The following is a 56,815-nucleotide window of genomic DNA, read 5'->3' as shown; positions in this document are numbered from 1 at the left end:
ACGGAAAGCAAAATATGAGACAGAACGCATCCGTGTCGACGCGAATCTGGAATTTGCAGGACGACTCAGAGGAAGATCCGGGATCAGCCTTCAAAGATATGTACTTGGCGTGATGCTTTCCTCGGTCACCGTAGAGGCCAATCGCCTCTTAAAACAGGTGCATGGCGGGCGCTACCGCCTCTATCGGACGAATGAAATCGCAGGAACCAGCCATAAAGGCGGTCTGGAACTGGAAGTACTGGATGCATTAAGCGGAGAAAGAAGAAGCGTGACGACCCTGTCCGGAGGAGAAAAATTCCTTGTCGCACTCAGCCTTGCAATTGGCCTTTCGACCATCGTGCAGACCCAGGGGAACGGCATGCGCCTTGGCGCCATGTTTGTCGATGAAGGCTTCGGAACACTGGATCAACATTCCGTTTACGATGCATTGGAAGTCCTTCAGGGAATACAAAAGGCCAACGGCCTGGTCGGAATCATATCCCATGTAGAAATGCTGAAGGATGTGATTCCTGTAAAATTGGAAATCCTGAAAGGGAAGAATGGAAGTTATATTTCCATCATCCCCGACATAATACAGCCTCCGATTGCCCCACACTTCATCACTTCTTCAATCTGACCGGTTCCCGGGTTAATTCCCCCGATAGCGTAGACCGGAATATTCACAGCCTGACAGATACTGCGAAGAAACTCCGTCCCTCTCGGCGGCAGATCCTTTTTGCAGTCGGTGGCATAAATATGACCTGCAGTAATATAAGAGGCCCCCAGCCGTTCCGCTGTTTTTGCTTCACCTACCGAATGAACGGAAGTGCCAATACTTACGAAAGGTTCGTAGAATGTATACGGCAGAGTCCCTTCTTTTATCTCGGCATCATATTTGCGAAAACGTTCAAGCGGCAGATGGATGTTCCCCGTTCCAAGTTCTTTCGCAACCTGGACATAGGTATGCAAAATGCAGGGAATATCGTAAGTCCTGCATATTTCCAGGACCTGTGCGGCAAGTTTTTTATACTCGTCTGCCGAAAGATCTTTTTCGCGCAGCATGATTGCCTCCGGATGGCATTTGCAGATCCTCTCGATCTGCTCTAAAAAGGGTCGTTTACTTAAGTGCCGGTTGGTAACGGCGATCACATTCTGAAATGGATTATGTTCGCAATCGTTATTCGTATCATTCATATATCAATCATCCTTTCCTGGTACGGCAATCTGCAAATGGCGGTGCCGGTGTGGCGCCTGCAAAACGCCGTACCAGGAGAGTCAGATGCATTGCTATACATAAATATAATCATTCATAACGGGCTGAAGATCATGCGCCAGAAGCGCGTCATAAACTTCTTTGACAGAACGGTCATCGGAGATTTCGAACTGGTCATCTCCCTTTTCTTCAATATCATCCGCGTGTTCCCCGATACCGGTGCTGACGCCGGCGGAGATCTTCGTTGCGGCAATATTTACCATATTATCACGCACTCTTGCGCATTCGCGGGTGGAGACTGTGATGCTTGCAAATGGCATGAACAAACGGTAAGCGCACACAACCTGAAGAAGCTGAGGCTCGTGAACATCCATCGGATTGATCCGGTCATTGTTGATGATCGGGCGAAGCCGGGGGCAGGAAAATGCAATCTCGGCGTGGGGGTATTTCCGCTGAAGCAGGTAGGCGTGATAGCCTGTGGCAAATGCATCCTTGCGGAAGTCATCCAGTCCCAGAAGAGCACCGAAGCCGACACCACGCATTCCGCCCATCAGAGCACGTTCCTGTGCGTTCAGACGATACGGGAAAATACGTTTGTGTCCCGCCAGATGCAGCGTCTCATATTTATCGGAGTTATAGGTCTCCTGGAAAACGGTTACGTAGTCGGCTCCGCATTCGTGGAGATAAGCATATTCGTCCGAGTTCATCGGATACACCTCAAGGCCGATAACCCGGAAATATTTCCGGGCGATCTTACAAGCCTCTCCAATGTATTTCACGTCGGATTTGGCACGGCTTTCACCGGTCAGGATCAGAATCTCCTGAAGTCCGGTTTCAGCGATGGCCTGCATCTCTTTTTCAATCTGTTCCGGGTTAAGCATAGCACGATTGATCTTGTTATGGCAATTAAAACCGCAGTAAATACAATAATTTTCACAGTAATTGGCAATATAGAGCGGTGTGAACATGTAAACACTGTTGCCGAAATGCTTCCGTGTCTCCCGTCGTGCCTCCTGCGCGATCTCCTCAAGGAGCGGGAGGGCGGCAGGAGAAAGAAGCGCTGCGAAATCCTCCGGAGTACGGTTGTCGTGGGCAAGTGCGTGGCGCACGTCAGCTTCGGTATATTTCTCGTAATCATAATGGTTCATGGCATCAATGACTTTGTCCATGATATCGGAATGCGGATCCTCCATTCCCGGCAGATACGTCATGTGGTCGATTCGGTTTTGCTTTAAATCCTCCAGAATCACTTCATTTACGATACTCTCGTTCCAGTGCTCTTTGGAAGAATTCTCTGTTATGGTATCCTGACTCATAAATCGCACCTCCTAATCCTGAAGATAACCGGTCAGCGGTGAAGATGCGCTGGCACCTTTGTCGAGTGTTCTTCCCATGCCGGAAAGATAAGCGCTTCGGCCCGCTTCGATTGCCTTCTTGAAGGCCTCAGCCATGGCTGGTACATCCCCTGCAGTAGCGATCGCGGTATTTGCCATGACGGCTGCAGCACCCATTTCCATCGCCTCACAGGCCTGAGAGGGACGGCCGATTCCGGCATCGACAATGATCGGAAGATCGATCTCGTTGATCAGGATCTGGATAAATTCTTTGGTGCAAAGACCTTTGTTGGAACCGATCGGAGAACCAAGCGGCATGATACAGGCAGCACCTGCATTTGCAAGATCACGTGCGGCATTCAGATCCGGATACATATACGGCATTACGACAAAACCTTCTTTTGCGAGAATCTCTGTCGCCTTGATAGTCTCATAATTGTCCGGCAGCAGATATTTGGAGTCATGTACCACTTCAATTTTAACAAAATCACTTCCGCACACTTCGCGGGAAAGGCGGGCGATCCGGACTGCTTCGTCCGCAGTTCTGGCGCCGGAGGTGTTCGGAAGGAGGGTAACGGTATCCGGGATATAGTCCAGAATATTGGCGAGACCGCCCTCATTTGCACGGCGCAGCGCAAGCGTAATGATCTGAGCATCCGCCTTCTCGATACATGCTTTTACAAGGTCCAGCGAAAATTTGCCGGAGCCGAGGATAAAACGGGAGGTGAATTCATGTCCTCCGAGGATAAATTTGTCATTTGTCTTACTCATAAGGTTTCCTTCTTTCTGTTTCGATTCTTCTTATACACATTCTTCGCCAAGTAACAGGCGCGTGATCATATTTGCTTCATGGGCCGCGCAGATTGCAACCCGGGGAGCCATTAACCCCCTCGCGTAGGCAGGCTCGGTGACCTCATCTCCGCAGAGATAGAAGTTCGGCAGGACCCGCCGGGTATGGATCAGATTACTGCTCTCAAACCCCGCCATTCCGGAAGCCGATACCAGTTTTTTCTCCGGAAAATGCTCCAGAACGCCATTTACCAGCATGGCCTTGCATTCCGGCACATCAAATGCTTCGCAGATAATGTCTTCATTATTAAAAAGCATCTCAATATTTTCTTCGGTCACACGTACCTGATCGGTTACGATATCAAGATAAGGATTGATGCGCAGAAGCTCGGATTTCAAAGCCTCTGTTTTCGGCATTCCGACATGCTCCAGAAAATATTGCTGTCGGTTTAAGTTGGTCAGGTCCACAACGTCAAAATCGACGAGATGAAGATGCCCGACACCGATACGCGTCAGGGCAAATGCCACATTGGAACCCAGACCGCCGAGCCCTGCGATGGCAACGCGGCCCGCCTCAAGGCGCTTCTGCACTTCTTCAGAATGGCGTATTACTAAAGCCTCATGGATGTCTTCTTTCGATATAATCGTGTCTCTCATAATGATCTAGCCTCCTCCTACAAAAGTTACAACTTCCATGGTATCCGCTTCCGTAAGTGTTGTGGCAGAATAGGCGGATTTAGGAAGAATAGCGCCGTTTAATTCCACTGCGATCCGGGTCAGCGTGTAATTGCGCGATGTTAAGAATTCCGTGACCGTGACCGGATTTTCGAGTTCTACTTTAGAACCGTTGACTGTGATCTGAATCATGAATGCAATCCTCCTTTCTGAACAATCAAGGTCAATTCTGCAAAAAAAGAAGTCCACAAAGAAATGTACCCGTGGTGGTGCACCCCTTCATGAACTCATAATGCCGGTTCAATCTCAATTGTTCCCTGTATATATTTGTAAAATGTAAATTGCCGGTTTGAATGATTGCATGAAAAAACGGGAGATGCCATAGGCTTCTCCCGCGATCTTAGCTCTTTTGCGTTTGTTCCTACGTTGGCATTATCCAAATCAGGTATGCGGGTCGAAGTTCTGAACTTCCTCTCAGCCTGGCGCACAAGCTCCCCGGATCAATTTACAAGATTCAGTATAAAGACATGTAAAAGGATTGTCAAGAATAGATTAAATAAAAAAGATAATATTAGTAACAGTTCAGCCATAAAGCTCGAGCCGACTGCTTCGCAGTCTTTCTCGCTGCATATGTAGCTAAGGCTCTCTCTCATGGCTGAACTGTTACTAATATTATATATTGCTTGAATCTGAACTTCCTTGATAATTAACTCTCGTTTCTGAGAACAGGGTTAGAAATTTTCAAAAACCTTGATTTTAAGCTAAAAACTGGCTGTATTTCTTACATTTCCCAGGTAAATGTGCTATTGTTATAGAGAGTTAATTAACTCTCTATAGGAGGGCGTATGTAACTGGATTACAAGGTAAAAATACCGGATTCCACGTCCGGAATTTCAAGAAAAACAATCAAGGGTGTTACTTATATTTACTATTCCTATGGCCGAAGATACGACCCTGGCAAAAAATACACAGTGCCGATCAACACAACCATAGGTAAATGCACGGATGGTAATTCGGATATGATGTATCCGAATACAAATTTCCTGAAATATTTTCCGGACACGGAGCTTCCGGAAATAAAAGATACTGCCTGCCGCAGTGGCTGCCTTCGGATCGGGGCATTCCTTGTACTGCGTCGTATCATTGCTGAATATTATCTGGATGAGATCATCGGCAGACTGATCGGCCGTGACAGCGGTTTGTTTCTGGATCTGATTGCCTATTCGATCATAGCAGAAAATAATGCCGGACAGTATTATCCGGATTACGCGTATAATCATCCTCTTTTTACAAAAGGAATGAAAATATACAGCGATTCAAAGGTCTCTGATTTTATTAACAGTATCACAAGAGACCAGAGTATCGCTTTTCAAAACGAGTGGAACCAGTCCCGTGATCACAGAGAAAAGATCTATATTTCCTATGATTCAACCAATAAGAATTGCCAGGCCGGAGACATCGATTTTGTAGAATACGGCCATGCAAAAGATGACAAGGGTCTGCCGGTGCTCAACTATTCTATTGCTTATGACCACAATAATTCAGAGCCGCTTTTTTATGAGGAATATCCCGGAAGCATCGTCGATATCTCACAGCTTCAGCTGATGCTGGAAAAAGCAAACGGATACGGCTACAAACATGTCGGATTCATACTTGACAGAGGATATTTCAGCAAAGAAAATATCCGATACATGGACAAATGTGGTTATGAGTTCGTGATCATGATGAAAGGCATGAAGGAACTTGTAAAAAGCCTGGTTCTTGAAGTAAAAGGGACTTTCGAAGAGAACCGTGCCTATAGCATCCGTGATTATAAAGTCAGCGGCATTACCGTAAAAAGACAGCTATACCCATCCGATGGAAAAGAACGGTATTGTTATGAGGATGCCTTGGAAGAAATCACAACAATGTCATCGCATAAACGTATGGTGTTTGTTATTGATGAGTACCCATATTTGGCAAAGGCTGAGAAATCATTTTCATCACGCCTTCAGCATATTATTGACCATCAGTGGCAGGACGGACAGTTATATTTGATTCTGTGTGGTTCATCCAAGAGTTTTATGGAGTATCGGGTGCTGGGGTATGAAAGTCCTCTTTACGGACACCAAACGGCACAGTTTAAGATACAGGCACTGCCTTACCGTGAGATTACAGCATTTTATCCGGATCTGTCGACAGAGGATCAGGCACTTTTATATGGTGTGACCGGTGGTATTCCTCACTATATCAACAAGCTTGATGTAGAAAAAAATTTAGATGAAGCACTATTGGAAAATTTGTTCAATATCTCCAGTTATCTGTTTGAAGAGCCGGAAAATTTATTAAAACAAGAGTTGCGGGAGCCGGCAATCTATAATTCAGTCATTGCTGCTATTGCTGGCGGTGCCAGTCGTTCAAATGAAATTTCTACAAAAGTAGGACTTGAATCCGGTGTGTGTGCAAAATATTTGAAGGTATTGTTGGATTTGGGCATTTTGAAGAAAGAAACTCCTATTACAGAAAAGACTGGAAAGAAAACAGTTTATGGCATTGATGATAATTTCTTCCGTTTCTGGTACCGTTTTGTTCCGAGGAATATGTCTCTAATCAGTGCAGGACGTATGCAGCAGGTTTATGAGCAGGCGGTAAAACGGTATTATCCGGATTATATGGGGCTGGTCTTTGAAAAAATGTGTCGAGAATATCTGCTTCGCTATGCATCCAATCTTCCTGTTTTGTTAAGCAATGTTGGACAGTGGTGGGGAACAGATGCAAAAACCAGAAAAGAAATTCAAATCGATATTGTTGGAACGCCGGTGGAAGGAAATGAGTATCTGATAGGTTCCTGCAAGTATCGAAATGAGAAAATTGGAATCGGGGAATTGGAACTGATTCGCAGATATGCTTCGGTATTTCGCAAGAATGGAACATTTCATTACTATATCTTCTCCAGGAGAGGATTTACACAAGAATTGATAATGGCAGCAACTTGTGGCTTATGCAGACCGTCATGAAGTGCTGTCACTGCTTGAGAATGTATTGGAGATGGACAGGATTCCGGAAGAACCGAGGTTTGCTGTGCAGTTTAAAACAGCGAAAACTGTGCACAAAGGAATTCAATTACAGGTATTGAATTCCAGACTCACCGCGCTTTTGGAGAAAGCGGGAATTATTGCTGTCACAATGAAAGGCAGTGCGGTTGCAAGATTTTACCCGGTTCCGGAATACCGGAAGACAACCGATCTGGATCTGTTTATAGCAAGTGCAAATGATGTCGGGAAGGCAGTCCGGATTCTGAAAGACAATGGTTTCGCATCTTTCGGCAAATGGCATGCGAACCATCATATCGTTCTGGTTTCCGGGAAGAATGAAGTGGTAGAGCTTCACACAACGTGGGCGGAAGCTTTTAAGGAAAAGCATTTGAATCAATATCTGGAAAGGTGTCAGAAAGAAAGTGTTCAGCACGTCCACCTTGTAGAATGGCAGGGATTACAGATGTATGCATATGAGACGGCATGGCAGGGATTTTATCTGCTGATCCATATGCTGCAGCATTTTGTCGGGAGTGGATTTGGGCTTCGCAATCTCTGTGACTGGGTTGTCTTGTGGGAAAACTGTGATGAGGAAAAAGCGCGGAGAGATTTCTGGGAAATGGCCTGCGAGAGCGGTACGGCAGAATTTGCAAAAGCGATAACGGCTATATGCGTGAGATATCTTGGATTGAATCCAAAGAAGAGTCCGGTTCCGGCGGAGCATCCGGCAGAGCAGGACGTGACGGACGCATTGCTGAGAGACATCTTGGATGCAGGAGAATTCGGCTACAGTGAAGCAGAACGTATGGTAGGCATGGAAGGAAATTCGCTGGCGGCTTATGTGAGAGAATTCCATCATCAGATGCATATTAATTTCCCAAAGGCGGGGAGAATAGCAGTCTTCTGGCCGGTTCTGTGGGTTGCTACACTGGTGCGTTTCCTGAGAAATAATAAGAAACTGAATCGTGCACCCATTTCTGCGATTATGAAGAAAGCGGGGGAGCGAGGGACGTTGGTGAAACGCCTTACATCATACGAAGAGTAGTAATGAAGTAAAGTGTCAATTCTCACCATACTCTTGGACTTGGGCATTTATTCTGATATAATGGTAATGCATAGCTGAATGGTTGAGTGTGTGGATAAGAATGGATTCCGATGCATTCGTCATAGTAGAGGAAGGAAGGTGATTGTTATCAATTCCGATATTATTCCAAACAATCTTTTTGTGTTAAAGCATAAAGATTTGGATGTGGGCATGGTACGAATTAATTTGAATTCGGGAGAAATAGAGCAGGTACTGGCAATCTATTTACCGGAAGAATTACCTGTTGGGTGCAGTGCGGATAATCACAATAGTATTGTAACCTGGTGGAGATCAAGGGCAATTCCAGATTCCAGAAGAGGGATTCAACAGGTGTTGAATTATCTGAAGGAACAATCCAGTCTGGCTTTGATGTTATCTGGTTATGGGCTTAGTCTTACGGATCATTATTGGATGCAGCCTCTGGGAAAAGAGCTTTACTGGAAAAAATTGAATTTTTATGATAATACATTTTCAGACGACCTTGGTTCGCTTCTGACGGATTCTGAGAAAATCGATGTTGATGCTGAGATTTCAAGATTTTCTCCGTCCTCATCGGTTACAGGGGAAATGAAAAAGAAATGGGTTATTAGAGATGGTATCAGATATTTAATAAAAATAAATGCCAATGATTATGGACAGCAATCTGTGAATGAACTGATTGCCAGTCATTTGCATGAACGATTAGGATGGAAGAATTATGTGCCTTATCAGATTGAAACAGCAAAAATCGATGAGCAGGAGATTTCCTGTTCGTTGAGTCCGTTGTTTACATCTTCAAAGTTGGAATTCGTGTCAGCGTATCAGTTAGTTAGAAATTATAAGATACCGAATGAAATGTCTTCATATGAAGCTATGATTCATCAGGCAGTTAAGATGGGAATGGACGAGAAGGTAGTACGTGAACAATTGGAATATACGATTCTTATAGACTTTATCTTGACGAATACAGACAGACATTTTAATAATTTTGGATTTTTGTATGATTCAAGAGAGAGAAAGCTTGTTGCAATGGCACCTATATTTGACACTGGAAATGCCTTGTTTTACAATAATGATATTATTCCTACAAAAGATAATTTGTTGAATATCAGAGTGACATCTTTTTGTCAGAAAGAAGTTGATCTGCTTCGATATGTAGAAAATAAGAAGCTTATTGATTTAGATATGTTGGATGGCTTTTCTGTGGAAGTTTGTGAGTTGTTGGAAAAATATACTAATATGCCGTCAGACAGAGCAGAAAAGATTGCACAGACGATTGTTCAAAAAGTAGAGTATTTGAAATTATTTCAGCAAGGAAAGAAAATCTGGAAAAAAGAGAAGTATTGGTAAGGTGGTAATGTGAATAAAATTAACGTTAAGAGAGATGGAAATATTCTTACGATTGGTGATACACCTCAATTAGTAGTTGATTTGGAAAATCAGAAGAATTATATAGTATTTGCAGGCAAGCAGGTGCCATATCATCAGGAGATTGCGTTTAGCGAAGATATTCTTGCGGGAAAAAGAGAAAATGTATTTCAGACAGCAGTAAATTATTATTATGAACAAGCATGTGAGTTCATTAAAGGAATAAAGATTGCGGAGGAATATAGACCGTTCGTAAATAAGAGTACCAGGGAGTATTAATTATTTTGCTAATCAGTGAATTTCGGCAATCGGCAGATTTTCGCTTGCTTCCACTGAAGGCAGAAGCGGAGGAAGCGAGGGCAGTTGGTGAAATGCCTTACTTCTCCAACTGCCCTAACAGATACCCATCATCTGTAGCTTCATTCTTATTCCCCAGCAGAATCATTTCCCCGCTTGTTTCATCTGTTACAGAAAAATAAATTTGATATCTGCCGTGTTTCAGATCTTTCACAGGAAGTTTCACTGTGAAAGATTTTTTTTGCCCGCTGCAGAGCTTTCGAAGATCTGCACCGAATGGAACGCTGATACATTCTCCGGTTTCTGCATTTTTTAGTACAATCGAAGTTAGAAATGGTTTCAGTGTGTTGGCAAATCCGACGTTCTGCAGGGTCAGCGTGAGGGATAAATTCTGTCTTAGTACTCCGGATTTCCTGAGCTTGCAGGATTGGATCAGGTAGCGATATCCGAGATGTTCCTGTACATAGCGGTATCCGTCACATCCACGAAAAGCATCCTTTCCGGTCCAGAGAGTATTTCTCCATTTATCCAGAACGCGGCTGTCGTAATCGGCATTCAGGTAAGAGACATGCATGGTCTGAAGTGCGGATACGGAGGTGTTCAGAGTGCTCAGTGTGCTTTGGTAAATGACTTCGCCGCCGTTTGGCACATACCGGCATAAGCGATTCTGGAATTCCAGTTCTTCTGTTCGTGTGCCCTGGTAAGCCGGAGAACCGGCATCGCGTCTTGCGGTCGATCCGTATGTGCCAAGGTCAGATTCGGAACCAAGCATCCCGTCATTGAAAAGACCAAGTCTTCCCATCAGAGAATCATCTGTTCCAAATGCCGGGAAGTTCGAGGGGACATCATACACATCGTTGATCATTCTCCACTGCGCGGGCGTGCGGACGGAAAGGTAGATGGAAGGTGCGATGACAGCATTTAAGTGGCGGATGAGCGTGCCTACGGAAGCGCCATCCATAAAACGCGAATGATGCATTTCACCCCAGTTTCCTATGAATATCCCTTGTATGATGTAAATCAGATCCTGATGCTGATTGACCAGTGGACTGATCTGATCCATATGTGTCAGAATCCGATCCAGTGAATCCGGTTCGGTAACCGCTGCGATGCCATCCCAGTCATAAAGAAAACGGAGGATCAGTTTTGGATTGGAAGGGGCTTGTGACCAGGCTTCCAGAATGTCATTGAATTGTGTGAGTCCGGTTTCGCTTATTTCGGTTTTACGGTAATTTTTCAGATTGATTTCCAGCAGCGCCAGAGAAGCTGTGTAAGAATCCGTCTGATAAGAAGCATTTGCAGATGTATATTCATCGGACAAGGTATAGCCGATGATGTGGTAAAAGCCCTGGTAAGGATTGGCAAGCGGCTCGCTGCTTTCGGTAAAAGCTTCTGCCATATAAGTGATGCGGTTTGCATAGGAGGTCAACAGATAGGCAATTATGATTCCTAACAAAAGAAAGACCAGTATCCATAATCTGAAAGAAAAAGCATTCATGAATTTCATTGTATGTGCTCCGTTTCCTAAAAGCTTTCTTGCAGCAATTCGAACCGCCGTACGAATAGCTACGTCTTATTTTAAATTTACTCTAACAGACGATAAGAAGGATGTCAAACTCTTGTTCAAACATAAAGATACGCCATGATGATCCGGTGCCTTTCCTTAGGCTTGGGACTGCTGAATACGAAGACGAATGCGCTTCTTTTAAAAGAAATGCGGTCTATGATTCTGAAGAGCCTGTTGGGGAAACAGTATGCGGGATTGAATGGCTACCACAGTGGGGAATTGGTCAATCGCATGTTCTCGGATGTAAATGTTGTCAAAAACGGCATCGTGGAGATCGTGCCGGGGGTGGTCGGCATGGGCGTGAGCTTTCTCGGAGCCGCGGCTATTTTGATCGCCATGGACTGGAGATTTGTGGTGGTGCTGGTTCTGGGAGGAATGCTGGGACTTCTGCTATTGATCCTGTTCAGGAAACCCATGAAGCAAAGGCATAAAGAAGTACAGGAAAAAGAAGGACAGCTGCATGCGATGCTACAGGAAACTTTGGAGAATCTGCGACTGATCAAGGCGAGTGGCTCTGAAAAGCGGATAGAGTACCAGATGGATGTACGGCAGCAGCATTTTCAGGAAGCACAGATGCGAAAGGGCGCTTTTTCTGTGTATATGAACAACAGTATCAATCTGATTTTCCAGTTTGGGTGGCTGTTTTGTATGCTCTGGGGCGGCTTTGGCATTTACAGGGGAAATCTGACATACGGAATGCTGGCGGCGATCATCCAGCTGGTGGGGCAGATTCAAAAGCCGATCGCAAGTGCCGCAGGAGTAGCCGGTCAGGTCTATGGAACCATCAGTTCCGCGGAGCGATTGAAAGAGATCCTGGATCTTCCGGAAGAGGAGAATGGTGTTTGTGCAGACGGAAGAGAACTTTACAAAGATTTTTCGGCAATACAGATGCATAATCTGTGCTTCTCCTATGGAAAAGACAGGCAGCCTGTGCTGGAACAGGTGAATATCCGCATCGGAAAAGGCGATTTTGTTGCTGTGACAGGTATTTCGGGTGGAGGCAAGAGCACACTGTTTCAGCTCCTTTTGGGAATTTATCAGCCAAGTAGTGGGCAGTTGGGCTTCTGCTTTGATAATGGGACAGAGGAGATGCCGTCCCGCAGGATGAGATCGCTCTTTGCTTATGTTCCTCAGGGAAATACACTATTTTCCGGTACACTTCGGGAGAATTTTACCATGTTTACGGATGACGCCACCGATGAAGAGATCCTGCAGGCAGCAAAAGCGGCCTGTATCGAACGGTTGATTGTGAAAAGTGATGCCGGACTGGATACGGTCATTGGAGAACGGGGAATCGGATTGTCGGAAGGTCAGGCTCAGCGTGTAGCCGTGGCGAGGGCTTTGCTTAGCCGTGCACCGATCCTGTTACTGGATGAAAGCACCAGTGCACTGGACGAAGAGACGGAGGCAAAGCTGCTTGGGAATATTGCGTCGCTGAAGGAGAAGACCTGTTTGATCGTGACGCACAGGAAGGCGGCACTTAAGATTTGCGATTATCGGATCCATATTGAGAATGGCGGAGTAAAGAGAATGGAAATATCGACGTGAGGTTACTGACGTAAAGAACGCCCTGACCACGACTTGCATAATGCTAATGCAAAGGAATACTGGGACGGTAGAAATACTCTGATCTAGCCGAATAGAATCCGTTTGTTTCGTGCAGACTACACTTGATGATGATGGATAATCCGGCGAAGAAAGGCAGGAAGAAAAGCGGGAATCAAGTGTCCTCTTGAAGACCGCGTCAGCTATTGTTACAATAAGATAACAGTGAATGAAGTGTAGTTTAGGGAAAGGAGCGGACTGATGACGGACAGAGGACTTTTGAAGCTTCCGGTCGGGATAGAAAGCTTTGAAAAAATCCGGACAGAAGGGTTCTACTATGTTGATAAAACGGCGATGATTCGGGACCTGTTGTGCAAATGGGGTGAAGTGAATTTATTTACCAGACCCAGACGATTTGGTAAGTCGCTGAATATGAGCTAAGAAGAAATGTAAGGTAATGAGTGTAAAAGTACAGAATTAACAGTATAAGCTGTTAATATATACGCTGGTAGGGATGGAATCGGCACAGGACTTCGGTAAAATGATCTATTATGTACTGAAACAGATCCTGACAGATTGTTACTTCATGGTTATGGGGGACGTATCGCAGAATATCCATTATGAGACCGGTATGAATGACTGGGAAGGATTAAAAGAAGCTCTTTTTGAGCAGAAAAAAGACAGTAAAATTGTGCAAAAACGCGAGAAAAACATGCAAAATAAATCGATATTTATGCATCTTTTCTGATGAATGCGTGTTATAATACACGTGCAACAAGGAAATACTTAACTGACCTGTATTTGTAAGAGAGTATGAAGAAAGGCCGCTAAGCAATCAGTTCTGTAGGAGGAAAAGATAAATGAATACTTTGAAAGCTGAAAAAAGAGACATGGAAACGAAAGCAAAAAAGCTTAGACGGGAAGGATTTGTTACCGGAAACATTTTTGGAAAAGAAATTGAAGGATCTATACCGGTCAAAATGGAGAAAGCAGAGGTAGATAAGCTCCTTAAGACGAAAAACAAAGGAAGCCAGATCGTCCTGGATGTGGATGGACAGAAGATGCATGTACTGATCAAAGAAGTAGATTACAACACCTTGAAGAAACAGGTGGATGAAGTGGATTTTCAGGCATTGGTAAGTGGAGAGAAAGTTCATTCGGTTGCAGAAGTTGTTCTGTTGAACCACGAGATGGTCATGGAAGGTGTGCTGGAACCGGTATTGACTGAAATCGCATATAAGGCAGTTCCGGAAGCACTTGTTGAGAAGGTCGAGATTGACGTGGCAAATATGAAACCGGGTGAGTCTGTGAAAGTGAAAGATCTGCCGATTGCATCGAATAAAGATATTGATCTGATGACGGATCTGGAGATGACAGTGGTCACCGTTCTGGAAGCACACAATGCGGCAGTTGATGATACAGAAGAGGAAACAGTGGAAGAAGCTTAGGCGGAGTTTAAAAGAGAGTTTTAATTGAACTGTGAGAATGCCTTTATTCAAGTATGCGTATGTTTGCTTGGATAAGGGCATTTTTGTATAATGTAAAACATCGATTTTAATAATTGGATGAAACCGTTATAGGCAGTAGACAGAACATTTGGTATAATATTAATATAGTGTCTCGAAAATAACTGGACTGTAAGATAGAAATACTGAATGAATGAAATACAAAACCATATGCAGGAAAGAGAGAAAAAAGATGATTATAGGAACGCATATGTCCATTGCCGGAGGACTGGAGAAGACGGCAAAAAATGTAGTGAAAATGGAAGCAAACACCATGCAGATTTTCAGCCGGAATCCGAGGGGATCGAATTTTAAAGTGCCGTCGGAGAAAGAAGTATCAGAATTTCAACGAATCCGAAGAGAGAATAACTTTGGACCTGTTCTTGCACATGCTCCGTATACGATGAATCTTGCCAGCCCAAAGCCGGAGGTTTATGAATTCGCATGCACCGTGATCCGCGAGGATGTTGCCAGAATGGATGCACTTGGAATCGAGAATATGGTATTCCATCCGGGAAGCCATACCGGGATCGGAGTGGAGGCCGGTATTCAAAATATTATCGCAGGGATGAATCAGGCGATTACCGGGAAAGAGAAGATTACAGTGCTTCTGGAGACGATGACCGGAAAGGGGACAGAAATAGGCGATCGATTTGAACATCTGAAAGCAATCAGAGATGGGGTGGATCATCCGGAACGGATCGGAATCTGTCTGGATACCTGCCATGTATTTGCGGCAGGATATGATATCGTGAAGAATCTGGACGGTGTGCTGGAAGAATTCGATAAAGTTCTGGGGCTGGATCTGCTGCGGGCGATTCATCTTAATGACAGTATGACGCCGTTTGAATCGCATAAGGATCGGCATGCAACGATCGGGAACGGTGAGATTGGACTGGAACCTTTGTTGAATGTACTGAGACATCCGGCACTGAAAGATTTGCCTTTCTATCTGGAGACACCGCTGGATGATGCAGGACATAGGGATGAGATAAAAATGTTGAAAGAGATGATATAGAGGGGGACTGCGAACTCATCCCCTCTAGTCACTCTATAACTTGCTCTTTCTCCGATTGCACAGATCAAAAAGCCTCAGCGTAGCCGGACTCTTTTTCCGTAGTTTCGCGACGCAAAAGAATCGGTGTAATAATCTTATGAACCGGTTTTTCCTGCAGGTGTGGACGGCGTTTTTTACGTTCAGTCATCTGATCGACTAAAAGGCTGACAGCCTCACCTGCGATGGTGTTGATCTGCTGGCCGATGGTACTGATTGGCATGACAGCTTCTCTTGAAATCGGAGAATTGTCAAAACCGATGATCAGATAGTCATCCGGCAAGAATCCGTATTTCCGGAACAGAATATTCAGAAGTACATTTGTATGGGTATCATTTGAAATAAAGATACCTTTTTTCATGCCCTGGTACTCTTGCTCAAGTTCTTCGACAATCGAAAACAGTACATCGTAAGTACTTTCGAAGCTGTGTCCCATTTCCCGGACATATGTCTTGTAATTCAACTGTCTCTCTTCGCATAGATCCAGAAATCCCTGTAGTCGCCCGTAGGACGGAACGGACTTTGCAGTTGGGGAATTGATGTGGATCAGTATGTCACATTTGTGCCAGGCAAGCAGGCTGGTGGCCTGATAGCCACCCATGTAGTTGTCGGTGTTTACACTTGAGACAAACTCATCCTCTCTCTCGATGGTTACAACAGGAATCTGAAGAGAAGCAAGTTCCCGTGAGGGAATAGTATGGCTCATGATAATCAGACCTTCGATCTTGTATGCCATCAGTTCCTGAATATAGCAGCGTTCTGTCTCTTCGTGTTCGTTCCTGATAAACACAAGGAATTTGTAACCGAACTTTTCGTATGAAGCGAGTATCTGATTCAACATTTCAGAATAATAGTGGTGGTATAGATCCGGTACGATCACGCCGATGAATTCTGTCTTGCCGTTCGCGAGAATTCGGGCTACTTTATTCTCTTTATAATTCAGTTTCTCCAGCGCATCGGCGATAATCTGCTGATTTTCCAGAGTGAGCGAATCCGGATTATTGAAATAACGGGAAATCGTTGTTTTGGAAAAATGGGTATATTCCGCAATGTCACTGAAGGCTACGTTTTTCTTGGTTCCCATAACCTCCTCCTTTTCTCCTCTTTTGAGGGTACTGAGATCACGCTTTTGAATACGAAAGCGGAGATTCAGGTAGCACTGGAGAAGATGGGAGCGGCTTTTGAAGAGAAATCCGGAGTTCATGTGGAGGTTATGCCGGTAACGGACGGAGATTCACCCTATACGAAGATGGTCAGCCTTTATAACTCAGGAAATCCGCCTACACTGGCGATCCTGGATACCACAGATGTGATTGCGCTTGCTGAGGAGAAAGCGGCGGATCTGACAGAAGAACCGTGGACTGCGGAAGCGGAAGAGTATTTGACAAGGATTAACGGAAAAGTATACAGCTTCCCACTTTGTATTGAAGGAAGAGGTCTGATCTACAATAAGAAAGTGATTGAAGATGCATTGGGAGAAGAATTCGATCCGAAATCCGTTACCACTCTGGATGAGTTTGTTGGATTGCTCGACAGACTGGTGGATGCGGGAATCGAAAAGCCTGTTTCCCTTGCAAAGGAAGACTGGTCACTGGGGGCACACCATCTCCAGTACATATATGAGACCTATGACGGCACTTCTGAGGGTGCGGCGAAGATAATTGAAGAATTGAAAAACGGAGATTTGAAAGTTGAATCTTACGATCGCGTTTATGAATTACTGGATATGTTCGATGTCCTGAAGAAATATAACGTGGCAAAGGGTGATCCGCTGGGAGCAGACTACGATGAGATGGCAATTGACCTGGCAGACGGAAAAACGGCTTTCTGGTTCAACGGAAACTGGGCTTGGCCGAATCTTGAGGAAGCCGGAGCGGAAACTGAGGATGAATATGGTTTCCTCCCGTATTTTATGAACAATGATCCGGACGATTTCGTGAACTGCAGGATTCAGGCTTCTCCGTCCAAACAGGTGATGAATGATCACTGGTCTATTCTGGGATCTGCAATGCAGAAATATCTCGCGGGCCGCAGTGACAGGGAAGAACTGATTGAGTCAATTCAAGATTACTGGGATGAACAGGAATAAGAAAGGGATGGAGTTATGGAATCAAATAATAAAGGAAAAGATTTCTGTATGTTTGCGTTACCGGGGCTGTTTTGCTTCGTGGCAGTTGTGATTGTTCCGTTTGTATATGGTGTTTACCTTACGCTGACAGACTGGAATGGTGTATCAAAGGTTAAAAATTTTGTGGGGCTTAAGAATTTAGCAGGAGTGATGAGAGACGGTCAGTTCTGGACATCCCTGCTTCTGACCTTCAAATATGTGATTGTGGTGGTATTGCTGGTAAATGTACTCGCCTTTGGAATCGCGTATCTTTTGACCAGAGGAATGAAAGGTCAGAATTTCTTCCGGGCCGGATTCTTTACGCCAAACCTGATCGGAGGTATCGTACTTGGTTATATCTGGCAGTTTGTATTTTCCAGAGTATTCGTAAATATTGGGGAGACGACCGGATGGAAATTGTTCGAGGTGTCATGGCTGTCAGATCCGGACAAGGCGTTTGCGGCGTTGGTGCTGGTGTCTGTTTGGCAGCTTTCTGGATATATGATCCTGATCTATGTGGCAGGATTTATGGGACTCAGTGAGGACGTGATGGAAGCGGCACAGATTGATGGAGCTTCCGGATTTGTGAAATTAAAAAGTATTATCATGCCACTTATGATGTCATCGGTTACGATTTGCCTGTTCCTGACATTATCACGTGCATTTATGGTTTACGATGTGAACCTGTCATTGACAGCAGGCGCGCCTTACGGAACAACAGAGATGGCGGCAATGCACGTGTATGAGAAGGCATTTACATCAAGACAGTTTGGTGTAGGTCAGGCGGAAGCGTTGATATTATTTGTGATTGTGGCTTGTATCAGTGGAATTCAGGTATACCTGACGAAGAAGCAGGAGGTGGAAGCATAATGAAGCAGACAAAAGTTGGAGGAAATAAGAAAAAAGCAGCAGATATGCTTGCGATGCTGGGACTTATCATTATTTTTGCAGCGTACATGTTCCCGTTTTTGATGGTAGTGATCAACTCTCTGAAACAGAAGAGAGACATTATCAAGAGCCCGTTTTCATGGTTGTTTACAATCAAAGGCCTGTCATTTGACAATTTTGTAAAAGCATTTACACAGATGGATTTCTTGAACGCATTCAAGAATTCGCTGATCGTGACGGTTTCGGCAACTCTGCTTGTGACGCTGTTTGCGGCAATGCTTGCGTATTATATCGTTCGAAATAACAATGTGATCTCAAAAATTACATTTGCCCTGATGGTGGCTTCCATGATCATTCCGTTCCAGGCACTTATGATTCCGTTGGTTAGTATTTACGGAGGCACACTGAATATTCTGAATCACCGGGCAACCTTGATCTTCCTGCATACAGGATTTTCAATGGCAATGTCAGTATTCATGTTCCACGGATTTATCAAAGGAAATATTCCGATTGCACTGGAAGAAGCGGCTTACATTGACGGATGTACACATTCACAGACCTTCTTTAAGGTCGTACTCCCGCTTCTTAAGCCGATTATTTCCACGATGGTCATCCTGAATTCTATGGCTTTCTGGAATGACTTCCTGCTGCCGTCGCTGGTTCTGACAGATAAGAAGCTGTTGACGCTGCCGCTTTCAACGTACAGTTTTTATGGAACCTATTCTGCGGATTATGGTACAATTATGGCAGGACTACTGCTTTGTGTGATCCCGATTCTGGTCCTTTATATTATCCTTCAGAAACAGATCATCGGCGGAGTGGTAGCAGGTGCAGTAAAATAAAAGGATGGCTTGAATATGATGAGAAATGTATTGCATTTAAAAGCTCCGGGAAACTGGATCAACGATCCGAACGGATTTATATATTACAAAGGAAAATACCATTTGTTCTATCAGCATTTCCCGTATGCTCCTGTGTGGGGAACCATGCACTGGGGGCATGCGGTGAGTGAAGACCTCGTCCATTGGGAACATCAGGGCATTGCATTGTTCCCGACGAAAGAATACGATCAGAATGGTGTGTTCTCCGGCAGTGCGCTGGAAGTGGATGGAAAGCTGTATTTGTACTATTCTGCTGTAAAATATCTGGAAGCGGAAAGTGAAAATATCCATATGGCAAAGAACGGAAAATTTGAGACCAGCCAGGCGCTGGTGATTTCTGAGGATGCAGTGCATTTTGATAACTGGAAAGAAAAAATGCAGATCATACCTGTAAACCATGATGATGCACAGGCACACGCCGTACATACGAGAGATCCGAAGGTATGGAAAGAAGGAGACACGTATTATATGGCGCTCGGAAGTACCTTCAGGGAAGAGACTGGTAGGCTTGTGATCTATACCAGTAAGGACGGGATACACTGGGATTTTGCGAATCAGATGCTGGATGGCAGATTCGGAAAGATCCTGGAATGCCCGGATATTTTCAGAGTGGGAGATGACTGGGTGTTTGAAGGTTCGGCGATGTATATCGGAGATCCGGAAGAAGGGTATGAAAGTCACGCAATCTGTGCCCCGGCTGTATTTGAGCCGGGGAAATGTGAACTGTCCATTTCGGGAGAGTGCACGTATATGGATTATGGAATGGATCTCTATGCACCGCAGACAAATCTTGATAAAGATGGCCGGAGAGTGATGATAGGATGGATGCGTATGCCACAGGCAGTGAAAGAAAAAAACGGTATGGAGTGGAATGGGATGATGTGTCAGCCAAGAGTCATAGATGTGGAAAACGGACATATCTTTTTCCGGGTTCATCCGGAAGTAAGAGCATATTTTAATCAAGAAACACCGATTCCGGAGAAATTGGATTATTCTCGTCCTTTCTGTCTGAAAATGAATCTGGAGGAGGGAGAAATCCTGAATATCGGAGGGTACCGTATCTGGATGGAAAATGGTGCGGTACATACAGACAGAAGCATTGTTTTTGCAGGAATGAAAAGCTGTTCGCTGATTGGCAAAAGTCCGGATGTATCCGGAAGGTGTGAACTTGAGATTTTCGTTGATAAAAATCTGATTGAAATCTTTATAAATGACGGAGAATTTGTGATCAGCCATGTTGTATATGGATTGGGAGAATGTATGGAACTGTCCTGCAGTTCCGGGAAAAAAATTCTGTTTTTGTGGCATGGCGGGGATGAAGAGATGTAAGTTGTTTTTCACACAGTAGCCGGTATTTACTGCGGGCTACGTGCCGGGAGCGTACATGAGCCACGATGTAAAAGGGGCAGCAAAAAATATACGGATTCGTTGTTGCAAGATGAAATGTCAGGGTGCTATAATACCTGCGGAGATAGTATTCCAAGGAAGCTATACTCTGTCTGATTCACTGTGATTTTCATGCCGAAATGATTTGGGAAAGGAAGTTGAAGATGACAGTAGAAATGCTTAAAGGGAAGATACATCGTGCGACTGTTAAGCAGGCTGAACTGGATTATGTGGGAAGTATCACAGTAGATGAAGATCTGAATTTTGATATTGAGATCGTGGGATGCCCAATCGTACGAGAAGAGGATGGGCTGGCCAAATCTTCCAGAAACACTTATTTAAATCATGAAGAAAGAAAAGCAGCTTTGTGTCTTTCAAGAGCTGTAAAACGCGGACAGGAACTGATTCATCCGGGAATCGAGGCGGAAAAGGTCCTGGCAGGAATGCGTGAAGTCATTGAGGCGGAGCCTCTGGCACGGATCGACTATGTTTCCATCGTCGATGCACGTTCTATGCAGCCGGTGGAGCGGGTAGAGAAGGACGTCCTGGCGGCGATGGCTGTCTACATCGGTAAAACGAGACTGATTGATAATTTCAGTTACGAGGTGTAGGCGATGGAAAAAATAATGAAAAAAATCGGGAGAATCAGTTCATTTCTTACGAGATACATCGGAGTGATCATTATTATTTTTTCTATAATAGCCTTCTGTTGGCGTGACGGATTTGCATGGACGACAAATTATACATCCATGTTCCTCGGGATTGCCATGTTCGGAATGGGACTTACAATAAAAATGGGAGATTTTCAGGTTGTATTTTCCAGACCGAAAGAAATACTCATCGGATGTCTGGCACAGTATACGGTCATGCCGTTCCTGGCGTGGATCCTTGCAGTTGTGTTGAAATTACCGGAAGATCTGGCGCTGGGAGTGATTCTGGTGGGATGCTGTCCGGGCGGGACTGCGAGTAATGTGATTACATATATTGCAGGAGGGGATGTGGCATTGTCGGTTGGAATGACGATTGTATCGACACTTGTTGCACCGCTTGCAACACCATCTTTAGTGTACGTGCTTGCCGGCGCATGGGTGGAGGTTTCCTTTGCCGCAATGGTGCTTTCTGTTGTGAAGGTGATACTGGTTCCGGTTCTTTTTGGAATCCTTATCCGAAGTATTCTGGGAAAACAGATTCAGAAGATATCTGAGCTTCTGCCCCTGATATCGGTGGTATCGATTGTGATGATCATTTCCGGAATTGTTGCGGTGAACGCAGATAAGATTATCAGCTGCGGCATGCTGGTTCTGGGAGTTGTAATCCTGCATAATCTGTGCGGAATGGGAATCGGATTGGCAGCAGCTAAGCTCCTGAAGGTACCGTATGATAAAGTGACTGCGATTGCCATCGAAGTGGGGATGCAGAACAGCGGACTTGCGATTTCACTTGCGACAGCCAATTTTGCGGCGAACCCGCTTGCAACCTTGCCGGGAGCGATCTTCAGTGTATGGCATAATATATCCGGTTCTGTTTTTGCGGGAATACGCCGAAGAGGAGAAAGACAGGAAATCAATACGAATGTACAGGAAGAGAAAATGAAATGTGCATAGACGAATAAATAGAAAATACCAGGAAACGTTTGAAACGTCCTGGTATTTTTTATGAACATTCCGATTATCAGTCAATAGAAGTGTCTGGTCCCGGTTCCGTAACCGTTCCCGAGAGCATGCGGACCGGGCTGGATTTGTCGATATCCTCGGCGATTTTCTGGGCTTTCAGAAGAATATCCGTTATTTCGGTTTCTTCTTCGGCCTCTTCCGGTACAAAGCAGCGTGCACTTTCGTCCGGAAACAGATGATTTTTAAGCTTAAATGCCATGAGAAAGGCTTCAAGTTCCTGCTGAAGAGCATCCTTGTAGAATTCAAAGTAGAATTTGATTTCCGTTTTTTCAAAATTCGTGCAAATGCATCCGCACTGATTGCCATGGGTGCGGCTCTGACGCCGGAAATATTCCGGATCCCCTGTTACCATATAGAAAATCTGAACCAGAAGGTTCTCTTCAATATCACTTTCATATGTAAACCAGTGCTTACTCAGCGTGTCCTTCTGCAGTGACTCTTCATCAATGTCGTATTTTTTTAATAATTTCTGATAAAGCTTGATTGCGGATTCCCGTTCTCCGCCTTCTCCGCGCTCGGCAAGAGCTTTGATTTTTAAGAGTTTAGCTTCTAATTTGTTCTCATCCACTGAAATAGTTCCCCTTATTATTTTGTCGCTGCTGCCATTATACCACAAGATGGTAACAATGTGGTTTGTGATTTGCTAAAATATTAAGTTTTATATAAAATCATCACTGGAATACACCCATTTATTGTTCTTAAATTATAGGAACCCCAGTAAATACGGCATTTGTTGATTCACGTGGGACGCAGTATATGAAACTGAAATCAGTGCGAAAATGCGAAGTTGTCCAAGATTTGTCCAAGTCTGGAAAAAAGCATTGCCAAATCTCAATACCCCCGGTGCCAAAAAATCGAAAATTCTGATCAGACAGTAGACCGGCGTGCAACCTATCCTGGGGAGTTTTGAATTGTTACGCGTGCGAGTGATTTGGAGTGGTCACGGCATTCTAGTAATAAAAGAAAAGTGAAATAGATTCCACCAGTTATTATGGCTGGTGGATTTGTTTAATCAGTCCGATTTCTGTATCTGGATCAGATAAATCTATTTTCGAATTGCGATAGCAACATTGCAAATTATCTAAAAAGTTTTCAACTGCAAAGTGTACAAAGTTTTCAATATTCGGGAAAAAATTCCAAAAAGCAACTGGACTTAATACTATGTCATAATCATTTGAACTTATTTCAACGAATGTGTATTGGTCCACTTTTACGCAATCGTCGGGTAAAATTTCATAATCTTTCTGAAATTCTTCCGATGAAGCGCACCAAAACGCCTCTGTTGTGTTGTTTCCGGGAGCCACGTTAACAAATTTAATATGTATACCGATAGTTTCCAGATATGCAAAACAACATCCCATTGAATTAGTATAGGATTTTTTGCATGCGCTCTTATATTCGGCCTCTGTCTTATAATCACTTTCACAAAGCAAATAAGCTTCACTTACTCCTAAGTATTTAGAGAACGCTTTAGCGGCGGTTACAGTCATCGGTTTTTTGCCATTGGCAATATTGCTAATATACTGCATTGTGAAATTAACTTTCGCTGAAAGTTCTTTTAGAGTCATTTCTTTAGCTTTTATACACTCTTTTAACCTTTGTCCGCATTTTTTGTTTAACTCCATAAAATTCACTCCTTTAAATAAGTTGTTAAATTAATCTGTATTTGGATAGCATGAGTTATATTTGATTGCATATCGCTGTATTCGTTAGTAACAATTTTTAATATAATTCATCAATATTAAACTTAAACATCATATTAATTTATGTTGAATGAATTATAACAAAAGTTTAAAATATAGTCAAGAGTTACTCAATCAACACAGATAAAGAAAGGAAAGAAGTTAACATGACAGAAAGAAAAAATATTTCAATGGTAAGCGAAAAACGTTTGATTGATGCCAATGAGGTGTGTATGTATTTGAGTCTTGGTAGAAATCGCGGTGTAGAATTTGCGAGGTCTATTGGAGCCGAGAGAAAAATCGGAAGGCGTAGCTTGTATGATAAGGTTGTGATAGATCGTTATCTTGATAAGCAGGCGATGGAGGTGTAGGGTCGTGAAAAAAAATAAGCATAACCAAGTACATACAGATCAGAACGGCAATTCTGAATTTGTAATAGCTGGACTGCTGCCCCTTGGAAAAGAGAATGCGATTTCTACAGAGGACTTAGTAAAGCTCACCGGGTGCAGCTCGGCTAGGGAGCTTCAGCAGTATATAGCACAGGAGCGAAAAGCCGGAGCATTAATATGTTCATCCACCACGGGAGGGTATTTCTTTCCGGAGACCAGAAGGGAAATAGCGGAGTTCCGCAGATCATTGAAGAGCAGGGCAGAAAATACATTGGTAGCCATAGAGAGTGCAGAGAAAGCACTGAACTCTCCAGAGTGGCAGCAGGACGGAAAGGACAGCGAGGAAATAAATAGATGAATGACACATTGAAAGAAGCAGCACTTCAATATGCTGATATGGGTTTTGCGGTTTTTCCAATTATTCCTCCAAGATTTGGAGGAAAATCACCTGGAAAAAGACCATACATAGCAGAATGGCAGCGTGATGCATCCACCGAAAAAGAAAAGGTTTCCCAATGGTGGAGTAAATATCCGGATGCGAATATTGGAATCGCGACAGGAAAGAAATCTGGAGGACTTGTAATACTCGACTTTGATAAGAAAGAAGAAAAAGGGATAGATGCAACTGAATTTCTGAGGGATTGGGAGCGCGACCATGGAGAGCTTCCGGATACTTGGAGAGTTATTTCTTCTCATGGAGGGTATCATTATTACTACAGAGATAATGCTCCACATGGATGTAGGGCGGGATTATACCCGGGCGTCGATATTCGAGGTGATGGGGGCTATATTGTCGCGCCGCCCAGTATTCTTGAGAATGGACGAGAATATGAGTGGGAGCAAGGACCTGGAGATGGAATCGAGATTGCGAAAGTGAACGATAAAGTATTGGAGTTTCTTTCTGGTCCGAAGAAAGAAGATGATAGCGCGCAAGGGTTTAAAATGCCGGAGCAGATTCCGGAAGGACAGCGTACCCAATGGTTGGTAAAAATGGTATGCAGTATGCAAGCAAAAGGTGCTTCAGATGGAGCTATAAGTGTAGCAGTCAAAGCGGAAAATGAAGCAAAGTGTGTACCGCCACTTTCTGATGAAGAACTGGAAAAAGAGGTATTCCCTGCTCTTAAAAGGTATGAAAAAGGAACAGATCCATATATTGCAGTTTCCGATCAGGGACGTTTTCGACAGCAGAAGAATCATAGCCTTGAAATGGTTACAATGGAACTTGCGGAAGAAAAGGAACCCGACTGGCTTATTACGGATTATATGCCGAGGTATCAGATCACGTCACTTGCTGGAGACGGCGGAAGTGGAAAAACTACAGTATGGTGTTCGATCGCGGCAGCAGTCAGCAGCGGAAACAGATCTTTTTTGCTTGATGGGATGGTGCCTTCCGATTTCGCAAAATGCAATCCGGAAAAAGTAATGTTTTTCTCTGCGGAGGATTCTTTTGAATATACGCTCAAACGGCGTCTTAGAGAAAACGGAGCGAATTTAAGCAATATTTTGTCAATAGACATCGCAGATGAACGATTTCAGGATATTAAGTTTAATAGTTACTTTCTGGAACAGCTTCTAGAAAAATACCGGCCAGCGTTGTGTATATTCGATCCAATTCAGGCGTTTGTTCCTCCGGATATTCGAATGGGCGATAGAAACGCCATGAGAAGCTGTCTTGCCCCTTTGATTGGATACGGTGAAAAGTATGGGACAACATTCCTGATTGTAGAACATGCGAATAAACAATCAGGTGTTTGGGGGAGAAAACGAATTGCTGACAGCGCGGACATCTGGGACATAAGCCGATCTGTCATTATGGCGGGAGAGACCAACGAACCTGGAGTTAGATATTTATCGCATGAAAAATCAAATTATGGACCTACAGGCAGTACAGTTTTGTACAGTATCGAAGATGAGGTTATCAGATTTAAAGGATATACTATAAAGAAAGACAAGGACTTTGTATCTGAAGCGAGTTACAACACACGACAAGCACCTGCTAAAGCAGGAGCGAAGGAGCTAATATTGGATTTCCTAATGGATGGCGAAAAAGAAGTTTCAGAACTGGACGAGCTGGCCAAGATTGAGGGTGTAAGTAAGAATGCTATGAGAGACGCCAAAGCAGAGCTTAAGAAAGAGGGAAGGACGAAAACATGGTGTGTTGGATACGGTAAAGAAAAGAAGTGGTTTATTCGTTTAGTTGAGGATTTACCTATGCACAGTGAAGAAACCAACAAATAAATGAAAAACCCAGTATTTGTAAGGGTTTCATTTATTTGAGGGTAATCCGCAAGTAAAGGAAAGTAAGGGTTATTTACTTGAGGATACCCGCAAGTAAATAGAGCCCAGTAAAATCAAGAGTTTTCGCTTTACTTGTGGGTTTTGCCACTGTATATAGGGTACCAACAAGTAAGAAGGGTAATGGAATGGCAATGAAAGTTAATATACTGGTAGATTTCAAGGAAAATGGCATTGATAAAAACGAAGTGCATATTGTGTGGTTTACAGAAAATGAGACTGCTGCCGCCGCGAAACTGTTGGAGTCTCTTACAGGTAAAGGGTATAATGTGCAGTCTATGATCGCTGTGGACGGAGATTATACGCTTGCTGAACTACATGACATGGCGAATTATGGTGTTGGTTTTGAATTGAATAAGTGCCGTCCACTGTATATCTCACAAGAATGTGTGGAATATATTGCCAGAGTTAAGCAGGATCCGGAAGAAACAAGAAGACTTCAGGATGAGATCAGACGAAGAAAAGAAAGCCGGAAGGGGCAGCAGTCCTGACTAATGTTCACGTAATGTATGCAATAACTCGATTGATGCATACAAAAAAAAGAACCCGCCACAATTGGTCGAGCCCTTCCCTGAATACCTGATAAATTCATTATATGGGAGGATTCGAACCATGTCAATAAATGCTGATGCAAAACGAAACGAACCCGGGTTGAAGCCCGAGGGAACCACGGAGATTGTAACGAATGAGCAGTTGGTTGCGCTGATCAGAGCGGGAGAGAATGAAGCGGATAATATGCTGAAGCTATGGAACCGGAACAAAGGCTTTGTATTCAAGACGGCAAAGAAGTATTCCGGATATGCTGAAATGGACGATCTGATGCAGGAGGGATACCTTGGACTATGCGAAGCGGTAAGATATTACGATGCTGAAAAAGGCGTTCCATTTATTAATTATGCGGCACTCTGGATCAGGCAAGTGATGCAAAGGTACATTGATAATACCGGAAATGCGGTTCGTATTCCGGTTCATATAGGTGCGCTGGTAAGAAAATACAAGAAGTTGAAGAGCGAATACTTTAAATACTATGGAATGAAACCGTCAGATCGTGAATTGAGCGCATTTTTAGGTGCAAGTGAAGAGAAACTTGAGGACGTAAAGAAAAGTGCCAGAATGGGGCAGATTCGAAGCTTGAGCGAGCCATTGGGAGAAGAGGAAGATTATACACTTGCAGACACGGTGGCATCTTCTGAGAACTTGGAGGAAAATCTGGCCAGAAAGATTGACCGGGAGCGCATGATCCAGAGTGTCTGGATAGAAGTAGGACATCTCCCGGAGAATCAAGCAGCGTTGCTTAGGTGGAGATTTTGGGAAGGAAAGACACTTAAGGAAACAGGAGAACGGATGGGAGTATCCATTGAAGCCGCGCGACAACTTCAAAACAAAGCTATGAGGACGCTTAGATTGCCGAAGAGGTGCGGAAGGTTTCGTGCATATCATGAAGAGTATCTTGCGCCTGCTGCCGTGCATCATGTGGGCGTAAAGCGATTCCAGGAGACATGGACAAGCGAAGTAGAAAGAGAAGTACTTGGATGGTAGGGGATGGGGATCTCCGGCACCCATGCGGCGCGCCCTGCCGTCCAGCGCCAATTATAGGTATTTCCGAAACGTTTGGAGGAGTTATGGACACTCGGAAATACTCGGATATGCTGAGAAATGTCAAGGTATTCGGACATTTCGGACACCCTAAAAAGATGTTAAGAAATGTTAAGGTACGCACTAAGAAATACTAAGGTACAGATGATGACATTTGATAACATATTCAGATTTGTGAGTTCCTAAAAAGATGTTGAGAATTGTCAAGGTGTGTGCGACGTCGCACAGAGGATGGTGATACATGAACGACCATAATTTAATACCGAACAGCGAGCGAAGCCCGGAGGAACTACGGGAAATGGGAAGGAAAGGCGGTATAAAGAGCGGGGAGAGCAGGAGAAAGACCAGGGATCAGTTGAAGATGGCCAAGCTCTGGTTGGAAGTATTTAACGAGCTGGAAAGCAAGGACAAAGCCCGAGCGAAGCAAGTACATAAAGGGTTGATGAAAGGGTTTATGTAATACTATACAAAGATTTTGAAGATGGCAGCAGGACATTGATTCCCTGATTGGAATATGATAAAATCTCGGCATGGGAAACCAGAGCGAGGCGGCTTACCCTTCTTTACGGAGGGAACACCCTCCGGACGAAAGAAAGGAGGGCGATAACATGGTTACATATTCTGATCTGATTCAGTTTTGTATACTCTTGGTTGCCCTTGTAGGTCTGTGTTATCAGATTTTCAAGGGGACACGAAAATAGCCGCCACTACTGCCAATAGTGACGGCTGATGTCATAGAACATTAGCTAAATTATTCGAGGTAAGCCGCTTCCGGTTTCCCTTTTTGTGTCTTTACTATAACATATCTGGCAGCAGTACGCAAGGACTGGGCGACAAAAGGCGCTGAGTATATTAAGTTTGAGAATACTGCGTATTTGCGTCACGTTCCATGCGCTCATCTATCGCTATTTTAATATATCCATTTACTGTTTTGCCTGCTGCCGTGGCGGCTGTTTTAATCTCTTCATATTTTTCCTTTTGTACGTCCAGCGGGATACGTTTTAGTTTGTCTTTTGCGTATTTGATATTATATTCGGTTTTTCTTTCACTATTACTCATTGTTGGATCTCCTTTCTGGATGATAAATTGGCGCCCTGAATTAAAGTGTTCCTTCTCCACCTTACAATGAAATTATATCACATTTCAACAACTACGTACATAGTAAAAGTACCCAAAAATTAACGAGATACTACGTACATAATTTGTGGGTTATGTCAATAGACAAAATACCACGTACATAGTATAATATAATCAAAGATAAGGAACGGGACAGCCGGAAGAAGCGGTGAAAGGCCGTGAATGCCGAAAGCGTCCGATACTCGGAACCATATCCCTTTGAGCCTGGCGGGCAATAGGAACGAAGATGATCCGAGGGCAGTCCGATCCGATATCTAAATTATTGAAAGGTGGCATACATGATGAAGAAATTCGATTTAAGAAGAATCATGCTGAAGGCGTGGGAGCTCTTCCACAAGTTCACTGATCTGAGCTTTGCGGAATGCCTGCATAGAGCATGGTTAAGTGCAAAAGCAGCAGAGATTAATGAAAAGCGTATTCTGGCGGCAAAGATGGCAGCAGGCGTTACAGAGAAAACAGCTACATGGAGCGATTGGAAGAAAGCCGGCTATGAAGTGATCCACGGATCAAAAGCATTGTTTGGTTGTAATCTGATCTGGGGGAGTAAGGGAGATGGCGCAACATATAAAGCCCGGTTCTTCGGAGAATCCCAGGTACAGGCAATCGCATAAAAGGGGGATATTCCATGCGGTACCGGATTGAATATTCTGGAAACAGGAAAAGCACACTTGTGGATGGCAGGGCGGCCTTGATTAAGCAACTGAAAATGGCAATAGGCGTGATTGACATTCGGAAGGTTTATAAAAATGGGGTTTCTGATTCTGTTATGGAGAGATACCGAGATTATATCCCAAGAAACGGTCAGGACCTATAAGAAAAGCCCTTACAAGACCGGTCCTCTTGTAGGGGCGCGTAACCCAAACACAACTAGAAAGGGTTAAGCAGATTATAACATGACTGCTGCCCTTTCGCAAGAAGAAAGGACGTATAAATCATTGGCCTACAGATTTATAAACGAAGAACTTAGAATAGCATCATGTAGAAAGGCGTGGATACCTGAGTGGGTAATTGCACTTGGAAAAGCGGAAGATGTAGTTTCTTACTACTGCCACAATCAAGATTTGATTATCCTAAACATAGATAATGTAAATTATGAATTAAATTATAAAATTGTTAAGTGGTATTTGATGGTTAGTGACGAACAAAGAAAAGAATTTGCTGATTATGTGAAAACTATTCGCTTTGAAACCTATGTTTTTTTAAAACACCTAAATTATGTGCTGAGGATACGTCGGAAATTGAATAAAAAAACAGAAGCGGCCAGGCAATGATAACGTGGAGGTAAAGCGATATGAGACAGAACGAAATGCATAATCAAAGATGTGTAGTAGAATTTGCTGTTGAAGTAAAAGATGGTGTTGTTAACCGGATAGGTATATCATCCATTCCGAAGCCCAAGACGAATTTCAAAGGTGGGAGTGTGAAATGGTTTGATGATAGGAAACTGATTCGGGGAGGTGATGTGGCTTATTAAAAACGATACCGCATGAAATAGCCGAAAAAAGTAACTGATAATAAGCAAAAACGTTCGAAATTCCTTAGATACCCGGTAAAGCGTCGGCCTTTGCCGGGCGTGCGGTTTTTGGTTTAAGTGAGAATTAATTACGGATATCCCCGGAATGGCGCGCCAACACAGGAACGGGACAGCAGGGAAAGGAGGAATATAAACGCCCCAGAGGTGCGGCAACACCAGAGGGGCAAATAAGCATAACCCAGTACACACAATACGGGGCTATCTCGATTATACAACGGTCGGATAGCTCCTTCAAGCATTAATTGACTGCTGCCGCATGGCAGGGAAGGGAGATACTATGGCAACAGATAACAGAGGGCGTAAGCTGCCAAAGGGAATCAGGCAGAGAAGCAAAGACGGCTTCGAGGGGCGTTTTACCTACCAGCATAAAACATATACGGTTCACGGGGAAACCGTAACAAAGACGCAGAAAGCCATGACAGAGCTTAAATACAAGCTGGAGCATGGAATCTATGCGGATAAGAAGAAAATCACGCTGAATGACTGGTTTACAACGTGGATGGAGGAGTACAAAAAGAACCAGGTAAAAACGGGGACTTACACAAACTATCAGAATTATTACAACTTCGCGATCAAGGAACGCATGGGAAGCAATCTTATTTCTGATATCAGAGGGGAGCACATTCAAAAGCTGTACAATGATCTGGTAGATAATGAGTACACACTTTCCAGTATAAAATTAGTGAAGGCGATACTTAATGGGTGTTTAAAGCAGGCCATGAGAAACGGACTGATAGAACGAAATCCGGTTCCTTTGGCCACTCTTCCAAGACAGAAGGAAAAGAAAGAAAGGCAAGCTATGACAAAAGAACAGCAGACATTATTTATGGAATATGCAAAAGACAGCTATTTATATAATTTGTTCGCGGTGATGCTTCGCACTGGAATGCGGATTGGGGAAATCACGGGACTGAAATACACGGATATTGACAAGAGAAAGAATGTGATCCATATACAGAGAACCTTGCTTTATATCAACAATGAGGGATATATGGAATGCGATCCCAAGACGAAGACTTCGAACAGAGATATTCCGCTGACTGCTGCCTTGTGTGAACTTCTGGAGAATCAGAGAAAATTCTGGGGATTTAAGGTGGAGCGGATAGACAGATATTTATTCTGTACCGAAAAGGGAGAGCCTTTAGGAAGACAGCGGGTGCAATATGAAATCGATCGGATAACGAAGCAGATCACGGCAGCAGGCCATGACTTCCCGCGTATTACAGCGCATGTGTTCCGGCATACATTTGCTACCAGAGCAATAGAAGCCGGAATGCAACCACAGGTATTAAAGACAATACTTGGTCACAGCTCATTGACCATGACAATGGATCTGTATAGTCATGTGCTGCCAGATACGAAAGCTGATGAAATGGAAAAAATTGCAAATGTATTTTGATAGGGGCAGCAGCCAAGCTGCCTTTTTGTATGTCCAATATTTGTCCAAGATTGCATATATGGAGATAAATCATGACAAATAGAAGAATCGTGAAAAGTATGGTGAATCATAGCTTTTTAAATTATGATAAACAACAATAAAATAATAGCTTCAAAATATTAAGTTTTCTTTAGAATTTGTGAACGGTCTTGTCTATTCCCCTGAGAGTATAGTAAAATAGAACCATAAAGAGCAGGCATGTTGTGAATTCGAGGCCTGCTCCGGATATTCCATGTTGAGGCAGATATCGAGAAAGGGGAGCATACGATGACAGAAGATTTGATTAAACAGATAAAGAAAATCAAGCAGGCACTGGTGAATGTGGATATGTCAGGTGATGATTGGGAAGAGAGAGAAGAGATTCTTGATAAACTGGAGGATGTCACCACTTATCTGAAGGACGCCATGGGAAAAGGAATTGAGTTCTGATGGGAAAAGTGGAGGCGCTGATATTTGATATGGACGGTCTGATCTTCGATTCGGAACGGGTGGTTCAGCGAAGCTGGAATGAGGCGGGAACGGCACTTGGCTATGGGCGTGTCGGGGAACAGATTTATCATACACTGGGATTTAATGTAAAGCGGCGGGAAGCATATTTTAAAAGCATCTATGGTCAGGATTTCCCAATGGAAGAATTCGGCAATCTGACACGGAAAGTTTTCTATGATATTGCAGAGTCAGAAGGAATCGCCATGAAGAAGGGGGTTCGCGAGCTGATGGATTTCGCCAGGGAAAGAGGAATACGGATCGGACTTGCCACTTCATCCAGACAGGAGTATTCGGCGCGCCAGCTTACGGAGGCCGGGATATGGGAATACTTCGACGGGTGTGTTTTTGGAGATATGGTGACAAAGGCGAAGCCTGATCCGGAGATCTATCTGAAGGCTTGTGAAGCAGTCGGTGTATGCCCTGCAAAGAGCATGGCTTTGGAGGATGCTCCGGCCGGGATTCGTGCATCGCATGCGGCGGGAATGATTCCGGTCATGGTGCCGGATCTTGTTGAACCGACGGAAGAGATTCGGAAGCTTTGCTATCGGCGGGTGGATTCCCTGATTGATGTGATTTTGCTTGTGGAAGAATTGGAGAAGTAGAATAAAGTGTAAAAAAGAGCTGTGCTTCCGACGAGGCACAGCTCTTGAAATATAAAAGTATGAAATCCGGTATGACTATCCATGAATGATGACCTGTCTGAGATTCAGATCCTGATCCAGGAGTACCAGATTGGCAATCTTGCCGGTGGAAATGCTTCCGTAACGGTCATAGATTCCGATTGCTTTTGCCGGATTCATCGTGGCACATGCAATGGCACTTTCCAGAGGGATCTGCATTTCTTTCACGGCAGTTCTCATGCAGTCCATCAGATTGGTTACGGAACCCGCAAGCGCGCCGTCGCTGACAAGTGTGGCGTATTTCCCCTTTACGGCAACATCCTGTCCGCCGAGTGTGTATTGACCATCTTCCATTCCGGCAGCGCGCATGCTGTCACTGATCAGGATCATACGGTCATCGCCGAACAGCTGGAATGTAGCTCTGACGACAGAAGGATGAATATGCACACCGTCGCAGATCAGTTCGGCACGGCAGTGCGGACTGTCGAATGCGGCACCGACGACTCCCGGAGCACGATGAGTGAAAGGCGGCATGGCATTGTAAAGGTGGGTGGCGTGTCTGGCACCACGGTCATAGGCCTCTTTGGCAGTCTGATAATCTGCAGTTGTATGGGCCAGAGAAATGGTAACCTTGTCGTGGAGTGCGTCGATAAATTCCATGGCACCCTCGTTCTCAGGGGCGATATCAACCAGTTTGATGAGACCGCCGGAACGCTCCTGAAGGCTGCAGAAAAGCGCTTCGTCACAGAGCCGGATGTGTTCGGCAGCCTGAGCTCCTTTTTTTGCCTCGCTTATGAATGGTCCTTCCATGTTGATCCCTACCAGGGAAGCCTGCCCCGGACGGGCAGGGGATTCGTTATAGGTACGTGCCGCATCCATAACCTGCACCAGTGATTCCGGGGACACCGTCATGGTTGCGGGACAGACGGATGTGACACCGCAGGAAGCCTCATATCGGGTGATGGCATCGATTGCCTCTACAGTACCGTCACAGAAATCATGTCCCATGCAGCCGTGAAAATGAATGTCGATCAGTCCCGGAATGGCATACAGTCCGTCTGCATCCAGAACAGATTCATTTTCAGAGGGGGCAAGTGAAGGACAGATCTCCGTAAAAACGTCCTCTTCGATTCGAATATCCAGTCTGGAAAATGTTTTGTCTTCACCGTAAACAAGTGCATTTCTGATAATCATGATTATTCAGCCTTCTTTCTAATGTATAGAACAAATATTACTGCGGAAGCCTGGACAAAGCAGCTTCGTCTGCTACCAGTGTTACATCCGGATGAAGCTGAAGGATGGAAGCCGGTACAGTCGGAGTGATCGGGCCGAAGAAAGCATCGCGAACGATATCAGCTTTATCTTCTCCACTTACAATGATCAGGATTTTCCGGGCACGCATGATCGTACCGATCCCCATGGTGTATGCCTGACGCGGAACGTCATCAATGGATGCGAAGAAACGCTTGTTGGCTTCAATGGTTCTTTCCTGAAGATCTACGCAGTGAGTTTCTTTCGGGAAATGATCAGCCGGTTCGTTGAAACCGATATGTCCGTTGTGACCAAGTCCAAGAAGCTGAAGATCCACTCCGCCAAGGGAACGGATGATTTCTTCGTAATGATGGCATTCTTCTTCGGCGTCTTCTCTGGTGCCGTCCGGCAGATAAGAAGCCTTGATATTTACATGATCAAACAGATTTTTATGCATAAAATAATAGTAGCTCTGGTCGTTATCACGTGTAAGTCCCCTATATTCATCCAGATTCACGGTCGTAACTTGAGCAAAATTGATATCCCCTTTATTGTACCAGTCAACCAACTGTTTGTATGTCCCGATCGGTGAAGAACCGGTAGCAAGACCTAAGACACAGTTTGGCTTCATGATCACCTGTGCTGAAATAATATTGGCAGCGGTGCGACTCATAGCATCATAATTTTTGGTTTTGTAGATTTTCATAATTTTCCCCTTTCTCAATGAACCTGTCGGCATGATATGCCTTCATATGATAAATGTATCAAAAGAAATATTGAAAAACAAGATAATGAAAATCAAAAAAATAGAAAGTGCAAAAAAAAACAATAATCGTGCTATTGGCTTTGCCGTTCATGAAATCCTGTCACATTTTACCGTTATTCTAAAGTAAAATTCATCGGTTTTCCCGTTTCCGGATGGAGGAAACTGAGGTGGAAAGCTCTGAGGGAAATGGGCTCATAGCTCGGTTTTTGTATGAATTCCGGATTGTATTTGTTATCGCCCCAAAGCGGTGCGCCTGCATGGGCCATCTGTACCCGGATCTGGTGATGACGCCCTGTTTTCAGGTGAACATGTACGGTGGTCAGCGTATTGCCGTCAGCGTCTTTGGCTGTAGCAACGGTTTCGTAAGAAAGCTCTGCGCGTCGGGCCTGAGGGGTGTCTTTGGAACATACCCGGGAGGTGTTGCTTCTTCCATCCTTTACGAGGTAATCGATCAGAGTTCCGCCAGGGGAAGGTAAAGTGCCGCAGCAGACAGCGCGATAGTCTTTGCAGAAATAATTTCCGATAAGCTGTCTGTTCAGCGCCGCCGCTGCTTTTGGATTTTTGGCAAAGACCATGAGGCCGGATACGGGCTGATCCAGTCTGTGAATGACTGCCAGATAAGGAGGCTTGGATCCGCCGGAAGAAGCAAGATGATTTTTCAGAATGCTCTCCATGTCAGGTTGTCCGAATCTTCGGGTCTGTACCGGTATGCCGGCAGGTTTATCACATACAATAATGTCTTTATCTTCATATAATATAGCAGGATGTTCCATAATTTACCTCCGGAGAATATTTTTCTTGACTTTTGAAAAAAAGGAAGTTACACTTATCTCCAGTAAAAGGGAGTAGCTTCCATTGATTCGTTTTGTCAGATCATCAAATGCCGAAATCAGTGTGATACGAAATCGTCATCACGATTATTTAAACATAATCCGGTTCGTATTGTCAATTAGCGAGACTTTTATTGCAGATTTTATGCCATAGGTGCAGTGTTTTGCAATAAGAAGTCTTTTTTATTTGCCTAAAATGCATTGCGTCACATAGGAAACGACTCAAAACACGAAACTTTGCACCGCCAAAATATAAATAAAATGGGAGGAAAAGATATGGTCTATGTATTGTTGATTCTGGGATTTGTATTATTGATTAAAGGAGCAGACTATTTTGTGGAAGGAAGCTCCAGTGTTGCGAAGCTCCTGAAAGTGCCTGCAATCATCATCGGGCTTACGGTTGTCGCATTCGGTACCAGCATGCCGGAGGCTTCTGTGAGCATAACCGCGGCACTGAAAGGGCAGAATTCACTTGCTGTAAGTAATGTTTTAGGCTCCAATATGTTTAATCTTCTGATCGTACTTGGATGCAGCGCCCTGATGAGGCCCCTTCGTGCCACCGACAGTGTATTGAAGAAAGAATTTCCGTTTTCAATCTTCATTACGGCAGCAATGCTTTTGATGACGACAAAGCTTGCTTTTGGGAAAATCCTTGCAGGAGAGGGGGAATTCGTACTTGGAAGGATCAGCGGTGTGGTTCTTCTTATCATGTTTGTCCTTTTCCTGGTACTTCAGGTTAAGGAGGCACTAAAAGCGCGAAATGCGATGCCTGCTGAAGATTATGCAGTCTTGAGCCCGGCGAAAAGTGCAATTTTTATTATTGGCGGAATTGCAGGAATCGTTCTGGGAGGAGATCTGGTTGTTGATTCTGCTACGGAGATTGCAGTTCGCTTTGGACTGAGCCAGACTTTTATTGGTCTTACGATCGTTGCAATGGGTACTTCCCTGCCGGAACTTGTTACATCGATGGTCGCGGCCAAAAAGGGAGAAAATGATCTCGCGTTGGGAAATGTTGTCGGTTCGAACATTTTCAATATACTTTTGATTCTGGGATCAAGTTCCGCAATCTGTCCGATCACAGTAGATATCGATGCGATATATGATATGATTATACTGATCGTGTTCAGTGTATTTGCGTTGATCTGCGCAAAGAGCCGTAAAGAATTATCCAAGAGAGAGGGTGTGCTCTTTCTGATGCTGTATGCGGTATATTTTGCATATATTTATGTGAGATAACTGCAGTGAAATATCAAAGACGGGTTGACAAATGCAGAAATCTCAATTAAAATCCTTAGTATCTGAAAAGAAATAATAGACACGTGGACCGTGAAGAGGATTAGTATATATTGGAAGTGGCACAGAGAGGTTTCCGTCCGGTGCAAGGAAGCTGCATGGAAGATATAGAACCTGCCTTGGAGTCCCTGTATGAAAATACAGCGCGCCCGGCGTTAACGGGAAATGAAGAGAACTGTTTTACGAAGTAAGACGGTTAATCAGGGTGGTACCGCCGGTTTTCCGGTCCCTTTTATCAGGGGCGGAAGAACCGGCGTTTTTTGTTTTGAAATAATTGTCAGTTATAATGCACCCCTGAGACAGACCAAAATATATGGAAGAGGAGAGGCTTGACATGGCAAAAGAAAAGAAGTTTGTAGAATCGATCACTTCGCGTGACGTTGATTTCGCGCAGTGGTATACGGATGTAGTCCGCGAAGCGAAACTTTGCGATTACTCCAGCGTGAAAGGATGTCTGAATTATTTACCGAACGGATATGCGATCTGGGAAAAGATTCAGGCTGATCTGGATAAGAGATTTAAGGATACAGGTGTGGAGAATGTGTATCTTCCTGTATTGATTCCGGAGAATCTTCTGCAGAAAGAAAGTGATCATATCGAAGGATTTGCTCCGGAAGTGGCATGGGTAACCAAGGGTGGAATGGAACGCCTTCAGGAGAAGATGTGTATTCGTCCTACATCCGAGACGCTGTTCTGCGATCTGTGGTCAAGAACCGTACAGTCCTACCGTGATCTGCCGAAGGTATGGAATCAGTGGTGCTCTGTACTTCGATGGGAGAAGACAACCAGACCGTTCCTTCGCTCCAGAGAGTTTTTATGGCAGGAAGGCCATACGATTCATGCGACTTATGAGGAGGCTGAGGAAAGAACACTTACTATGCTCAGAGTATATCAGGAGTTTATCCGGGATTCTCTGGCGATTCCGTTTGTATCCGGTCCTAAGACAGAGAGCGAGAAATTCGCAGGTGCTCAGGACACCTATACGGTAGAAGCTTTGATGCATGACGGAAAGGCACTTCAGTCTGCAACCAGCCATTTCTTCGGAAGCGGCTTCCCGGATGCATTTGACATCAAGTATCTGGATAAGAATAATGAACTTCACAGTGTATATGAGACTTCATGGGGACTTTCCACACGTATTATCGGTGCGATCATCATGGTACACGGTGATGACAGCGGACTCGTACTGCCTCCGAGAATTGCTCCGGTTCAGACGAGAGTGATTCCGATCGCACAGCATAAGGAAGGTGTACTCGAGAAAGCGAATGAACTGGTTGATACATTAGCGAAAGCCGGCTACAGCGTGAAGATCGATGATTCCGAGAAGAGCCCGGGATGGAAATTCAGTGAGCAGGAAATGCTTGGAATTCCGACCCGTATTGAAATCGGACCGAAAGACATCGATCAGGGACAGGTTGTCGTTGTACGCCGCGATACACGTGAGAAGATTATTGTTCCGATCGATGAAATTGCAACCAGACTCGGAGAAATTCTGGAAACGATCCAGAAAGACATGTATGACCGGGCAAAAGCATTCCTTGACAGCCATATTGATACAGCGGTGACCATGGATGAAATGAAAGAGAAATTCAATGAAAACCGTGGATTCATCAAAGCAATGTGGTGCGGAAGCGAAGAGTGCGAGGGCGAGATCAAATACGAGACCGGCGGCGCATCTTCAAGATGCATCTGCAAAGAAGATCCGATCAGTGATACATGTATTTATTGCGGTAAACCTGCGAAACATATGGTTTATTTCGGCAAGGCATATTAAGATAGTATAAAGAACAGGTGAATGTAAAGAAATATGAAGATTCAATTACCTGACAAGGTGCATCATATTATTACAACTTTACAGGATCACGGGTACGAGGCATATGCCGTAGGAGGCTGTGTCAGGGACAGTATCCTCGGACGGGATCCGCAGGACTGGGATATAACAACATCAGCGACGCCTTTGGAAACAAAGGCGTTGTTTGAACGTACCTTTGATACCGGAATTGAACATGGGACGATCACGGTACTTCTGGAGAAAGAAGGCTTTGAAGTGACGACTTATCGGATAGACGGTAAATATGAAGACAGCAGACATCCCAAAGAAGTTCAGTTTACACGCAGTCTGGAAGAAGATCTGAAACGGCGGGATTTTACGATCAATGCCATGGCATATAATGAGGAGGCCGGTCTGGTAGATATTTTTGACGGTCTGCAGGATCTGGATCAGAAAGTGATCCGATGTGTGGGGAATGCAGGGGAACGTTTCTCGGAAGACGCGCTTCGGATTCTCCGCGCAGTGAGGTTTTCCGCTCAGCTTGGATTTGACATTGAAGAGAAGACCCGGGAGGCAATCAGCGATCTGGCATCGAATTTAAGAAATATCAGTGCCGAGCGCATACAGGTGGAACTCGTCAAATTGCTGGTATCTCCGCACCCGGAGCGCATCCGGCTGGCATATGAACTTGGTATCACATCCGTGATTCTCCCGGAATTCGACGTTATGATGGTAACAGAGCAGGAGAATCTTCATCACTGCTATCATGTCGGCGAGCATACGATCCATACGATGATGAACATTGCGCCTGAGAAGGTACTGCGGCTTACCATGCTTTTTCATGACATGGGAAAACCGGCGACGAAATCGATCGATGAGAAAGGGGTCGCACATTTCAGGGGACATGTATGTGTCAGTGAAGAGATCGCAAGAAGGATTCTGCAGCGCCTCAAGTTTGATAATGATACTATAAGAAAGGTAAGCAAGCTGGTGCGTTTTCATGATTACAGAATGCCGGCTGCTTCGAAATATGTGCGGCGTGCAATGAACAGGATCGGAGAGGACTTATTCCCGTATTATCTGTTGGTGCAGCGTGCCGATATTGCCGGACAAAGTGAGTATCAGAAGACGAAGAAGATAGAAAATCTTGAGCAGATAGAAAAATTATATAAAGAAATTCTGGAATTGAAACAGTGTGTATCGCTGAAGGGCCTTGCCGTGACGGGACGTGATCTGATCGAGGCGGGAATGGAACCGGGGCCCCAGATCGGCGAGATGTTGGAAACGCTTTTAAAAGAAGTGATTGATGATCCTGAAAAGAATGAGAAGAAAGTTCTTCTAAAAATGGTATCTCGGGGCATACACTAGAAAGACATGAAAACGAAACGTGCAGGGGGATGCCATGAAAGATTATGGGATTAGTGTCTTAGAACAATACCAGATGGAAGTAAACAGCACCCACAGAATCAGGGGTGCTGTTTTGTGCGATACGGATCGCGGGCTGTTTCTTTTAAAAGAAGTATATATTGCACCGAAAAGGCTGCCCGTGCTCATCGAACTGTACAAAATGCTGAATGAAAGCGGAATCTGTATGGTGGATATGCCACTGGCAAACAAAGAGGGAGCGTATATTACGACGGCTGATGACGGAACCGGGTATATGGTAAGACGATGGTTCCAGGGGAGAGAATGCGATGTACGCCGGGAAGCGGAGCTGCTGGAGGGAACGAAATACCTGGCAAAGCTGCACAAACTGATGCGGATACCCGGTGAGGACACAACGGGAGCCGAAATCAGTTTTCCGCTGGAAGAGGAATTCAGGCGGCATAACCGGGAACTGCGGAAGGTGCGTACGTTCATTTGCCGGAGAAGTGTCAAAGGAGCATTTGAGACGGAATTCCTGAAAGGCTGTGACCGGATGTACGAATGGGCAGAAGGGGCGAACGAGCATCTGAAAGAGACCGGATACCGACGGTTATGGCAGGAGGCACAGGAGAAAGGGACCTGGGTTCACGGAGACTACAATTATCATAATCTGCTATTTTGCAAAGAGGGATTGGCAGTTACCGGATTTGACCGTGCGCACAGAGAACTCCAGTTGGATGATTTTTATTATTTCCTGAGAAAAACAATGGAGAAATACAGGTATGATGAGCGTCTCGGTTATAAAATGCTGCGAATGTACGATGCGGAAATAACACTCGGGAAAAAAGAAAGGGATTATCTTGCAGTGAGGCTCGCTTACCCGGAGAAGTTCTGGAAAATTGTGAATTTGTATTACCACTCGAATAAAGCATGGATTCCGGAGAAAAATGTTGAAAAACTGAGGACGGCAATTCGCCAGAATGAGGAAAAGAAGCGCTTTTTATCGAATATATTTGCTTTTCATTTATAGCCAAGTAGTGTATAATAGGGATAAAGCGAGTACCAGAATGTGCCCTTGAGGGAGAAATGTACTCAGAACAAATGGAGGTACAAAAAAGAGATGGAAGAATATGTAAAGAGATACGAAGAATGGTGTACTAACCCGTATTTTGACGCGGACACACAGGCAGAACTGAAAGCAATTGCTGATAATGATGGGGAAATCAAGGAGCGCTTTTACAAAGATCTGGAGTTTGGTACAGCAGGACTCCGTGGTGTGATCGGAGCCGGAACGAACCGCATGAATATTTACACTGTTAGAAAGGCAACACAGGGACTTGCCAACTATATCATCAAAGCAGGTGCGAAGGAACGCGGAGTGGCGATCGCTTACGACTCACGCCGTATGTCCCCGGAATTCGCAGATGAAGCAGCACTTTGTCTGGCAGCGAACGGAATCAAAGCATATGTATTCGAATCACTTCGTCCGACACCGGAACTGTCCTTTGCAGTGCGTGAACTGAAGTGTATTGCCGGAATCAACATCACAGCCAGCCATAACCCGCCGGAATATAACGGATATAAAGTATATTGGGAAGACGGCGCACAGATCACTCCGCCGCATGACAAAGGTATCATGGATGAGGTTCTTGCTGTTACCGATTATACAACAATGAAGACGATGGGACTGGAAGAAGCGAAAGCAGCCGGTCTCTACGAAGTGATCGGACAGGCTATTGATGACGCATATATTGCCAGATTAAAAGAGCAGGTACAGCATCAGGATGCAATTGACGCAGTGGGTAAGGATCTGAAGATCGTATACAGCCCTCTTCACGGAACCGGAAATATACCTGCCAGACGTGTACTTAAGGAACTTGGCTTTGAAAATGTATATGTTGTGAAAGAACAGGAACTCCCGGATGGAGAATTCCCGACCGTTTCTTATCCGAATCCGGAAGCAGAAGAAGCATTTGAACTTGGACTTAAGCTTGCAAAAGAGGTAGATGCCGATCTGGTACTTGCAACAGATCCGGATGCAGACCGACTTGGAGTGCGTGTAAAAGATAAAGACGGCGTATACCATACATTAACAGGAAATATGTCAGGATGTCTGCTCGCTGATTACGAGATTGGACAGAAGAAAGCCTTGAAAGGCCTTCCGGAAGACGGATACCTGATCAAGACGATCGTTACTTCCAATCTGGCGGATGCCATTGCAAAAGGATATAATGTAGGACTGATCGAAGTCCTGACAGGTTTCAAATATATCGGACAGCAGATTCTTGGATTTGAAACAAGTGGAAAGGGTGAATATCTTTTTGGATTTGAGGAAAGCTATGGATGTCTGATCGGAACACATGCAAGAGATAAAGATGCAATCGTAGCAACAATGGCTCTTTGCGAAGCAGCAGCTTACTATAAGACAAAAGATATGACATTATGGGATGCAATGGTTGCAATGTACGAGAAATATGGTTATTACAAGGATGATATCAAGTCAATCACCATGAAGGGAATTGAAGGACTTGAAAAGATCCAGAACATCCTGCAGACACTGCGCAATAATCCGCCGGCTGAGATCGGTGCTTACAAGGTGCAGAAGGCAAGAGATTATCAGGCAGATACAATCAAAGATCTGGCAACCGGCGAAGTAACACCGACAGGCCTTCCGAAGTCCAACGTTCTTTATTATGAACTGAATGATGATGCATGGGTATGTGTTCGCCCGTCAGGAACGGAACCGAAAGTAAAATTCTATTACGGAATTAAGGGAACTTCTCTTGAGGATGCAGATTCCAAATCAGAAGAACTTGGAAAAGCAGTGCTTGCTATGGTGGATCAAATGTTGTAGAAAACAGTTTGTCCGGAAAGAATTGTATTTCGGTGTTCCTAAGAAGGATTTAGGCTTGACAAAGGCTTTAAAACCCGATATAACTTTACATAGGGCATTCTGCAAGGACGCAGTCAGCCTTTAGTACGAGGTAGAATACAGTTGGTATTCGAGTGATTATGATACAGGAGGAAATATTCATGAACAAAACAGAATTAGTGGCAGCAGTGGCAGAGCAGGGAGAGGTTTCTAAAAAAGATGCAGAAAAAGTGCTAAAAGCTTTTGTTGATGTAGTTACAGAAGAACTGAAAAAAGGGGAAAAAGTTCAGTTGGTAGGTTTTGGAACATTTGAGGTAAGTGAAAGAGCTGCAAGAGAAGGAAGAAATCCTCAGACCGGTATGACCATGAAGATTGATGCCTGCAAAGCGCCGAAGTTTAAAGCAGGAAAAGCTTTGAAAGATGCTGTAAACGCATAATTGGTTTTGGATTGATGAATGTAAATAGAGAGCGCTGGCCGCTCTCTATTTTTGTAGGAGAAATAATGATATGAGATTAGATAAGTTTTTGAAGGTATCGCGCCTGATCAAGCGCAGGACTGTGGCAAATGAGGCATGTGATGCCGGAAGAGTTATGGTGAACGGTACGGTAGCAAAGGCATCCGTTAAAGTGAAAAAAGGGGACATTATTGAGATTCAGTTCGGAACAAAGACTGTAAAAGTGGAAGTGCTTGAGCTAAAGGAAACTACAAAGAAGGACGAAGCTGCCGAGTTGTTCCGATACCTGTAATTCTATAAAGTTTTTAACATATATTATCCCATACATTCATAAAATGATATCAAGGCACTGAATGACCGGAGCATATCCGGATCATGGGTGAATGCGCGGAGGGATCCGCATGTATCATAGATGGAAAGGTTGGGGGTAGTGGTGGAAGAAAGTAAGATGCCGAAAACGCACAATCATAAGCTTGTAATCAACAACAGAAAAACCAGTATGGTGACGGGAGTTCTGGATGTATTGTCGTTTGACCTAAATGAAATCCTGCTGGAAACGGATCAGGGAATGCTTATGGTGAAAGGAACGGACATGCATGTGAACCGTTTAAGCCTGGAAAAGGGCGAGGTGGATTTGTCGGGGAATATTGACAGTGTGGCATATTCCAATATTAATTCGGCAGGAAAACAAGGTGAAAATTTTTTGACAAAACTTTTCCGGTAACCGAATATGTTGGGAATTGAAAAAGAGTTTTTGGTGTTCCTTCACGCAATCATAACCGGAGTTTTTGTGACTGCTGTATATTTAAGTCTTAGGGTGCTGAGAAGGATTTTCCGCCATGCATTATGGGTGATCAACATAGAAGATTTCATATATTGGATTTTTGTATCACAGTACTTTTTTGTGCAAATTTACCACACAAGTAATGGTGAGATAAGGTGGTATTTTGTACTAGGTGTTGTGATTGGGGCGATTTTGATGCACTTTTTCGTTGCTTTTACAAAAAAAATCGATCAAAAATTATCTGATTTGATGGAGAAAAAAAACGGAAAAACTATTGATAAATCTGGGGAAAAAAGATAATATTATTTTACAATTGTGGATTTTATATAAGTAATAATAGGGAATATACCGGTTGGAAACAACAGTAAAGGGTGAGTATATATAATGGGAAGCTTAAAGCAGAAGAATCGGAAGATCCGGAAAGGACGTTCGAAGAGCAGGCTTCAGAATCATAAGAGAAGTGTGTTGGCAATCAGCAGTATTATTGTGATGCTCAGCGCAGTAATTGTTATTCATGGAATGGCGTTGCAGGCGAGAAACAAAGAATACATGGCTCAGGAAGCAGAACTTATGGCACAGCTGGATGATGAGAAGGATCGCTCGGAAGAGATTGATAAACTGAAAGAATATGTGGGAACAGATGAATATATTGAAGATGTTGCGAAAGAGAAGCTGGGATTGATTAAGCAGAATGAGATCCTGTTTAAGGCGGCTAATTGATGACGTATTCACGAATGATGAGCTTTGGAAGAGATTCCAGAGCTCTTTGTATTATAGTAAGGGAGGCAGGCAGATGGGAGAAAACAGAAACGAAGTGACGGTGATGCAAAGTCCGTATGTAACGCAAGCGGACAAGTTTGCCAAGTCCCTTAGACATCTGGCGGATACATTTCTGAAAATGGAAGGAACCAGGGAAGGTTTCAGTGCTGAGGAAGTTCAGGAAATGATCAGACAGATAGAGGATCGGGTGTGCGGTTCCTGTGAGCGGAGAGAGCATTGTACCGGACAGAACAGGGAACAGATCGATCTGCTCATTTATGAATTGCTTTGTGCGGTGGAAAAATACGGTACTGAACTGAATGTAGAGATGAAACGAAAACTTCAGAAAAGCTGTATTCAGGCGCCTCGTTTTCTCAGGACTATTCTGGATGTGTTTCAGGAAGCAAAGAAAACACTGATTTGGAACAATAAAATGATCTTAAACCGGGAAGGATGCGCAGTCCAACTGGATACGTTCGCCCAGATGATACAGCATGCGACCAGGGAACTGGATGCAAGTATTTTTCAGGATCCGCCATTGGAAAAAAAGCTGAAGATGCACCTGAAAAGATCAGGAGTCAGGATGCTGAGCTCTGTATTTTTTGTGAATCCGCAGGGACGATATGAGATTCATATTACGGGGAAAACAGAAAAAGGGGTATGTATGACGACGAAAAAACTGTCAGAGATACTTTCGGACTGTGTCGGACGGAAAATGTGTCCTGCCAGCGAGGAAAGGCCGGTGATGAGTCAGGAATACTGTACGGTAGTTTGTGTAGAAGGACCGGGATATTATACGATGCAAGGCATCGCAAAAATCGGAAAAGGATGTCAGAAGATTTCGGGAGACAGTTACCTGATGACGAGATTGCCCGGTGGTCAGGAGGCGGCAATCCTTTCTGATGGGATGGGATCCGGAGAACGTGCTTCCAGAGAAAGTGCGATGATCGTAGATATGTTGGAAGAATTGCTGAAGGCGGGATTTCCCAGACAGACGGCACTGTCTATGATGAATACAGCACTGGTCATGGGAAGAGAAGAAGTATGTTTTTCTACTGTGGATATGAGTATTTTTGATCTGTACAGTGGGGAATGTGAATTTATAAAAGCTGGCGCTGCACCTACGTTTATACGGAAAAGGGAAGGGATGGAGCATATCTATTCTGAAAATCTTCCGCTCGGCGTAGTGCCGAATCAGCAAAGCGGAGAATTCAGAAGAAATCTGGAATCGGGTGATGTTGTTGTGATGGTCACGGATGGAATCCTGGATGCACTGCCTTCGGGAGAGCAGGAGCAATTGCTGGATCTGATCATCGGAGGAACATCGCTTGAAAATCCGAAAGAATTGGCCCATTATATCCTGCAAAGTGTCCTGGAACTGACAAACGGTGAACCGAAAGATGACATGACAGTTTTGGTGGCAGGAATCTGGGAGATGTGTTACTCTAATGATACGAAGAAAGAAAATCGTACAAAAGGAAAATCATGATGCTGAATAGAATAAAAAAGTTTATGGAAAAGTGGCATATGCTGACAGCGGGGGATACCGTGATAGCAGGTGTTTCGGGAGGTGCAGACTCAATGTGCCTTCTTTTTGTGCTGGAAGAATTGAGAAAGAGTATGGAATTTGATCTTGTTATCGTTCATGTGAATCATGGGATCCGCGGTGAAGCAGCAGATGCGGATGAGGAGTACGTGCGAGACATCTGCAGGAAGCTGGGGCTTACTTGCGAAGTATTTCATGTGAACGTCCCGGAATATGCAAGAAAGGAAAAACTTTCCGAAGAAGAAGCCGGAAGAGAGCTACGAAGAAAAGCGTTTCGTGAAACAGCAATCAAATATGGTGGTACCAGAATTGCACTGGCACACCACCAGGATGACAATGCAGAGACATTTTTTCTACATCTCGCCAGAGGAAGCAAGATGAAAGGACTTGGAGGGATCTGCCCTGTAAAGGGAGATTACATTCGCCCGCTTCTTTGTGTGAACCGGATGGAGATAGAAGAATTTTTGGAGAAAAAAGGAATCCTTTATTGTATGGATGCAACAAATCTGGAAGATACTTATACAAGAAACAAGATAAGAAACCATGTCATCCCATATTTTACAGAGAACATTAATTCAAAAACGGTAGAACATATTAATGGGGCTATGGAGCAGCTTCGAGAGGTGCAGGAATATCTGGAACGCCGGATGAGGGAAGCGTATCGGAAGTGCGTGAAAGAGGAGCGGGGGAAAATCCATATTTCTGAGCAGGAGTTCCGTAAACAGGATGAGCTGATCGGCAGAATGGTATTAAGACAGGCAATGGTTTGTCTTAGTAAAAAAGAAAAGGATCTGGATGAGGTTCATGTAGTTCAAATCAGAGAGTTGCTGGATAAGCAGACGGGCAGAAAAATTGATCTTCCTTATAAAATGCGTGCGGTACGGACATATGAGGGAATTGATTTGACTCTTGGAAATGAGACGAAGAACAATGGTACAGAAATGGGAAACGAAGGCAAAATTGTATGTATCCCGAATGTAAATGAAACAGAGGAATGGAGAGTTGAGTATGGAGATTGGAAGGTTTCTTGCAGAAAATTTCCGTTCACCCAGGGACTTGAGGGGATTCCGAAAAAAACATACACGAAATGGTTCGATTATGATATAATAAAAGAGAACGTCTTTGTACGCAACAGACGGGCAGGAGACAGGATTGCGATTGATAAAGAAGGAAATACGCAGAAACTGAAATCCTATTTTGTGAATGAGAAAATTCCGTCGGACAAAAGAGATAAAATTCCGCTGATCGCGGAAAAGGAGAGAATTCTCTGGATTGTGGGATATCGTCAAAGTAAGGCATATCAAGTGACGGAACAGACAAAGACCGTTTTGGAGATTACGATAAATGGAGGTACCTAAATGGCAGAGAAAATTAAGGTTTTAATACCGGAAAAAGAAGTGAATGCAAGAATTGAAGAATTAGGAAAAAAGATCAGTGAGGATTATGCGGGAAAACAGGTACATTTGATCTGTGTACTTAAGGGAGGAGTTTTCTTCATGTGTGAACTGGCAAAGAGGATTACTGTGCCGGTTTCCATGGACTTCATGAGTGTCAGCAGCTATGGTGACGGAACTTCATCCAGCGGAGTTGTGAAGATTGCGAAGGATCTTGATGAATCGCTGGAAGGAAAGGATGTACTTGTAGTTGAGGATATTGTGGACTCAGGACGTACGCTTTCTTATCTGCTGGAAATTCTTCAGAAGAGGGGACCTAAGAGTATGCGTCTTTGTACATTACTCGACAAACCGGAACGGCGTGTTAAAGACGTGCATGTTGATTATGTAGGATTTAATATTCCGGATGAATTTGTGGTAGGGTTCGGATTAGATTATGCACAGAAATATAGAAATTTACCATACATCGGATGCGTAGAGATGTAATTGGTGGAAGGAGCAATAATTGAATAATAATAATAAGACAAGAGGAATCAGCGGGCTGATGCTTCTTCTTTGTGCTGTTTTTATGATAGGAGCATACTGGTTTATGAATCAGGCCGAGAAACAGGAGAAGGCATATACTTACCGGGAGTTCCAGGAAGATCTGCAAGATAATAATATTAAGAAAGTTGAAGTAAAGCCGGACAAGGTAGCACCAAATGGCACGCTAAGGATTGAGAAAAATAATGGTGTGCTGGAAGAACTGTATGTCACAGACGTTAATGAAGCACAGGAGCTTCTGAGCTCTTATGATGAAGTAATCTGTTATGTGGATTCTGTACCACAGGAAAGCTGGTTTGCGACAACGATGTTACCAACGCTTTTGATGATAGGTGCACTTGTTCTTCTGGTTATGATGATGAATCGCCAGGGTGGTGCAAATGCAAAGGCGATGAATTTTGGGAAAAGCCGTGCGAAGATGAGCACAGAAGCGGAAAATAAAGTCAAGTTCAACCAGGTTGCCGGCCTGAAAGAAGAAAAGGAAGAACTGGAAGAGATCGTGGATTTTTTGAAAGCTCCGGGGAAATATATTCAGGTTGGAGCAAGAATCCCGAAGGGGGTGTTGCTTGAGGGACCTCCGGGAACCGGTAAGACTTTACTTGCAAGAGCGGTGGCTGGTGAAGCCGGGGTCCCGTTTTTCACGATTTCCGGTTCCGATTTTGTGGAGATGTTTGTCGGAGTTGGAGCATCCCGTGTGAGAGATCTCTTTGAGGATGCGAAACACAATTCGCCCTGTATTGTATTTATTGATGAGATTGATGCGGTGGCAAGACGCCGCGGAACAGGTATGGGCGGAGGCCATGATGAGAGAGAGCAGACATTGAACCAGCTTCTGGTAGAGATGGATGGCTTTGGACCGAATGAGGGAATTATTGTTATGGCTGCGACGAACCGTGTGGATATTCTGGATCCTGCCATTCTTCGCCCGGGGCGGTTTGACAGAAAAGTGGTCGTTGGAAGACCGGATGTGCAGGGAAGACTTGAGATCCTTCAGGTCCATGCGAAAGGAAAACCACTTGCGGAGGATGTGGATCTGCAGCAGATTGCCCAGACAACGGCTGGATTTACCGGCGCGGATCTGGAAAATCTGTTGAATGAAGCAGCGATCACGGCTGCTAAAGAAGGGCGTGTGTATCTGCAGCAGGCAGACATCCGGCATGCATTTGTGAAAGTAGGTATCGGTGCGGAGAAAAAGAGCCGTATTATTTCGGATAAAGAGAAACGGATCACAGCATTTCATGAATCAGGGCATGCGATCTTGTTCCATGTACTTCCTGATGTGGGACCTGTGTACAGTGTATCCATTATTCCTACTGGATCGGGAGCGGCGGGGTATACGATGCCATTGCCGGAAAAGGATGAGATGTTCAATACCAGAGGCCAGATGCTTCAGGATATCACAGTTTCGCTCGGTGGAAGAGCTGCTGAGGAGATGGTTTTTGATGACATCACAACCGGAGCATCTCAGGATATCAAGCAGGCAACCGCCTATGCGAGATCTATGGTGACGAAATTTGGTATGTCGGAAGCTCTTGGGCTGGTAAATTACGATAATGACAGTGATGAAGTCTTTCTGGGAAGAGATCTTGCACATTCATCACGTGCGTATGGTGAGCAGATTGCGTCTACGATCGATTCAGAAGTTAAGAGAATTATAGATGAATGTTATGCCCGGGCGAAACAGATCATTAAAGAACATGAAGATGTATTGAATGCCTGCGCGGAACTTCTGCTTCAGAAAGAAAAGATTACAAGAGAAGAATTTGAAGCATTATTTGATTAGGAATTGAGGAAACATTATGAATAAAGAAGCATTGTTTTGCGATGGCACTGAGGCATATGTTAGCCAGCCGGAGCCGGAAGTAGACGAATGGATACAATTGTGGTTCCGGACGGCAAAGGACGATGTGGATGAAGTACTGATGTGCATCAAGGATGAGAGCTTTCCGATGAAGAAAATGATCTCAAAAGGCGCGTTTGATTATTATTGCATTGACTGGCAGCTTGACACTGAGGAATTCAGATATTATTTTAAAATTTTGAAAGGCGAAGAAGTCTGCTATTATAACCAGTGGGGAGCGAGAGACGATTACGCAGAATACTATGATTTCAGGATTGTTCCCGGATTTGCCACACCAGAGTGGGCAAAGGGGGCGGTGATGTATCAGATTTATACGGATCGTTTCTGCAACGGAGATCCAACCAATGATGTTCAGACAGGGGAGTACTTCTATATAGGCGATCAAGTACAAAAGGTGGAAGACTGGTACCGCTATCCGCAGCCGATGGATGTGCGTGAATTCTATGGAGGAGATCTACAGGGCGTGATAAATAAGCTGGATTATCTGCAGAGTCTTGGAGTAGAAGTGATTTACTGTAATCCATTATTCGTTTCTCCGTCCAATCATAAATATGACACGCAGGATTATGATTATATTGATCCACATGTTGGAAAGATAGTGACAGATGGCGGTAGACTTTTGGAACCCGGGGAAAAGAGTAATTATCACGCTGATAAATACCGGATTCGTACAACGGACAAAGAAAATCTGGAAGCCAGCAATCAGCTGTTTATCCGGCTGGTTGAAGAGATCCACCGTCGCGGAATGAGAATAATTATTGACGGAGTATTCAATCATTGTGGTTCGTTTAACAAATGGATGGATCGGGAAATGATTTATGATCAGGTGGAAGGATATCAGCCTGGGGCATATATGAGCGCACAGAGCCCATACCGGAACTATTTCCTGTTCCACAATAATAATGACAGTGAGTGGCCGCAAAATGCCAGTTATGATGGATGGTGGGGACATGACACGCTTCCGAAGCTGAATTATGAAGATTCGAAAGAATTAGAAGAATATGTACTTGGCGTGGCAAAAAAATGGGTCTCACCGCCTTATAATGTGGATGGATGGCGTCTGGATGTCGCGGCTGATCTGGGGAGAAGCAACGAATACAATCATGAATTCTGGAAAAAATTCCGCAAGGTTGTGAAAGATGCGAATCCCAATGCATTAATTCTGGCAGAGCATTATGGAGATCCGAGAGAATGGCTGGAAGGCGACGAATGGGATACGGTCATGAACTATGACGCGTTTATGGAACCTCTGACCTGGTTCCTCACCGGGATGGAAAAGCATAGTGACGAATACCGTGAGGATCTTCTGGGGAATGCAGATAATTTTGTGAATGCGATGAAGCATCATATGGCAAGTATGATGACCCCATCCCTGCAGACGGCGATGAACCAGCTTTCTAACCATGATCATTCACGGTTCCTTACAAGAACGAACCATAAGGTCGGAAGAGTCGCAGAACTGGGACCGGAAGCTGCGAATCAGGGAGTGGATCTTGCAGTTATGCGTGCTGCCATTGTGATGCAGATGACATGGATCGGTGCGCCAACACTCTATTATGGAGATGAAGCCGGAGTCTGTGGGTTCACGGATCCGGATAACCGCAGAACCTATCCATGGGGACGCGAAAACAAAGAGATGATCAGTTTTTACCGGGAAATGATCCGTATTCACAGAGAAAATCTTGCATTGAAGAAAGGTTCTCTTAAAATGTTAAAATGGGGACCGGGACTTCTTGCGTACGGAAGATTCTGGGGAGATGAACAGATTATCGTAATCATCAACAGCGCAGACGAACTTCGGGAGATTCATGTCAATGTCATGCCTGCGGAAGTGAAAGAAGGTTCCAATATGGCACGAATCATGTATTCTTATGTAGAAGGCTATATCGGTGCGTTTGATGAGTATGTGGTGAAGGAGGGAATTCTGTCACTGATGATGGGACCGAAATCGGCGATTGTATTGAAGAATAAGAAATGGTAGGGAAAACCTTGAAAAAAGTAACTGTTTATGAAATTATGCATATGGAGAAAATAGTGGCAAAGATTTCATCTTCCGGAAAGGCAGAGATCTTTGAAGAATCGTTTATGCCGTATGATTTATATTTGGATGTGGAAGATGATAATGACATTGATGTGCTTGTAAATAATGTAAATAATTTTAATCATTGGTGCGCATCAAGAGTATTGTCTCTGGATCGAAAATACGCAAAAGATATTCTGAACAGTATCGGAGTCATGCAGGCAGTTACGGATAAAGACAGGGCGAATATATCACTGTCGTACCGATGTGTTTCTTTGACGGATGTATACTGGGTGAGAAACGAAGGGGACAGAACAACATTTGATGAAATAAATTTATATGATAATCCTTTGAATGAAGCGATTGTCGAACTCACTCTTAAGGGGCGCCAGATGACGGTTACGAATCAGGAACTGGCACCGGATTTATCTACAAGAGGATGCTTTCCCAAGGCCTGGATCCGATGCGATTCGGGATTTAAGTTATTAAAAGACGGAGAAGCAGAAGCGGTGAAAAGAGAAGTACTGGCAAGTGAAATCTGCCAGTGCTTTGACATTCCGCAGGTCATTTATCGCGAACATGAATATGACGGAGAAATCGTATCGGAAAGTGATATCATTACTTCGAAAGAATATTCCATGGTTTCTAAAATGGCATTCGATATTTATGCGTGTAATCATAATCTGGATACACTGGAAGTCTGCAAAGAAATGGATCCTGTTACATATTATGGGATGAACATACTGGACTATCTGACCGGAAATACGGACCGGCATCCGGAGAACTGGGGATTTCTGGTGGACAACCGTACGAATAAGTATGTGTCTTTGTATCCGCTCATGGATTTTAATCAGTGCTTTTTGTCATATGATAATCTGGAAGGCGCAAAGTGCCAGACCGTTTTCCCGGAGCAGATGTCGCAGAAAGAAGCGGCACAAGAAGCGGTAAAACATATCGGGCTTCGGATGGTTCATGAAATGGATATGAAGAAGTTTGGGGATATGGAAAAAGAAGCAGAGATGTTTCAAATGAGATTGGCGGAATTGAAGAAAATGGTGGGAGAGCGGTGACAGTGTCACATTGATTAATCGTCCGCGACGTTTTGGTAAGACGCTTAATTTGAGTATGTTAGAACGCTTTTTCTCTATAGATTATGCAGATCAGAGAGATACAGATGCGTTAACAGATGCAGACCGAAGTTTTTATGATCGAATTTTGGCAGAAGATATCAGGAATCCTGATGCGACATCGGCACTTTACCAATTATCGAGCTATCTGTATCGATACTATGGGAAAAAAGTCATTATTCTTCTTGATGAGTATGATACGCCCATGCAGGAAGCTTATCTTGGACAAATGTGGACTGTCAGAAAAGAAAGAACAGGTAAAATACTGGTACGACGGATTTATCTTTGGTGAATGTAAAGATATTTACAATCCATGGTCGATTTTGAATTATCTTGATAAAAAGGATTTTAGGACATACTGGGCTAACACCAGCTCTAATAGTCTCGTTGGGAAACTGCTTCGGGAAGGAAACCGCACAATTAAAGAAAAATTTGAAAATCTTCTCTGCGGTGAAACAATTCGTACGCCAATTGACGAACAGATTGTATATAATCAACTAGATAATAATGAATCTGCAATCTGGAGTTTGCTTCTTGCAAGTGGTTATCTGAAAGTACTGAGCTTTGAACGGGAGGAGTCGTTGGAATACGGGGAAGAGGCGAAGTATGAACTGGTGCTTACCAATTATGAAGTTGAGCGAATGTTCAACACCATGGTACGGGGATGGCTCAAATGCGTGGAGCCGGATTACAACGATTTTATCAAAGCTCTGCTGCTTGGAGATAAGAAAGCAATGAACGCATATATGAATCGCGTCACTCTAAGTACATTCTAAATTAAAATGAAATTTGCAAGTATATTGTGGCTAGCTAAAATCTGAAAAATAGTTCAGCCGGAATATACTTGCTTTTTTTGTTATTAAAGAATTTGGAGAATAAAAATGATGAGATATTATTGACCACATGGTTTGTTTGTAGTATTATTGACCATGCAGTCAAGAAAAGGAGGGATTTATGAAGAAGGAAGAAAAAACCAGACTCACTTGCGAGAAAATCATTCAGGCGGCAATTGCAGAATTTGGTACGAAGAGTTACGAAGCGGCCTCACTGAATACAATTTGCAGCGATAATCATATATCAAAAGGATTGATCTATCACAATTTCAAAAATAAAGATGAATTGTATTTAATCTGTGTGAAACAATGTTATGAAGAAATGACGAGACATATTAAGAATACAGTTTGTCATTCGGAGAGTGTGGAGGAAAAACTGAAAGAACTCTTAAATGCCCGACAGGTTTTCTTTGAAAAAAACCCGTATTATGCGCAGATTTTCTTTAATAGTGTTTTGATGCCTCCAAGGCATCTGATAAAAGAGTTGAAAGAATTGAGAGTTGGTTATGATGAGTGTTTAAAAGAACGCTATGCAGAATTACTGTTTCAGATGGAATTAAGAAAAGGGGTAAGTATTGAGAAAGCGATTCAGTATCTGATGACAATGCAGGAAATGTATAATGGCTATTTCCGGGAGATGTATTATGAGAATGAAGATATACAAAAAGTGATCGAGACACATGAGAGCAGATTATCGGAATTATTGGATATGATCATGTACGGTATTGCAAAGAAAACGGAGGATTTCTCAGAAAATCTAAGGTGAAGATAAATATGAAGTAAGGAAGTGTAACAAAATGATTTTGATGTTTGTGAAATTGATTTTAGTTGTTATATTGGCATTTTTGGCAGGAAAGCTGATATCGAAATTGAAACTGCCCGCTATTTTAGGCTGGCTGATTGCCGGGATGCTGTTAGGACCGCATGCGTTTTCACTGATGAATCAGGAGATATTGGGTGCAGGGTGGTATCAGGTTATGATTCATGTGCTGGAATGTGGTGTTGGACTTATGATCGGTACGGAATTGGTCTGGAATAAGATTAAGAAATCCGGAAAGGCGATCGTGATTACAACGCTGATACAGTCTTTGGGGATTTTTCTGGTTGTTTCATTGGTATTTGGAGTCGTATTCTATATAACAGATGTTCCATTGTATCTGTGTTTTGTTTTTGGAGGAATTGCGCTTGCAACGGCTCCCGCACCGGCACTTTCAATTGTGCGTGAGTTTAAGACGGATGGACCTGTTACGAAAACGTTGATTCCGATGGCGGCTCTGGATGATATCGTAGGCTGTGTTGTATTTTTTACAACCATCGCTGTGATCGCCGGGAAACTTTCGGCGGGAAGTATGCCGGCTTATATGATTGCTCTGGTGGTTATATTACCGCTGGTTATTGGGATTGTGTGTGGATTCCTGTCAGGATTTATCTTGAGGAGAGACAATGGTGATGGGATAACGCTGGCATTGCTGATTGTCACCATTTTATTTACTTCTGTTGCAGGATTCTTTTTTAATAACCGTGTGATGCCGACTCCGATTTTGAATTTTATGTTGATGGGAATGGCTTTTTCGGCCACCTTTTCAAATATGATGAGTGAAAATCGGCTGGAACAGATTATGCGCGTTTTTAACAAGATATAGCAAGAATTCTCCCACCTCTTTAGGTGGCGAGATGAATTGCAAAAAAATACGAGAGAACGCTTGTTCTAATGTGCCGGATGTGGTACAATATAATCAGTCGAATAAAAGAAAGGATTGATTATAATATGGATTTGGATAATAATGCACATTCAGTATTTTTGTTATATTATCATTTGATTATGGT

60 protein-coding genes, 3 pseudogenes, 1 riboswitch and 1 other annotated feature (1 of these 65 cut by a window edge) are annotated in these 56,815 nt (G+C 43.9%); of the genes and pseudogenes, 50 read left to right on the top strand and 13 right to left on the bottom strand.

Annotated features, from left to right (window positions below; all coding sequences use genetic code 11):
• Positions 1-616 carry the 3' portion of an AAA family ATPase gene (locus ACTNB3_RS09470; protein WP_441025245.1) on the top strand. It extends 2,084 nt beyond the left edge of the window, so only the last 616 of its 2,700 coding nucleotides appear in the window; its start codon lies beyond the left edge, outside the window; the stop codon is at positions 614-616.
• On the opposite strand, the gene ACTNB3_RS09465 is transcribed toward ACTNB3_RS09470, so the two are convergent.
• The 5 genes from ACTNB3_RS09465 to thiS form a co-directional block, all read right to left on the bottom strand.
• Positions 547-1,173, bottom strand: a complete 627-nt coding sequence (locus ACTNB3_RS09465) for a thiamine phosphate synthase (RefSeq protein ID WP_441025243.1) — start codon at positions 1,171-1,173, stop codon at positions 547-549. The two genes, ACTNB3_RS09470 and ACTNB3_RS09465, sit on opposite strands and share 70 nt — an antisense overlap.
• Positions 1,174-1,266: 93 nt before the next feature.
• Entirely contained in the window at positions 1,267-2,508 is a 1,242-nt protein-coding gene (thiH, locus tag ACTNB3_RS09460; RefSeq protein ID WP_441025241.1) for a 2-iminoacetate synthase ThiH, read from the bottom strand.
• A 12-nt stretch (positions 2,509-2,520) separates the two neighbouring features.
• On the bottom strand, positions 2,521-3,297 hold the full coding sequence (locus tag ACTNB3_RS09455) for a thiazole synthase (RefSeq protein ID WP_441025239.1): 777 nt from the start codon (positions 3,295-3,297) through the stop codon (positions 2,521-2,523).
• A gap of 30 nt (positions 3,298-3,327) precedes the next feature.
• Positions 3,328-3,972, bottom strand: a complete 645-nt coding sequence (gene thiF, locus ACTNB3_RS09450) for a sulfur carrier protein ThiS adenylyltransferase ThiF (protein WP_441025237.1) — start codon at positions 3,970-3,972, stop codon at positions 3,328-3,330.
• Positions 3,973-3,978: 6 nt separating this feature from the next.
• Positions 3,979-4,182 carry a sulfur carrier protein ThiS gene (gene thiS, locus ACTNB3_RS09445; RefSeq protein ID WP_441025235.1) on the bottom strand — a complete coding sequence of 68 codons (204 nt, stop codon included), beginning with the start codon at positions 4,180-4,182 and terminating at the stop codon, positions 3,979-3,981.
• Positions 4,183-4,390: 208 nt separating this feature from the next.
• A riboswitch (TPP riboswitch) is annotated at positions 4,391-4,498 on the bottom strand.
• Between the two features lie 343 nt (positions 4,499-4,841).
• Here thiS and ACTNB3_RS09440 point away from each other — a divergent pair.
• From ACTNB3_RS09440 to ACTNB3_RS09420, 5 genes and pseudogenes are all read left to right on the top strand, one after another.
• Positions 4,842-6,218, top strand: a pseudogene (locus tag ACTNB3_RS09440) (IS1634 family transposase); the annotation flags it as partial.
• Complete coding sequence (locus ACTNB3_RS09435; protein ID WP_441025262.1) at positions 6,195-6,986, top strand: ATP-binding protein; 792 nt, start codon at positions 6,195-6,197, stop codon at positions 6,984-6,986. The pseudogene ACTNB3_RS09440 and the gene ACTNB3_RS09435, both read left to right, overlap by 24 nt.
• Positions 6,964-8,049 (top strand): nucleotidyltransferase family protein, encoded by a 1,086-nt coding sequence (locus ACTNB3_RS09430; RefSeq protein WP_427820151.1) that lies wholly within the window; start codon positions 6,964-6,966, stop codon positions 8,047-8,049. The genes ACTNB3_RS09435 and ACTNB3_RS09430 overlap by 23 nt, the downstream gene beginning before the upstream one ends.
• Before the next feature lie 138 nt (positions 8,050-8,187).
• Positions 8,188-9,417 (top strand): HipA domain-containing protein, encoded by a 1,230-nt coding sequence (locus ACTNB3_RS09425; RefSeq protein ID WP_441025234.1) that lies wholly within the window; start codon positions 8,188-8,190, stop codon positions 9,415-9,417.
• A 9-nt stretch (positions 9,418-9,426) separates the two neighbouring features.
• Positions 9,427-9,714 (top strand): hypothetical protein, encoded by a 288-nt coding sequence (locus ACTNB3_RS09420; RefSeq protein WP_441025232.1) that lies wholly within the window; start codon positions 9,427-9,429, stop codon positions 9,712-9,714.
• 97 nt (positions 9,715-9,811) lie between these two features.
• Here the strand turns inward: ACTNB3_RS09420 and ACTNB3_RS09415 are convergent, their stop codons facing one another.
• Entirely contained in the window at positions 9,812-11,239 is a 1,428-nt protein-coding gene (locus ACTNB3_RS09415) for a DUF4832 domain-containing protein (RefSeq protein ID WP_441025230.1), read from the bottom strand.
• A 135-nt stretch (positions 11,240-11,374) separates the two neighbouring features.
• Between ACTNB3_RS09415 and ACTNB3_RS09410 the strand changes: the two genes are divergently transcribed.
• From ACTNB3_RS09410 to ACTNB3_RS09390, 5 genes and pseudogenes are all read left to right on the top strand, one after another.
• Positions 11,375-12,847, top strand: coding sequence for an ABC transporter ATP-binding protein (locus ACTNB3_RS09410; RefSeq protein WP_441025229.1), 1,473 nt, complete (start codon positions 11,375-11,377; stop codon positions 12,845-12,847).
• 258 nt (positions 12,848-13,105) lie between these two features.
• Positions 13,106-13,282: pseudogene (locus tag ACTNB3_RS09405) on the top strand (AAA family ATPase); the annotation flags it as partial.
• A 76-nt stretch (positions 13,283-13,358) separates the two neighbouring features.
• On the top strand, positions 13,359-13,592 hold the full coding sequence (locus ACTNB3_RS09400; RefSeq protein ID WP_441025227.1) for a hypothetical protein: 234 nt from the start codon (positions 13,359-13,361) through the stop codon (positions 13,590-13,592).
• Between the two features lie 112 nt (positions 13,593-13,704).
• Positions 13,705-14,292, top strand: coding sequence for a 50S ribosomal protein L25 (locus tag ACTNB3_RS09395; RefSeq protein WP_427806185.1), 588 nt, complete (start codon positions 13,705-13,707; stop codon positions 14,290-14,292).
• Positions 14,293-14,542: 250 nt separating this feature from the next.
• Positions 14,543-15,367, top strand: coding sequence for a deoxyribonuclease IV (locus ACTNB3_RS09390; protein ID WP_427820146.1), 825 nt, complete (start codon positions 14,543-14,545; stop codon positions 15,365-15,367).
• 64 nt (positions 15,368-15,431) lie between these two features.
• Here the strand turns inward: ACTNB3_RS09390 and ACTNB3_RS09385 are convergent, their stop codons facing one another.
• Positions 15,432-16,487 (bottom strand): substrate-binding domain-containing protein, encoded by a 1,056-nt coding sequence (locus ACTNB3_RS09385; protein WP_441025225.1) that lies wholly within the window; start codon positions 16,485-16,487, stop codon positions 15,432-15,434.
• A gap of 45 nt (positions 16,488-16,532) precedes the next feature.
• On the opposite strand from ACTNB3_RS09385, the gene ACTNB3_RS09380 reads away from it, so the two are divergent.
• From ACTNB3_RS09380 to ACTNB3_RS09355, 6 genes are all read left to right on the top strand, one after another.
• Complete coding sequence (locus ACTNB3_RS09380) at positions 16,533-17,492, top strand: ABC transporter substrate-binding protein (RefSeq protein WP_427820641.1); 960 nt, start codon at positions 16,533-16,535, stop codon at positions 17,490-17,492.
• 15 nt (positions 17,493-17,507) lie between these two features.
• Complete coding sequence (locus ACTNB3_RS09375) at positions 17,508-18,380, top strand: carbohydrate ABC transporter permease (RefSeq protein ID WP_441025223.1); 873 nt, start codon at positions 17,508-17,510, stop codon at positions 18,378-18,380.
• Positions 18,380-19,240 carry a carbohydrate ABC transporter permease gene (locus ACTNB3_RS09370; RefSeq protein WP_427806180.1) on the top strand — a complete coding sequence of 287 codons (861 nt, stop codon included), beginning with the start codon at positions 18,380-18,382 and terminating at the stop codon, positions 19,238-19,240. Before ACTNB3_RS09375 ends, ACTNB3_RS09370 begins: the two co-directional genes overlap by 1 nt.
• A gap of 15 nt (positions 19,241-19,255) precedes the next feature.
• Positions 19,256-20,608, top strand: coding sequence for a glycoside hydrolase family 32 protein (locus tag ACTNB3_RS09365; protein WP_427820639.1), 1,353 nt, complete (start codon positions 19,256-19,258; stop codon positions 20,606-20,608).
• A gap of 221 nt (positions 20,609-20,829) precedes the next feature.
• Entirely contained in the window at positions 20,830-21,276 is a 447-nt protein-coding gene (locus ACTNB3_RS09360) for a pantoate--beta-alanine ligase (RefSeq protein ID WP_427820638.1), read from the top strand.
• A 3-nt stretch (positions 21,277-21,279) separates the two neighbouring features.
• Positions 21,280-22,269: a bile acid:sodium symporter family protein gene (locus tag ACTNB3_RS09355; protein ID WP_441025221.1), complete on the top strand. Its 990-nt coding sequence runs from the start codon at positions 21,280-21,282 to the stop codon at positions 22,267-22,269.
• Between the two features lie 67 nt (positions 22,270-22,336).
• On the opposite strand, the gene ACTNB3_RS09350 is transcribed toward ACTNB3_RS09355, so the two are convergent.
• Both ACTNB3_RS09350 and ACTNB3_RS09345 read right to left on the bottom strand, forming a co-directional pair.
• A complete protein-coding gene (locus tag ACTNB3_RS09350; RefSeq protein ID WP_441025219.1) occupies positions 22,337-22,906 on the bottom strand; it encodes a hypothetical protein in 570 nt (189 codons plus the stop codon).
• 421 nt (positions 22,907-23,327) lie between these two features.
• Positions 23,328-23,963 (bottom strand): helix-turn-helix domain-containing protein, encoded by a 636-nt coding sequence (locus ACTNB3_RS09345; protein WP_441025217.1) that lies wholly within the window; start codon positions 23,961-23,963, stop codon positions 23,328-23,330.
• A gap of 224 nt (positions 23,964-24,187) precedes the next feature.
• Between ACTNB3_RS09345 and ACTNB3_RS09340 the strand changes: the two genes are divergently transcribed.
• The 7 genes from ACTNB3_RS09340 (at position 24,188) to ACTNB3_RS09310 (ending at position 29,001) form a co-directional block, all read left to right on the top strand.
• The gene (locus ACTNB3_RS09340) at positions 24,188-24,391 is read left to right on the top strand and encodes a polyprenyl synthetase solanesyl diphosphate synthase (RefSeq protein WP_441025215.1); all 204 of its coding nucleotides are present in this window, start codon (positions 24,188-24,190) and stop codon (positions 24,389-24,391) included.
• Positions 24,392-24,395: 4 nt separating this feature from the next.
• The gene (locus ACTNB3_RS09335; RefSeq protein WP_441025213.1) at positions 24,396-24,767 is read left to right on the top strand and encodes a hypothetical protein; all 372 of its coding nucleotides are present in this window, start codon (positions 24,396-24,398) and stop codon (positions 24,765-24,767) included.
• Positions 24,764-26,647 carry a bifunctional DNA primase/polymerase gene (locus tag ACTNB3_RS09330; RefSeq protein ID WP_441025211.1) on the top strand — a complete coding sequence of 628 codons (1,884 nt, stop codon included), beginning with the start codon at positions 24,764-24,766 and terminating at the stop codon, positions 26,645-26,647. Before ACTNB3_RS09335 ends, ACTNB3_RS09330 begins: the two co-directional genes overlap by 4 nt.
• Positions 26,648-26,832: 185 nt before the next feature.
• The gene (locus tag ACTNB3_RS09325; RefSeq protein WP_441025209.1) at positions 26,833-27,195 is read left to right on the top strand and encodes a hypothetical protein; all 363 of its coding nucleotides are present in this window, start codon (positions 26,833-26,835) and stop codon (positions 27,193-27,195) included.
• Positions 27,196-27,316: 121 nt separating this feature from the next.
• Positions 27,317-28,243 carry a sigma-70 family RNA polymerase sigma factor gene (locus tag ACTNB3_RS09320; RefSeq protein WP_441025208.1) on the top strand — a complete coding sequence of 309 codons (927 nt, stop codon included), beginning with the start codon at positions 27,317-27,319 and terminating at the stop codon, positions 28,241-28,243.
• 298 nt (positions 28,244-28,541) lie between these two features.
• Complete coding sequence (locus ACTNB3_RS09315; RefSeq protein WP_441025206.1) at positions 28,542-28,760, top strand: hypothetical protein; 219 nt, start codon at positions 28,542-28,544, stop codon at positions 28,758-28,760.
• Between the two features lie 70 nt (positions 28,761-28,830).
• Positions 28,831-29,001, top strand: coding sequence for a putative holin-like toxin (locus tag ACTNB3_RS09310; RefSeq protein ID WP_328222308.1), 171 nt, complete (start codon positions 28,831-28,833; stop codon positions 28,999-29,001).
• A 151-nt stretch (positions 29,002-29,152) separates the two neighbouring features.
• Here the strand turns inward: ACTNB3_RS09310 and ACTNB3_RS09305 are convergent, their stop codons facing one another.
• On the bottom strand, positions 29,153-29,359 hold the full coding sequence (locus ACTNB3_RS09305; RefSeq protein WP_441025205.1) for a hypothetical protein: 207 nt from the start codon (positions 29,357-29,359) through the stop codon (positions 29,153-29,155).
• A 359-nt stretch (positions 29,360-29,718) separates the two neighbouring features.
• On the opposite strand from ACTNB3_RS09305, the gene ACTNB3_RS09300 reads away from it, so the two are divergent.
• The 7 genes from ACTNB3_RS09300 (at position 29,719) to ACTNB3_RS09270 (ending at position 33,500) form a co-directional block, all read left to right on the top strand.
• Positions 29,719-30,048, top strand: coding sequence for a hypothetical protein (locus tag ACTNB3_RS09300; protein ID WP_441025260.1), 330 nt, complete (start codon positions 29,719-29,721; stop codon positions 30,046-30,048).
• A 14-nt stretch (positions 30,049-30,062) separates the two neighbouring features.
• A complete protein-coding gene (locus ACTNB3_RS09295) occupies positions 30,063-30,251 on the top strand; it encodes a hypothetical protein (protein WP_441025203.1) in 189 nt (62 codons plus the stop codon).
• A gap of 79 nt (positions 30,252-30,330) precedes the next feature.
• Positions 30,331-30,708: a hypothetical protein gene (locus tag ACTNB3_RS09290; protein WP_441025202.1), complete on the top strand. Its 378-nt coding sequence runs from the start codon at positions 30,331-30,333 to the stop codon at positions 30,706-30,708.
• A 20-nt stretch (positions 30,709-30,728) separates the two neighbouring features.
• A complete protein-coding gene (locus tag ACTNB3_RS09285; RefSeq protein WP_441025201.1) occupies positions 30,729-30,911 on the top strand; it encodes a hypothetical protein in 183 nt (60 codons plus the stop codon).
• A gap of 337 nt (positions 30,912-31,248) precedes the next feature.
• The gene (locus ACTNB3_RS09280) at positions 31,249-32,370 is read left to right on the top strand and encodes a tyrosine-type recombinase/integrase (protein ID WP_441025199.1); all 1,122 of its coding nucleotides are present in this window, start codon (positions 31,249-31,251) and stop codon (positions 32,368-32,370) included.
• A 306-nt stretch (positions 32,371-32,676) separates the two neighbouring features.
• Entirely contained in the window at positions 32,677-32,838 is a 162-nt protein-coding gene (locus ACTNB3_RS09275) for a hypothetical protein (RefSeq protein ID WP_427820635.1), read from the top strand.
• Positions 32,838-33,500 carry an HAD family hydrolase gene (locus tag ACTNB3_RS09270; protein ID WP_441025196.1) on the top strand — a complete coding sequence of 221 codons (663 nt, stop codon included), beginning with the start codon at positions 32,838-32,840 and terminating at the stop codon, positions 33,498-33,500. Before ACTNB3_RS09275 ends, ACTNB3_RS09270 begins: the two co-directional genes overlap by 1 nt.
• Before the next feature lie 75 nt (positions 33,501-33,575).
• Here the strand turns inward: ACTNB3_RS09270 and nagA are convergent, their stop codons facing one another.
• From nagA to ACTNB3_RS09255, 3 genes are all read right to left on the bottom strand, one after another.
• Positions 33,576-34,712 carry an N-acetylglucosamine-6-phosphate deacetylase gene (gene nagA, locus ACTNB3_RS09265; protein ID WP_427820633.1) on the bottom strand — a complete coding sequence of 379 codons (1,137 nt, stop codon included), beginning with the start codon at positions 34,710-34,712 and terminating at the stop codon, positions 33,576-33,578.
• A 37-nt stretch (positions 34,713-34,749) separates the two neighbouring features.
• Positions 34,750-35,475, bottom strand: a complete 726-nt coding sequence (gene nagB / locus ACTNB3_RS09260) for a glucosamine-6-phosphate deaminase (protein ID WP_441025195.1) — start codon at positions 35,473-35,475, stop codon at positions 34,750-34,752.
• 173 nt (positions 35,476-35,648) lie between these two features.
• Entirely contained in the window at positions 35,649-36,308 is a 660-nt protein-coding gene (locus ACTNB3_RS09255; protein ID WP_441025193.1) for an RluA family pseudouridine synthase, read from the bottom strand.
• Between the two features lie 333 nt (positions 36,309-36,641).
• Between ACTNB3_RS09255 and ACTNB3_RS09250 the strand changes: the two genes are divergently transcribed.
• From ACTNB3_RS09250 to ACTNB3_RS09160, 19 genes and pseudogenes are all read left to right on the top strand, one after another.
• Positions 36,642-37,601 (top strand): calcium/sodium antiporter, encoded by a 960-nt coding sequence (locus ACTNB3_RS09250; protein WP_427820630.1) that lies wholly within the window; start codon positions 36,642-36,644, stop codon positions 37,599-37,601.
• 81 nt (positions 37,602-37,682) lie between these two features.
• Positions 37,683-37,892 (top strand) — a binding site (T-box leader).
• 100 nt (positions 37,893-37,992) lie between these two features.
• Complete coding sequence (gene proS, locus ACTNB3_RS09245) at positions 37,993-39,432, top strand: proline--tRNA ligase (RefSeq protein ID WP_441017429.1); 1,440 nt, start codon at positions 37,993-37,995, stop codon at positions 39,430-39,432.
• Between the two features lie 33 nt (positions 39,433-39,465).
• A complete protein-coding gene (locus ACTNB3_RS09240) occupies positions 39,466-40,797 on the top strand; it encodes a CCA tRNA nucleotidyltransferase (protein WP_427820628.1) in 1,332 nt (443 codons plus the stop codon).
• Positions 40,798-40,831: 34 nt separating this feature from the next.
• Complete coding sequence (locus tag ACTNB3_RS09235; protein WP_427820627.1) at positions 40,832-41,824, top strand: CotS family spore coat protein; 993 nt, start codon at positions 40,832-40,834, stop codon at positions 41,822-41,824.
• Positions 41,825-41,914: 90 nt separating this feature from the next.
• Positions 41,915-43,648: a phospho-sugar mutase gene (locus tag ACTNB3_RS09230; RefSeq protein WP_441025191.1), complete on the top strand. Its 1,734-nt coding sequence runs from the start codon at positions 41,915-41,917 to the stop codon at positions 43,646-43,648.
• Between the two features lie 179 nt (positions 43,649-43,827).
• Positions 43,828-44,103: an HU family DNA-binding protein gene (locus tag ACTNB3_RS09225; protein ID WP_427806170.1), complete on the top strand. Its 276-nt coding sequence runs from the start codon at positions 43,828-43,830 to the stop codon at positions 44,101-44,103.
• A 70-nt stretch (positions 44,104-44,173) separates the two neighbouring features.
• The gene (locus ACTNB3_RS09220; RefSeq protein WP_427806169.1) at positions 44,174-44,413 is read left to right on the top strand and encodes an RNA-binding S4 domain-containing protein; all 240 of its coding nucleotides are present in this window, start codon (positions 44,174-44,176) and stop codon (positions 44,411-44,413) included.
• 156 nt (positions 44,414-44,569) lie between these two features.
• Positions 44,570-44,845, top strand: a complete 276-nt coding sequence (yabP, locus tag ACTNB3_RS09215) for a sporulation protein YabP (protein WP_427820644.1) — start codon at positions 44,570-44,572, stop codon at positions 44,843-44,845.
• Positions 44,846-44,851: 6 nt separating this feature from the next.
• Entirely contained in the window at positions 44,852-45,205 is a 354-nt protein-coding gene (gene yabQ, locus ACTNB3_RS09210) for a spore cortex biosynthesis protein YabQ (RefSeq protein ID WP_427806167.1), read from the top strand.
• An 84-nt stretch (positions 45,206-45,289) separates the two neighbouring features.
• A complete protein-coding gene (locus ACTNB3_RS09205; protein ID WP_427806166.1) occupies positions 45,290-45,625 on the top strand; it encodes an FtsB family cell division protein in 336 nt (111 codons plus the stop codon).
• A gap of 73 nt (positions 45,626-45,698) precedes the next feature.
• A complete protein-coding gene (locus tag ACTNB3_RS09200) occupies positions 45,699-47,153 on the top strand; it encodes a SpoIIE family protein phosphatase (RefSeq protein ID WP_427806165.1) in 1,455 nt (484 codons plus the stop codon).
• Complete coding sequence (tilS, locus tag ACTNB3_RS09195) at positions 47,150-48,568, top strand: tRNA lysidine(34) synthetase TilS (protein WP_441025190.1); 1,419 nt, start codon at positions 47,150-47,152, stop codon at positions 48,566-48,568. Before ACTNB3_RS09200 ends, tilS begins: the two co-directional genes overlap by 4 nt.
• Positions 48,569-49,090, top strand: coding sequence for a hypoxanthine phosphoribosyltransferase (hpt, locus tag ACTNB3_RS09190; RefSeq protein ID WP_427806163.1), 522 nt, complete (start codon positions 48,569-48,571; stop codon positions 49,088-49,090). It abuts the gene before it with no gap.
• A 58-nt stretch (positions 49,091-49,148) separates the two neighbouring features.
• Positions 49,149-50,930 carry an ATP-dependent zinc metalloprotease FtsH gene (ftsH, locus tag ACTNB3_RS09185; protein WP_427820643.1) on the top strand — a complete coding sequence of 594 codons (1,782 nt, stop codon included), beginning with the start codon at positions 49,149-49,151 and terminating at the stop codon, positions 50,928-50,930.
• 16 nt (positions 50,931-50,946) lie between these two features.
• Positions 50,947-52,989 carry a glycoside hydrolase family 13 protein gene (locus ACTNB3_RS09180; RefSeq protein ID WP_427820623.1) on the top strand — a complete coding sequence of 681 codons (2,043 nt, stop codon included), beginning with the start codon at positions 50,947-50,949 and terminating at the stop codon, positions 52,987-52,989.
• A 53-nt stretch (positions 52,990-53,042) separates the two neighbouring features.
• A complete protein-coding gene (locus ACTNB3_RS09175; protein WP_441025188.1) occupies positions 53,043-54,098 on the top strand; it encodes a hypothetical protein in 1,056 nt (351 codons plus the stop codon).
• A pseudogene (locus ACTNB3_RS09170) lies at positions 54,076-54,928 on the top strand (AAA family ATPase); the annotation flags it as partial. The gene ACTNB3_RS09175 and the pseudogene ACTNB3_RS09170, both read left to right, overlap by 23 nt.
• A 181-nt stretch (positions 54,929-55,109) precedes the next feature.
• Complete coding sequence (locus ACTNB3_RS09165) at positions 55,110-55,754, top strand: TetR/AcrR family transcriptional regulator (RefSeq protein WP_441025187.1); 645 nt, start codon at positions 55,110-55,112, stop codon at positions 55,752-55,754.
• Positions 55,755-55,785: 31 nt separating this feature from the next.
• Positions 55,786-56,631: a cation:proton antiporter gene (locus ACTNB3_RS09160; RefSeq protein WP_441025185.1), complete on the top strand. Its 846-nt coding sequence runs from the start codon at positions 55,786-55,788 to the stop codon at positions 56,629-56,631.
• Positions 56,632-56,815: the final 184 nt, after the last annotated feature.

Origin of the sequence: Bariatricus sp. HCP28S3_D3 (assembly GCF_052065755.1) — a bacterium.
Taxonomy (GTDB): domain Bacteria; phylum Bacillota; class Clostridia; order Lachnospirales; family Lachnospiraceae; genus Allocoprococcus.
Note: the sequence above shows the minus strand (reverse complement) of the source record. Positions and strands in the feature narration are given on the sequence as shown.

What these genes read in the sequence shown, in the direction of transcription:
- ACTNB3_RS09465 (WP_441025243.1), bottom strand. Translation starts at nt 1,173, where the DNA reads ATGAATGATACGAATAACGATTGCGAACATAATCCATTTCAGAATGTG.
- thiH (WP_441025241.1), bottom strand. Translation starts at nt 2,508, where the DNA reads ATGAGTCAGGATACCATAACAGAGAATTCTTCCAAAGAGCACTGGAAC.
- ACTNB3_RS09455 (WP_441025239.1), bottom strand. Translation starts at nt 3,297, where the DNA reads ATGAGTAAGACAAATGACAAATTTATCCTCGGAGGACATGAATTCACC.
- thiF (WP_441025237.1), bottom strand. Translation starts at nt 3,972, where the DNA reads ATGAGAGACACGATTATATCGAAAGAAGACATCCATGAGGCTTTAGTA.
- thiS (WP_441025235.1), bottom strand. Translation starts at nt 4,182, where the DNA reads ATGATTCAGATCACAGTCAACGGTTCTAAAGTAGAACTCGAAAATCCG.
- ACTNB3_RS09415 (WP_441025230.1), bottom strand. Translation starts at nt 11,239, where the DNA reads ATGAAATTCATGAATGCTTTTTCTTTCAGATTATGGATACTGGTCTTT.
- ACTNB3_RS09410 (WP_441025229.1), top strand. Translation starts at nt 11,375, where the DNA reads ATGATGATCCGGTGCCTTTCCTTAGGCTTGGGACTGCTGAATACGAAG.
- ACTNB3_RS09400 (WP_441025227.1), top strand. Translation starts at nt 13,359, where the DNA reads ATGGAATCGGCACAGGACTTCGGTAAAATGATCTATTATGTACTGAAA.
- ACTNB3_RS09395 (WP_427806185.1), top strand. Translation starts at nt 13,705, where the DNA reads ATGAATACTTTGAAAGCTGAAAAAAGAGACATGGAAACGAAAGCAAAA.
- ACTNB3_RS09390 (WP_427820146.1), top strand. Translation starts at nt 14,543, where the DNA reads ATGATTATAGGAACGCATATGTCCATTGCCGGAGGACTGGAGAAGACG.
- ACTNB3_RS09385 (WP_441025225.1), bottom strand. Translation starts at nt 16,487, where the DNA reads ATGGGAACCAAGAAAAACGTAGCCTTCAGTGACATTGCGGAATATACC.
- ACTNB3_RS09375 (WP_441025223.1), top strand. Translation starts at nt 17,508, where the DNA reads ATGGAATCAAATAATAAAGGAAAAGATTTCTGTATGTTTGCGTTACCG.
- ACTNB3_RS09370 (WP_427806180.1), top strand. Translation starts at nt 18,380, where the DNA reads ATGAAGCAGACAAAAGTTGGAGGAAATAAGAAAAAAGCAGCAGATATG.
- ACTNB3_RS09365 (WP_427820639.1), top strand. Translation starts at nt 19,256, where the DNA reads ATGATGAGAAATGTATTGCATTTAAAAGCTCCGGGAAACTGGATCAAC.
- ACTNB3_RS09360 (WP_427820638.1), top strand. Translation starts at nt 20,830, where the DNA reads ATGACAGTAGAAATGCTTAAAGGGAAGATACATCGTGCGACTGTTAAG.
- ACTNB3_RS09355 (WP_441025221.1), top strand. Translation starts at nt 21,280, where the DNA reads ATGGAAAAAATAATGAAAAAAATCGGGAGAATCAGTTCATTTCTTACG.
- ACTNB3_RS09345 (WP_441025217.1), bottom strand. Translation starts at nt 23,963, where the DNA reads ATGGAGTTAAACAAAAAATGCGGACAAAGGTTAAAAGAGTGTATAAAA.
- ACTNB3_RS09340 (WP_441025215.1), top strand. Translation starts at nt 24,188, where the DNA reads ATGACAGAAAGAAAAAATATTTCAATGGTAAGCGAAAAACGTTTGATT.
- ACTNB3_RS09330 (WP_441025211.1), top strand. Translation starts at nt 24,764, where the DNA reads ATGAATGACACATTGAAAGAAGCAGCACTTCAATATGCTGATATGGGT.
- ACTNB3_RS09325 (WP_441025209.1), top strand. Translation starts at nt 26,833, where the DNA reads ATGGCAATGAAAGTTAATATACTGGTAGATTTCAAGGAAAATGGCATT.
- ACTNB3_RS09320 (WP_441025208.1), top strand. Translation starts at nt 27,317, where the DNA reads ATGTCAATAAATGCTGATGCAAAACGAAACGAACCCGGGTTGAAGCCC.
- ACTNB3_RS09315 (WP_441025206.1), top strand. Translation starts at nt 28,542, where the DNA reads ATGAACGACCATAATTTAATACCGAACAGCGAGCGAAGCCCGGAGGAA.
- ACTNB3_RS09310 (WP_328222308.1), top strand. Translation starts at nt 28,831, where the DNA reads ATGGGAAACCAGAGCGAGGCGGCTTACCCTTCTTTACGGAGGGAACAC.
- ACTNB3_RS09305 (WP_441025205.1), bottom strand. Translation starts at nt 29,359, where the DNA reads ATGAGTAATAGTGAAAGAAAAACCGAATATAATATCAAATACGCAAAA.
- ACTNB3_RS09300 (WP_441025260.1), top strand. Translation starts at nt 29,719, where the DNA reads ATGAAGAAATTCGATTTAAGAAGAATCATGCTGAAGGCGTGGGAGCTC.
- ACTNB3_RS09295 (WP_441025203.1), top strand. Translation starts at nt 30,063, where the DNA reads ATGCGGTACCGGATTGAATATTCTGGAAACAGGAAAAGCACACTTGTG.
- ACTNB3_RS09290 (WP_441025202.1), top strand. Translation starts at nt 30,331, where the DNA reads ATGACTGCTGCCCTTTCGCAAGAAGAAAGGACGTATAAATCATTGGCC.
- ACTNB3_RS09285 (WP_441025201.1), top strand. Translation starts at nt 30,729, where the DNA reads ATGAGACAGAACGAAATGCATAATCAAAGATGTGTAGTAGAATTTGCT.
- ACTNB3_RS09280 (WP_441025199.1), top strand. Translation starts at nt 31,249, where the DNA reads ATGGCAACAGATAACAGAGGGCGTAAGCTGCCAAAGGGAATCAGGCAG.
- ACTNB3_RS09275 (WP_427820635.1), top strand. Translation starts at nt 32,677, where the DNA reads ATGACAGAAGATTTGATTAAACAGATAAAGAAAATCAAGCAGGCACTG.
- ACTNB3_RS09270 (WP_441025196.1), top strand. Translation starts at nt 32,838, where the DNA reads ATGGGAAAAGTGGAGGCGCTGATATTTGATATGGACGGTCTGATCTTC.
- nagA (WP_427820633.1), bottom strand. Translation starts at nt 34,712, where the DNA reads ATGATTATCAGAAATGCACTTGTTTACGGTGAAGACAAAACATTTTCC.
- nagB (WP_441025195.1), bottom strand. Translation starts at nt 35,475, where the DNA reads ATGAAAATCTACAAAACCAAAAATTATGATGCTATGAGTCGCACCGCT.
- ACTNB3_RS09255 (WP_441025193.1), bottom strand. Translation starts at nt 36,308, where the DNA reads ATGGAACATCCTGCTATATTATATGAAGATAAAGACATTATTGTATGT.
- ACTNB3_RS09250 (WP_427820630.1), top strand. Translation starts at nt 36,642, where the DNA reads ATGGTCTATGTATTGTTGATTCTGGGATTTGTATTATTGATTAAAGGA.
- proS (WP_441017429.1), top strand. Translation starts at nt 37,993, where the DNA reads ATGGCAAAAGAAAAGAAGTTTGTAGAATCGATCACTTCGCGTGACGTT.
- ACTNB3_RS09240 (WP_427820628.1), top strand. Translation starts at nt 39,466, where the DNA reads ATGAAGATTCAATTACCTGACAAGGTGCATCATATTATTACAACTTTA.
- ACTNB3_RS09235 (WP_427820627.1), top strand. Translation starts at nt 40,832, where the DNA reads ATGAAAGATTATGGGATTAGTGTCTTAGAACAATACCAGATGGAAGTA.
- ACTNB3_RS09230 (WP_441025191.1), top strand. Translation starts at nt 41,915, where the DNA reads ATGGAAGAATATGTAAAGAGATACGAAGAATGGTGTACTAACCCGTAT.
- ACTNB3_RS09225 (WP_427806170.1), top strand. Translation starts at nt 43,828, where the DNA reads ATGAACAAAACAGAATTAGTGGCAGCAGTGGCAGAGCAGGGAGAGGTT.
- ACTNB3_RS09220 (WP_427806169.1), top strand. Translation starts at nt 44,174, where the DNA reads ATGAGATTAGATAAGTTTTTGAAGGTATCGCGCCTGATCAAGCGCAGG.
- yabP (WP_427820644.1), top strand. Translation starts at nt 44,570, where the DNA reads ATGCCGAAAACGCACAATCATAAGCTTGTAATCAACAACAGAAAAACC.
- yabQ (WP_427806167.1), top strand. Translation starts at nt 44,852, where the DNA reads ATGTTGGGAATTGAAAAAGAGTTTTTGGTGTTCCTTCACGCAATCATA.
- ACTNB3_RS09205 (WP_427806166.1), top strand. Translation starts at nt 45,290, where the DNA reads ATGGGAAGCTTAAAGCAGAAGAATCGGAAGATCCGGAAAGGACGTTCG.
- ACTNB3_RS09200 (WP_427806165.1), top strand. Translation starts at nt 45,699, where the DNA reads ATGGGAGAAAACAGAAACGAAGTGACGGTGATGCAAAGTCCGTATGTA.
- tilS (WP_441025190.1), top strand. Translation starts at nt 47,150, where the DNA reads ATGATGCTGAATAGAATAAAAAAGTTTATGGAAAAGTGGCATATGCTG.
- hpt (WP_427806163.1), top strand. Translation starts at nt 48,569, where the DNA reads ATGGCAGAGAAAATTAAGGTTTTAATACCGGAAAAAGAAGTGAATGCA.
- ftsH (WP_427820643.1), top strand. Translation starts at nt 49,149, where the DNA reads ATGCTTCTTCTTTGTGCTGTTTTTATGATAGGAGCATACTGGTTTATG.
- ACTNB3_RS09180 (WP_427820623.1), top strand. Translation starts at nt 50,947, where the DNA reads ATGAATAAAGAAGCATTGTTTTGCGATGGCACTGAGGCATATGTTAGC.
- ACTNB3_RS09165 (WP_441025187.1), top strand. Translation starts at nt 55,110, where the DNA reads ATGAAGAAGGAAGAAAAAACCAGACTCACTTGCGAGAAAATCATTCAG.
- ACTNB3_RS09160 (WP_441025185.1), top strand. Translation starts at nt 55,786, where the DNA reads ATGATTTTGATGTTTGTGAAATTGATTTTAGTTGTTATATTGGCATTT.